Origin of the sequence: Streptomyces sp. NPDC005794, assembly GCF_042871445.1 — a bacterium.
GTDB lineage: Bacteria > Actinomycetota > Actinomycetes > Streptomycetales > Streptomycetaceae > Streptomyces.
Genome location: NZ_JBIAIN010000010.1, coordinates 165,377 through 220,292 on the forward strand (window position 1 = coordinate 165,377; position 54,916 = coordinate 220,292).

At 72.2% G+C, this 54,916-nt stretch carries 52 protein-coding genes and 2 pseudogenes (1 of these 54 only partly in view); 29 read left to right on the forward strand and 25 right to left on the reverse strand.

The window, feature by feature from the left end:
• Window positions 1–65: 65 nt before the first annotated feature.
• The 3 genes from nadE to ACFYQ5_RS18305 all read right to left on the reverse strand — a co-directional run bounded on the left by nadE (window position 66) and on the right by ACFYQ5_RS18305 (window position 2,570).
• Entirely contained in the window at window positions 66–896 is an 831-nt protein-coding gene (nadE, locus tag ACFYQ5_RS18295) for an ammonia-dependent NAD(+) synthetase (protein WP_389198546.1), read from the reverse strand.
• Window positions 897–973: 77 nt separating this feature from the next.
• On the reverse strand, window positions 974–1,564 hold the full coding sequence (locus ACFYQ5_RS18300) for a hypothetical protein (RefSeq protein WP_389198548.1): 591 nt from the start codon (window positions 1,562–1,564) through the stop codon (window positions 974–976).
• A 112-nt stretch (window positions 1,565–1,676) separates the two neighbouring features.
• The gene (locus ACFYQ5_RS18305) at window positions 1,677–2,570 is read right to left on the reverse strand and encodes an NADP-dependent oxidoreductase (RefSeq protein WP_389198550.1); all 894 of its coding nucleotides are present in this window, start codon (window positions 2,568–2,570) and stop codon (window positions 1,677–1,679) included.
• A gap of 130 nt (window positions 2,571–2,700) precedes the next feature.
• On the opposite strand from ACFYQ5_RS18305, the gene ACFYQ5_RS18310 reads away from it, so the two are divergent.
• From ACFYQ5_RS18310 to ACFYQ5_RS18325, 4 genes are all read left to right on the forward strand, one after another.
• The gene (locus ACFYQ5_RS18310) at window positions 2,701–3,105 is read left to right on the forward strand and encodes a winged helix-turn-helix transcriptional regulator (protein ID WP_389198552.1); all 405 of its coding nucleotides are present in this window, start codon (window positions 2,701–2,703) and stop codon (window positions 3,103–3,105) included.
• On the forward strand, window positions 3,102–3,596 hold the full coding sequence (locus tag ACFYQ5_RS18315; protein ID WP_389198554.1) for a hypothetical protein: 495 nt from the start codon (window positions 3,102–3,104) through the stop codon (window positions 3,594–3,596). Before ACFYQ5_RS18310 ends, ACFYQ5_RS18315 begins: the two co-directional genes overlap by 4 nt.
• Before the next feature lie 328 nt (window positions 3,597–3,924).
• Window positions 3,925–4,536 (forward strand): DUF1707 domain-containing protein, encoded by a 612-nt coding sequence (locus tag ACFYQ5_RS18320; protein WP_389198556.1) that lies wholly within the window; start codon window positions 3,925–3,927, stop codon window positions 4,534–4,536.
• A 399-nt stretch (window positions 4,537–4,935) separates the two neighbouring features.
• Window positions 4,936–5,574: a TetR/AcrR family transcriptional regulator gene (locus ACFYQ5_RS18325; RefSeq protein ID WP_389198558.1), complete on the forward strand. Its 639-nt coding sequence runs from the start codon at window positions 4,936–4,938 to the stop codon at window positions 5,572–5,574.
• Window positions 5,575–5,619: 45 nt separating this feature from the next.
• On the opposite strand, the gene ACFYQ5_RS18330 is transcribed toward ACFYQ5_RS18325, so the two are convergent.
• Complete coding sequence (locus tag ACFYQ5_RS18330) at window positions 5,620–6,576, reverse strand: endonuclease/exonuclease/phosphatase family protein (protein WP_389198560.1); 957 nt, start codon at window positions 6,574–6,576, stop codon at window positions 5,620–5,622.
• Between the two features lie 121 nt (window positions 6,577–6,697).
• Between ACFYQ5_RS18330 and ACFYQ5_RS18335 the strand changes: the two genes are divergently transcribed.
• A complete protein-coding gene (locus ACFYQ5_RS18335) occupies window positions 6,698–7,978 on the forward strand; it encodes an SUKH-4 family immunity protein (protein ID WP_389198747.1) in 1,281 nt (426 codons plus the stop codon).
• Window positions 7,979–8,013: 35 nt separating this feature from the next.
• On the opposite strand, the gene ACFYQ5_RS18340 is transcribed toward ACFYQ5_RS18335, so the two are convergent.
• Window positions 8,014–8,772 carry a GDSL-type esterase/lipase family protein gene (locus ACFYQ5_RS18340; RefSeq protein WP_389198562.1) on the reverse strand — a complete coding sequence of 253 codons (759 nt, stop codon included), beginning with the start codon at window positions 8,770–8,772 and terminating at the stop codon, window positions 8,014–8,016.
• Here ACFYQ5_RS18340 and ACFYQ5_RS18345 point away from each other — a divergent pair.
• Entirely contained in the window at window positions 8,771–9,754 is a 984-nt protein-coding gene (locus ACFYQ5_RS18345) for a WD40 repeat domain-containing protein (RefSeq protein ID WP_389198564.1), read from the forward strand. The genes ACFYQ5_RS18340 and ACFYQ5_RS18345 overlap by 2 nt on opposite strands.
• 22 nt (window positions 9,755–9,776) lie before the next feature.
• Here ACFYQ5_RS18345 and ACFYQ5_RS18350 read toward each other — a convergent pair whose 3' ends face one another.
• Together ACFYQ5_RS18350 and ACFYQ5_RS18355 are read right to left on the reverse strand one after the other, a co-directional pair.
• A complete protein-coding gene (locus ACFYQ5_RS18350; protein WP_389198566.1) occupies window positions 9,777–10,178 on the reverse strand; it encodes a PPOX class F420-dependent oxidoreductase in 402 nt (133 codons plus the stop codon).
• Window positions 10,179–10,222: 44 nt separating this feature from the next.
• Window positions 10,223–10,996 carry a TetR/AcrR family transcriptional regulator gene (locus ACFYQ5_RS18355; RefSeq protein WP_389198568.1) on the reverse strand — a complete coding sequence of 258 codons (774 nt, stop codon included), beginning with the start codon at window positions 10,994–10,996 and terminating at the stop codon, window positions 10,223–10,225.
• Between the two features lie 100 nt (window positions 10,997–11,096).
• Here ACFYQ5_RS18355 and ACFYQ5_RS18360 point away from each other — a divergent pair.
• The 3 genes and pseudogenes from ACFYQ5_RS18360 (at window position 11,097) to ACFYQ5_RS18370 (ending at window position 13,490) form a co-directional block, all read left to right on the forward strand.
• Window positions 11,097–12,088, forward strand: a pseudogene (locus ACFYQ5_RS18360) (ATP-binding cassette domain-containing protein).
• A complete protein-coding gene (locus tag ACFYQ5_RS18365) occupies window positions 12,085–12,915 on the forward strand; it encodes an ABC transporter permease (protein WP_389198570.1) in 831 nt (276 codons plus the stop codon). Before ACFYQ5_RS18360 ends, ACFYQ5_RS18365 begins: the two are co-directional and overlap by 4 nt.
• 20 nt (window positions 12,916–12,935) lie before the next feature.
• Entirely contained in the window at window positions 12,936–13,490 is a 555-nt protein-coding gene (locus tag ACFYQ5_RS18370) for a GNAT family N-acetyltransferase (RefSeq protein WP_389198572.1), read from the forward strand.
• A gap of 216 nt (window positions 13,491–13,706) precedes the next feature.
• On the opposite strand, the gene serC is transcribed toward ACFYQ5_RS18370, so the two are convergent.
• The 7 genes from serC to ACFYQ5_RS18405 all read right to left on the reverse strand — a co-directional run bounded on the left by serC (window position 13,707) and on the right by ACFYQ5_RS18405 (window position 20,331).
• Window positions 13,707–14,825 carry a phosphoserine transaminase gene (gene serC / locus ACFYQ5_RS18375; protein WP_389198574.1) on the reverse strand — a complete coding sequence of 373 codons (1,119 nt, stop codon included), beginning with the start codon at window positions 14,823–14,825 and terminating at the stop codon, window positions 13,707–13,709.
• A gap of 94 nt (window positions 14,826–14,919) precedes the next feature.
• Window positions 14,920–16,128, reverse strand: a complete 1,209-nt coding sequence (locus ACFYQ5_RS18380; protein ID WP_389198575.1) for a cytochrome P450 — start codon at window positions 16,126–16,128, stop codon at window positions 14,920–14,922.
• Entirely contained in the window at window positions 16,125–17,345 is a 1,221-nt protein-coding gene (locus ACFYQ5_RS18385; RefSeq protein ID WP_389198577.1) for a cytochrome P450, read from the reverse strand. Before ACFYQ5_RS18385 ends, ACFYQ5_RS18380 begins: the two co-directional genes overlap by 4 nt.
• 11 nt (window positions 17,346–17,356) lie before the next feature.
• On the reverse strand, window positions 17,357–18,016 hold the full coding sequence (locus tag ACFYQ5_RS18390) for an ATP/GTP-binding protein (RefSeq protein WP_389198579.1): 660 nt from the start codon (window positions 18,014–18,016) through the stop codon (window positions 17,357–17,359).
• Window positions 17,997–18,368, reverse strand: a complete 372-nt coding sequence (locus tag ACFYQ5_RS18395; RefSeq protein WP_389198581.1) for a DUF742 domain-containing protein — start codon at window positions 18,366–18,368, stop codon at window positions 17,997–17,999. Before ACFYQ5_RS18395 ends, ACFYQ5_RS18390 begins: the two co-directional genes overlap by 20 nt.
• Window positions 18,365–18,805 carry a roadblock/LC7 domain-containing protein gene (locus ACFYQ5_RS18400; protein ID WP_389198583.1) on the reverse strand — a complete coding sequence of 147 codons (441 nt, stop codon included), beginning with the start codon at window positions 18,803–18,805 and terminating at the stop codon, window positions 18,365–18,367. The genes ACFYQ5_RS18395 and ACFYQ5_RS18400 overlap by 4 nt, the downstream gene beginning before the upstream one ends.
• Window positions 18,802–20,331: an ATP-binding protein gene (locus ACFYQ5_RS18405; RefSeq protein ID WP_389198585.1), complete on the reverse strand. Its 1,530-nt coding sequence runs from the start codon at window positions 20,329–20,331 to the stop codon at window positions 18,802–18,804. The genes ACFYQ5_RS18400 and ACFYQ5_RS18405 overlap by 4 nt, the downstream gene beginning before the upstream one ends.
• 450 nt (window positions 20,332–20,781) lie before the next feature.
• Between ACFYQ5_RS18405 and ACFYQ5_RS18410 the strand changes: the two genes are divergently transcribed.
• Entirely contained in the window at window positions 20,782–22,548 is a 1,767-nt protein-coding gene (locus tag ACFYQ5_RS18410; RefSeq protein WP_389198587.1) for an LCP family protein, read from the forward strand.
• A 59-nt stretch (window positions 22,549–22,607) separates the two neighbouring features.
• Window positions 22,608–25,391 (forward strand): FAD-binding and (Fe-S)-binding domain-containing protein, encoded by a 2,784-nt coding sequence (locus ACFYQ5_RS18415; protein WP_389198589.1) that lies wholly within the window; start codon window positions 22,608–22,610, stop codon window positions 25,389–25,391.
• Window positions 25,392–25,404: 13 nt separating this feature from the next.
• Here ACFYQ5_RS18415 and ACFYQ5_RS18420 read toward each other — a convergent pair whose 3' ends face one another.
• Window positions 25,405–26,571 (reverse strand): serine hydrolase domain-containing protein, encoded by a 1,167-nt coding sequence (locus ACFYQ5_RS18420; protein WP_389198591.1) that lies wholly within the window; start codon window positions 26,569–26,571, stop codon window positions 25,405–25,407.
• A gap of 64 nt (window positions 26,572–26,635) precedes the next feature.
• A complete protein-coding gene (locus tag ACFYQ5_RS18425; RefSeq protein WP_389198593.1) occupies window positions 26,636–27,565 on the reverse strand; it encodes a LysR family transcriptional regulator in 930 nt (309 codons plus the stop codon).
• Between the two features lie 159 nt (window positions 27,566–27,724).
• Between ACFYQ5_RS18425 and ACFYQ5_RS18430 the strand changes: the two are divergent.
• Window positions 27,725–28,663, forward strand: a pseudogene (locus ACFYQ5_RS18430) (DMT family transporter); the annotation flags it as partial.
• 257 nt (window positions 28,664–28,920) lie between these two features.
• On the opposite strand, the gene ACFYQ5_RS18435 reads toward ACFYQ5_RS18430, so the two are convergent.
• A complete protein-coding gene (locus ACFYQ5_RS18435; RefSeq protein WP_389198595.1) occupies window positions 28,921–29,061 on the reverse strand; it encodes a hypothetical protein in 141 nt (46 codons plus the stop codon).
• 75 nt (window positions 29,062–29,136) lie between these two features.
• On the opposite strand from ACFYQ5_RS18435, the gene ACFYQ5_RS18440 reads away from it, so the two are divergent.
• The 8 genes from ACFYQ5_RS18440 to ACFYQ5_RS18475 all read left to right on the forward strand — a co-directional run bounded on the left by ACFYQ5_RS18440 (window position 29,137) and on the right by ACFYQ5_RS18475 (window position 39,361).
• Window positions 29,137–29,943: a TIGR03084 family metal-binding protein gene (locus ACFYQ5_RS18440; protein ID WP_389198597.1), complete on the forward strand. Its 807-nt coding sequence runs from the start codon at window positions 29,137–29,139 to the stop codon at window positions 29,941–29,943.
• Window positions 29,940–31,643, forward strand: a complete 1,704-nt coding sequence (locus ACFYQ5_RS18445) for an acyclic terpene utilization AtuA family protein (protein WP_389198598.1) — start codon at window positions 29,940–29,942, stop codon at window positions 31,641–31,643. The genes ACFYQ5_RS18440 and ACFYQ5_RS18445 overlap by 4 nt, the downstream gene beginning before the upstream one ends.
• Window positions 31,640–33,235 (forward strand): acyl-CoA carboxylase subunit beta, encoded by a 1,596-nt coding sequence (locus ACFYQ5_RS18450; protein WP_389198600.1) that lies wholly within the window; start codon window positions 31,640–31,642, stop codon window positions 33,233–33,235. Before ACFYQ5_RS18445 ends, ACFYQ5_RS18450 begins: the two co-directional genes overlap by 4 nt.
• 8 nt (window positions 33,236–33,243) lie before the next feature.
• Window positions 33,244–35,244: a biotin carboxylase N-terminal domain-containing protein gene (locus ACFYQ5_RS18455; protein ID WP_389198602.1), complete on the forward strand. Its 2,001-nt coding sequence runs from the start codon at window positions 33,244–33,246 to the stop codon at window positions 35,242–35,244.
• Window positions 35,241–36,404, forward strand: a complete 1,164-nt coding sequence (locus tag ACFYQ5_RS18460; RefSeq protein ID WP_389198604.1) for an acyl-CoA dehydrogenase family protein — start codon at window positions 35,241–35,243, stop codon at window positions 36,402–36,404. The genes ACFYQ5_RS18455 and ACFYQ5_RS18460 overlap by 4 nt, the downstream gene beginning before the upstream one ends.
• An 82-nt stretch (window positions 36,405–36,486) precedes the next feature.
• Window positions 36,487–38,064: a 4-coumarate--CoA ligase family protein gene (locus ACFYQ5_RS18465; RefSeq protein WP_389198605.1), complete on the forward strand. Its 1,578-nt coding sequence runs from the start codon at window positions 36,487–36,489 to the stop codon at window positions 38,062–38,064.
• Window positions 38,061–38,795, forward strand: coding sequence for an enoyl-CoA hydratase family protein (locus ACFYQ5_RS18470; RefSeq protein WP_389198607.1), 735 nt, complete (start codon window positions 38,061–38,063; stop codon window positions 38,793–38,795). The genes ACFYQ5_RS18465 and ACFYQ5_RS18470 overlap by 4 nt, the downstream gene beginning before the upstream one ends.
• Window positions 38,783–39,361 carry a TetR/AcrR family transcriptional regulator gene (locus ACFYQ5_RS18475; RefSeq protein WP_389198609.1) on the forward strand — a complete coding sequence of 193 codons (579 nt, stop codon included), beginning with the start codon at window positions 38,783–38,785 and terminating at the stop codon, window positions 39,359–39,361. The genes ACFYQ5_RS18470 and ACFYQ5_RS18475 overlap by 13 nt, the downstream gene beginning before the upstream one ends.
• 11 nt (window positions 39,362–39,372) lie before the next feature.
• On the opposite strand, the gene ACFYQ5_RS18480 is transcribed toward ACFYQ5_RS18475, so the two are convergent.
• Window positions 39,373–39,738, reverse strand: a complete 366-nt coding sequence (locus tag ACFYQ5_RS18480) for a YybH family protein (protein WP_389198611.1) — start codon at window positions 39,736–39,738, stop codon at window positions 39,373–39,375.
• 94 nt (window positions 39,739–39,832) lie between these two features.
• On the opposite strand from ACFYQ5_RS18480, the gene ACFYQ5_RS18485 reads away from it, so the two are divergent.
• Both ACFYQ5_RS18485 and ACFYQ5_RS18490 read left to right on the forward strand, forming a co-directional pair.
• The gene (locus tag ACFYQ5_RS18485) at window positions 39,833–40,765 is read left to right on the forward strand and encodes a LysR family transcriptional regulator (RefSeq protein WP_389198612.1); all 933 of its coding nucleotides are present in this window, start codon (window positions 39,833–39,835) and stop codon (window positions 40,763–40,765) included.
• Window positions 40,766–40,835: 70 nt separating this feature from the next.
• Window positions 40,836–41,771: an STM4015 family protein gene (locus ACFYQ5_RS18490; protein WP_389198749.1), complete on the forward strand. Its 936-nt coding sequence runs from the start codon at window positions 40,836–40,838 to the stop codon at window positions 41,769–41,771.
• Window positions 41,772–41,840: 69 nt separating this feature from the next.
• On the opposite strand, the gene ACFYQ5_RS18495 is transcribed toward ACFYQ5_RS18490, so the two are convergent.
• Both ACFYQ5_RS18495 and ACFYQ5_RS18500 read right to left on the reverse strand, forming a co-directional pair.
• A complete protein-coding gene (locus tag ACFYQ5_RS18495; RefSeq protein WP_389198614.1) occupies window positions 41,841–42,065 on the reverse strand; it encodes a DUF397 domain-containing protein in 225 nt (74 codons plus the stop codon).
• Window positions 42,052–42,876, reverse strand: a complete 825-nt coding sequence (locus ACFYQ5_RS18500) for a Scr1 family TA system antitoxin-like transcriptional regulator (RefSeq protein WP_389198615.1) — start codon at window positions 42,874–42,876, stop codon at window positions 42,052–42,054. Before ACFYQ5_RS18500 ends, ACFYQ5_RS18495 begins: the two co-directional genes overlap by 14 nt.
• Window positions 42,877–43,031: 155 nt before the next feature.
• Between ACFYQ5_RS18500 and ACFYQ5_RS18505 the strand changes: the two genes are divergently transcribed.
• Together ACFYQ5_RS18505 and ACFYQ5_RS18510 are read left to right on the forward strand one after the other, a co-directional pair.
• Window positions 43,032–43,265 carry a hypothetical protein gene (locus tag ACFYQ5_RS18505; RefSeq protein WP_389198617.1) on the forward strand — a complete coding sequence of 78 codons (234 nt, stop codon included), beginning with the start codon at window positions 43,032–43,034 and terminating at the stop codon, window positions 43,263–43,265.
• Window positions 43,262–43,576: a hypothetical protein gene (locus tag ACFYQ5_RS18510; protein WP_389198619.1), complete on the forward strand. Its 315-nt coding sequence runs from the start codon at window positions 43,262–43,264 to the stop codon at window positions 43,574–43,576. The genes ACFYQ5_RS18505 and ACFYQ5_RS18510 overlap by 4 nt, the downstream gene beginning before the upstream one ends.
• Window positions 43,577–43,768: 192 nt before the next feature.
• Here the strand turns inward: ACFYQ5_RS18510 and ACFYQ5_RS18515 are convergent, their stop codons facing one another.
• The gene (locus tag ACFYQ5_RS18515) at window positions 43,769–44,878 is read right to left on the reverse strand and encodes a citrate synthase 2 (RefSeq protein WP_389198621.1); all 1,110 of its coding nucleotides are present in this window, start codon (window positions 44,876–44,878) and stop codon (window positions 43,769–43,771) included.
• A gap of 258 nt (window positions 44,879–45,136) precedes the next feature.
• Between ACFYQ5_RS18515 and pdxH the strand changes: the two genes are divergently transcribed.
• Window positions 45,137–45,769, forward strand: a complete 633-nt coding sequence (gene pdxH, locus ACFYQ5_RS18520; RefSeq protein WP_389198750.1) for a pyridoxamine 5'-phosphate oxidase — start codon at window positions 45,137–45,139, stop codon at window positions 45,767–45,769.
• 4 nt (window positions 45,770–45,773) lie between these two features.
• On the opposite strand, the gene ACFYQ5_RS18525 is transcribed toward pdxH, so the two are convergent.
• Complete coding sequence (locus ACFYQ5_RS18525; protein ID WP_389198623.1) at window positions 45,774–46,379, reverse strand: TetR/AcrR family transcriptional regulator; 606 nt, start codon at window positions 46,377–46,379, stop codon at window positions 45,774–45,776.
• A 102-nt stretch (window positions 46,380–46,481) separates the two neighbouring features.
• Between ACFYQ5_RS18525 and ACFYQ5_RS18530 the strand changes: the two genes are divergently transcribed.
• Together ACFYQ5_RS18530 and ACFYQ5_RS18535 are read left to right on the forward strand one after the other, a co-directional pair.
• Window positions 46,482–47,267: an SDR family oxidoreductase gene (locus tag ACFYQ5_RS18530; protein WP_389198625.1), complete on the forward strand. Its 786-nt coding sequence runs from the start codon at window positions 46,482–46,484 to the stop codon at window positions 47,265–47,267.
• A gap of 412 nt (window positions 47,268–47,679) precedes the next feature.
• The gene (locus ACFYQ5_RS18535; protein WP_389198626.1) at window positions 47,680–49,068 is read left to right on the forward strand and encodes a PAS domain-containing protein; all 1,389 of its coding nucleotides are present in this window, start codon (window positions 47,680–47,682) and stop codon (window positions 49,066–49,068) included.
• A 62-nt stretch (window positions 49,069–49,130) separates the two neighbouring features.
• On the opposite strand, the gene ACFYQ5_RS18540 is transcribed toward ACFYQ5_RS18535, so the two are convergent.
• Window positions 49,131–49,886, reverse strand: a complete 756-nt coding sequence (locus tag ACFYQ5_RS18540) for an SIS domain-containing protein (RefSeq protein WP_389198628.1) — start codon at window positions 49,884–49,886, stop codon at window positions 49,131–49,133.
• Between the two features lie 210 nt (window positions 49,887–50,096).
• Here ACFYQ5_RS18540 and ACFYQ5_RS18545 point away from each other — a divergent pair, with 210 nt between their 5' ends.
• On the forward strand, window positions 50,097–50,789 hold the full coding sequence (locus ACFYQ5_RS18545; protein ID WP_389198629.1) for a metal-dependent transcriptional regulator: 693 nt from the start codon (window positions 50,097–50,099) through the stop codon (window positions 50,787–50,789).
• A 767-nt stretch (window positions 50,790–51,556) separates the two neighbouring features.
• On the forward strand, window positions 51,557–52,450 hold the full coding sequence (locus ACFYQ5_RS18550) for an alpha/beta fold hydrolase (RefSeq protein ID WP_389198631.1): 894 nt from the start codon (window positions 51,557–51,559) through the stop codon (window positions 52,448–52,450).
• Window positions 52,451–52,491: 41 nt separating this feature from the next.
• On the opposite strand, the gene ACFYQ5_RS18555 is transcribed toward ACFYQ5_RS18550, so the two are convergent.
• Window positions 52,492–54,138: a transporter gene (locus ACFYQ5_RS18555; RefSeq protein ID WP_389198632.1), complete on the reverse strand. Its 1,647-nt coding sequence runs from the start codon at window positions 54,136–54,138 to the stop codon at window positions 52,492–52,494.
• Window positions 54,135–54,916, reverse strand: partial view of an ABC transporter ATP-binding protein gene (locus ACFYQ5_RS18560; RefSeq protein ID WP_389198634.1) — the 3' portion only. It continues 43 nt past the right edge of the window; the window shows 782 of its 825 coding nt (coding positions 44–825); its start codon lies off the right edge, out of view; it ends in the stop codon at window positions 54,135–54,137. The genes ACFYQ5_RS18555 and ACFYQ5_RS18560 overlap by 4 nt, the downstream gene beginning before the upstream one ends.

Genomic DNA, 54,916 nt, shown 5'->3' on the forward strand with positions numbered 1-54,916 from the left:
TCACCGGTAACGGATCCGGCTCTCGGTGAGGGCGTCGCGGGAGGCGGGCTCCGCCCGCCCGCGCGTTACGGGCCGACGGGCAGGCGGCGCTTGTGGTCGGTGAGGCGGTAGCGGCTGACGATCGTGGCGAAGGTCTGCTCGTCCACCGGCTTGCCCTCCAGGAAGTCGTCGATGGCGTCGTAGGTGACCCCGAGCGCGTGCTCGTCCGCCTTGCCCGGGTCGAGCGTCTCCAGGTCGGCCGTCGGCACCTTCCCGACCAGCTCCGCGGGGGCGCCCAGCGCCTCCGCGACGGCGCGCACCCGGCGCTTGGTGAGTCCGGTGAGCGGGACCAGGTCGGCGGCGCCGTCCCCGAACTTGGTGAAGAAGCCGGAGACCGCCTCGGCCGCGTGGTCCGTGCCGACGACCAGGCCGCCGTGCGCTCCGGCCACCGCGTACTGGGCGATCATGCGCTGCCGGGCCTTGACGTTGCCGAGCACGAAGTCCTGGTGGTGGGGGTCGCGGAAGGCCACGTCGCCGGTGAGCAGGGACTCCTGCATGGCGTCCGTGGCGGGCTTGATGTCCACGGTCAGCACCTGGTCGGCCTGGATGAAGGACAGGGCGAGCTGGGCGTCGTGCTCGTCGGCCTGGACCCCGTAGGGGAGGCGCATCGCGTAGAACCGGGCCTCGTGGCCCGCTGCCCGGGCCCGCCCGGCGGCGAGCTGGCACAGCCGGCCGGCGGTGGTGGAGTCGACGCCTCCGCTGATGCCGAGCACCAGGGAGCGCAGACCCGTCGAGGTCAGCCGCTCGGCGAGGAAGGCCACACGGCGCTCGATCTCCTGGTAGGCGTCGAAGGCCTCCGCGACCTCCAGCTCCCGGGCGATCTCCTGCTGCAGGGCGATGTCCGCCGGCTCGCTCACGTCTGCTCCTCGGTCCGGTTCACGGTGCGCTGTCGCGCCCACCCTACCGAGGGCCGGTGTGTGTGCCGCCGGGGCCGTCAGCCCTTGACGGCCACGTGGTACGCGGATGCCCACAGCGTCACCGCCGAGGCCAGGCCCACCACGGCGCGCACGCTTCCGTCCGGCAGGCCGGCCGCGATCAGCGCGAGACCGAGGACCGCCACGGCGGTCATCAGCGCGGCCGTCCCCTTGTACTGCCACTGGTCGTAGAGGCGTGCGAGCGGTACGAAGTGCAGGCCCACCACGAGCGCGATGGCCGGCGGGACGAACGTGGGATGGCCCGAGGCGTGGGACACGGCGATCACCGCGAAGACCGCCGCGAGTTCGACGACATTGACGACGCCCACCGAACGCGCCCAGTTCTCCGGCAGGACGACGGTGCGCGGCGAAGGAGCGGCGCCCTTGCGGTAGGCGAGGAAGACCGCCGCCGCGGTGACCGGTGCGGCGATGATCTCGACGGCCAGGGCCGCGCCCCCGTGCGGGGCCTCCGCCAGCCCGGACGCCCCGGCGAAGGCCCAGACGAGGGCGAACACCGACAGGACGACGGTGCCCCGGCGGCGCAGGGTCCGGGTGAGCGCGACGCATGTGGCGTCCGGGGCCGGAGGTGTCGAGAACGTCGGCTGCGTCATGCGGCGAGGCTACTGCGGTCATCAGGCCCGGCCGGCGGTTTCGGACCGGCGGGGGGAGGCCTCCACTTACGGAGGCATCCCGTCCGGCCGGCGCCGCCCTGACCTGCCCGTTTCAGGGAACGAGCACGAGCCGGCCCCGTACGCCGCCCTCCGCGAGGCGGGTGTGTGCGTCGGCCGCCTGCTCCAGGGAGTAGGCGCGGGCGACCCGGGGAGTCAGGACGCCCTGATCGACCAGCTTCACCAGCTCGGCGAGCCGGGCGCCGTCGGCGGCCACCTCGACCACCTGGACACGGATGCCCCGCACGCTCGGCGGGTCCGCCTGCGGGATGACGCCCACGTAGTCGCCCCCGTCCCTCACGTACGCCAGCGCGTCCGCGCCGGCCACGGCCGCGTCCAGTACGGCGTCGAACGGGCCGGCCGCCGCGCCGCGTTCCACGAACCGGTCCGCGCCGAAGGACCGTACGAGCTCCTCGTCGGCCGGGCCGGCCACCCCGACGACGGTGATTCCGGCCAGGTGGGCGAGCTGGACGGCATAGCCGCCGACCGCGCCCGCCGCGCCCGTGACCAGCAGAGTGGACCCGGGGGCCAGGTCCAGCAGGTCCAGCGCCTGAGCGGCGGTCAGGGTGTTGAGCGGCACGGTCGCCGCGTGGACCGAGTCCACGGAGACGGGGGCCGGCGCGACCGCCGACGCGTCCACCACCACGTAGTCCGCCTGCGCCTTGACCGTCCCCGGACCGTACGCCAACGCGACCACTTCGGCCCCGGCGGCGAACGGCGTTCCCTCGCCCACCGTGTCCACCGTCCCCGCCACGTCCCAGCCGAGCCCCAGCAGGCCGCCCTCGGGCAGCGGGACGAGGAAGCCCGCGCGGTACGCCGCGTCCACCGGGTTGACGGCGGACGCCGCCACCTTGATCCGCACCTGGCCCGCACCGGGCTCGGGCACCGCGGTCTCCACGAGCTCCACCGACTCGGGCCCGCCGAATGTCCTGACCACCACAGCACGCATATGGATCACTCCTCCGTAGGGGTGCGGGTTCCTCCCGCCCCGCAAACCTAGGAAGAGTTACTCTCCTTCGGTAAGTACGTACGTCGAGGTGCGTAGGCCACCCACAGGTAGGACCGGAGACAGACCGCCCATGGCCACCCGCACCGCGGCCCAGCGCCGCGAGGACGCCCGATCCGCGTACGACGCCTTCCTCAGGGACTGCCCGACCAACCAACTGCTCGGCCGCCTCGGTGACAAGTGGGTCAGCCTCATCGTGAGCGCCCTGCGGGACGGCCCGATGCGCTACAGCGACCTCGGCCGCAGGATCGCCGGCGTGAGCCAGAAGATGCTGACCCAGTCGCTGCGCTCCCTGGAGCGGGACGGCCTCGTCACGCGGACCGTGACACCGTCCGTGCCCGTGCGCGTGGACTACGAGCTGACGGAGCTCGGGTACAGCCTGAGCGGCCTCCTGTCCGCCGTGAAGAGCTGGGCGGAGACCCACTTCGACCAGGTCCACGAGGCGCGCGAGCGGTACGACGAGGAGGTCGCGGCGTGAACGCCACCCCCCGGGTACTGACCGTGCTGGACGAACTCCTCGCTTCCGCGGCTCCCGGTGGGCGCGGAGCTCTGTGGCATCTCGCCGAGCAGGGAAGGGAGTTGGACGCCAACCTCGTCCAACTGCCGCCGGGCGCCGAGGTGGGTGAGCACCAGGAGGACGTCCTGGACGTGCTCCTCGTCGTCCTCGCGGGCACCGGCAGTCTGCGTACGGGTGCCGGAGACACCCTGGACCTCGTCCCGACGACCGTCACCTGGCTGCCCCGCACCTCGCGCCGCGCCCTGGCGGCGGGGCCGGAGGGGCTGACGTACTTCACGGTGCACCGCCGCCGGCCCGGGCTGACGATCAAGCCGGCCGTGCGCACTCCCGCGTACGAGGGCGGCGAGGCCCCCTGCATGCTGGACCTGGTGTGCCCGGAGTGCGGGCGGCTGTCCGCGGACCGGGCGCCGAAGTTCTGCAGCGCGTGCGGGCAGGCGTTCCCGGAGCGCTGACGGGACCGGATCGGCTTCATCTTCCAGCAGTACAACCTGCTGCCCACCCTGACCGTCGAGGAGAAGGCGCCATCGCCACCGTGCTCACCCTGGGCACGAGCCTCGGGACGGCGGGCAGGACACTCCGCACGCCGGCCACCGACGCCGTCACCGTGGCCGCGTGACCGTACGGAGGGACGAGAACCGGCAGTGGAAGGGGTTTTCCGGCAGCTCGGGGCACGGTGCCTCGGGCTCAAGGCCGCTGCCGAGCCCGTCGTCCGGAGCCCAGCGACTCCGGGAGCCGGCGAGCACCTGCCCAACAGCACGCCGAGTGTCTATTCTTGGTCCCATGACTGCCCAGACCCCGCAGCCCTCCGCGCACCCTGTTCCCCCAGGAGAGCTCCGAGCCTCGCACGACGACCGGGACGCAGCGGTGGAGCAGCTGCGGGACGCGGCAGCCGAGGGGCGGATCGATCTCGACGAGCTGGACTCGCGCCTGGAGCAGGCGCTGACGTCCAAGACCCACGCCGAGTTGGCCGTCCTCACCGCCGACCTGCCGAGGGTGATTCCCCCCGAGAGCCGGCCGCCGCTGGTGCTCAAGGGCGGCATGCACGGCGCGTCCAGGGGCCCCGGGCGCTGGGAGGTGCCCAGCCACCTGGTCGCCCACGGAGGCGTGGGCGGGGTGAAGCTCGACTTCACCCGCACCCGGTGCAACCTCACCGAGGTCGCGCTGGAGGCCTACGGGGAGATGGCCGGCGTCACGATCGTCATTCCCGAGGCCTGGGCCGTGGAGACCGGGGGCATGGATCCCGGCGTCGGCGGGCTGAAGGACAAGACCACTCCCGACCGTCTCCCGGGAACCCCGCTGATCCGGCTCACCGGGTCCGGCGGCATGGCGGGAGTGATCATCCGTCACCCCAACCGCTGGGAACGGCGCAAGCTGCGCGGCAACACGCCCTAGTGTTCTGATCCGTGCGGTTGGGGACGCGGCTGGCGGGTGGCTGGCCCTTGAGCGCGGTGTGTCCGCGGTGGTGGCGGTGTCCGTCGAGGCCGTCGCCGCCTTCGGGATCTCGGCGGCTTCACCTCCGGGGCGCGTGCGATCGGGCGGCCCGGATGGGCTCCCGGGCGGCGAAGGGTGACGCCGACCGCTGATCAGGTCGATTCTGTACAACTGTGCGAGCGCTCCCCGGTACTGAGGGACTGTGGGACCGACGGCGCGGCGTGGGGTGCGTAAGACAGGACGTACCAGGACAATGGCGCACGCGCCATCCAGGGGCGCCCGAGCCCCTCCGGCTCTCACGACCCGTTTCGATCGCGGGCGTGTGCGGGCCGGGCAGGGGCAGACCAAGGAGGACCCGTGATGGATGTCCTGGCGAACCAAGTGACCGGCGCTGTCGACGGCATGCGTGCGCGGGCCCGTGAACAGCTCCTCGACGCCGGCCTGGAGCTGTTCGGTGTGTACGGGTACGCGCAGACGTCGGAGCAGGCCCTGTGCGAGACGGCCGGGGTGCCGGAGGAGGTGCTCTGGGAGGAGTTCGGCTCCCGGGAGGGCCTGCTGACGGCCCTGCACAACCAGATCACGACCAGCGGACTGCGGGCGTCGGAAGTGGCCCTGCTCTCCGAGGGGATGGACGACTGTCCGGTGGGGCAGCGCTTCCGGCGGCTCTTCGACGCGTACGTGTCGGCGGTGACCCGGGACCTGCGTGCGGCGCGGGTGACGTTCGTCGAGGTGCTGGGCGTGAGCCCGGCGGTGGACGCGCACTGCAAGCGGTGGCGTGACCTGTGGACCGACTTCCTGACCGGTGAGGCCGAGCGCGCGGCGGTGCGCGGGGAGGTGGAGGAACGGGACCACCGGGTCGTGGTGATGGTGATGGTCGGTACGGTCCACGAACTCATGGCCCACCACGCCCGCCGTCCGCGCAGGGCCCGCCCGGACGAGGTGTCGGAGGAGCTGACCCAACTGGGGCTCGCGATGCTCGGGGTGGAGCCGACGGCCTGAGCGGGGCCGCCCGTTACCGGTGCGAGGGGCCGGCCCCTGCCGTGTTCAGAGTCCGATGTCCGCCACCAGGGGCAGGTGGTCGCTTCCGGTGGCGGGCAGCGGGCGGAGGCGGGTGACCGTCGCCGACCGGGTGAGGATCTGGTCGATCCTGGCCACCGGGAGCTTCGCGGGCCAGCTGAACGCGAAGCCGGGCCCCGGCGGGGTCATCAGCGAGCTGACCGGTTCCAGACCGCGGTCGTCCAGCGTGCTGTTGAGGTCGCCGAGGAGGATCACCCGGTCCAGTGGCTCGGCGGCGATCGCCTCGCCCAGGAGAGCGGCGCTCTCGTCCCGACGTCCGGAGGTGAGCCCGGTCGCGCCGATCCGTACCGAGGGCAGGTGCGCGACGTACACGGCGACCTCGCCCCGGGGCGTACGGGCCGTCGCCCGCAGGCCCCGGTTCCAGCCCTCCCCGACGCCCTCGGGCCTGATGTCCACCAGCCGTACGCCGGTGAGGGGGTACTTCGACCAGAGGCCGACCGTGCCCCTCGTCGCGTGGTGGGGGTAGTCGGTGGCCAGCGCCTCCTCGAAGGCGGGCAGGGCCGGGGCCGTCAGCTCCTCCAGGGCGATGAGGCCCGCGTCCGTCCCGGCCAACGCCCGTGCGGTGGCGGCGGGTTCGGGATTCACGTCACTGACGTTGTGCTGGACCACGGTGAACGCGCCGTCCGGCGCCTGGCCTCCGGCGAACAGCATGCCCCTGAAGAGGGCGAACCACGCGGCCACGGGCGCCAGCAGCAGGGCCGACGCCAGGAACGAGCGGCGCAGGAGCGCCAGGACCAGCAGGACGGGGGTGGCCAGGCCGAGCCAGGGGAGGAAGGTCTCCAGCAGACTGCCCACACGACCAGGGGTGTTGGGGACCAGTCCGGGGAAGACGAGCAGGACCGCCACCAGGAGGCAGAGCAGGGCGACCGCACGGCCCCGCTGCCAGCTCCAGCCCGGTGCCCGGCCGTCCCGCTTCTTCGCCACGCGCTCATGCTCCAGTCCGGACGCCTCCCCGCGAGGACCCGCTGGTGACGATGACGCGAGGTCCCTCGATCCGGTTCCGGCCCGGGGCTCCGTCCGGCGCGAGGAGCGGGTCCCGTTGTCAGTGGTCGTCCCTACCGTGGACGTCATCGGCAAGGACGCACGGACGACGCACTGTGGGGGTTGGGGCATGACGGGGACGGCCATGGCGGTACCGGAGGAGTCCATCCACCCGGGCATCACGCACGCGGCGACACGGCGGGCGCTCATCGACGGCGTGCTGTCGGGCGCGCACGAGACCATGCGCTTTCCCCACCTCGCCGGGGCACGCATGATCACGGCTGCTGACCTGGTCGACGAGGAGTACGACCCGGGCGACCTCGATCCGCGCACAGCGGGCACCGTGGTGGTCGGGCATCTGCTGGTCGACGGGGGCGAGGCACAGGCGGTCGTGGTCGACGGGGAGACGGGCCGGGTCTTCAGCCTGAGCATGTACGCCCCCGAGCACGCCGAGCTCCACCCGCTCGCCCCCTCGATCGACGCGCTCGCGCGCTTCCTGACGGCCATCGCCGAATTCGGCGCGCTGAGCGGCCGGTTCACGCCTCTGCGGGGCCGCACCGGCGCCCAGGTCGTCGAGGAGGCCTCGGCGCTCCTGCTCTCCGTCTTCACGCAGGAGGACTGGGGCGAGGACGGATGGGGGGACGTGGAGTGGGACGGCGAGGTGCCGTCGGTCTGGCGGATCGCCTCGCTGTTCCGGCCCATGGCCCTGATCGCGGCGCCGGGCAGGGGACTGCGGCTCGATCTGCCGGCGGACTTCATCGAGGCGGAGTTCGGCGCGGAGGAGGTCGTCCGGATCGCCCGGGCCGATCTGCCCGAGGAGCTGGAGCACGAGCCGACCCGGCGATTTCTGGCCGAGGTCGGACTGCCTCGGCACGGGCTGATGTTCTGGCTGGACGAACCCGGGGACATCCTGAAGACGTTGGCTGTCCACCGTGCGGAGATCCGGGCCAATCCCGAGCTGCAGCACCTCCAGCTCACCGGGGAGCTGCCGGAAGGATCGGACCGCCTGCTGGTCGTCGGCGGTCTGATGCACGACTTCGACGCCCTCGTCGACGGCCGTACGGGCATGGTCCACTACGCGCTGATCGACGACGAGACGGTGACCCCGGTCAACGCCGACGTGTCGACCCTGGCCTTCACGGTCTGGATGCACAGCCGGCAGCAGAAGCTGGAGGAGGAACACGACCTGATGGGCAGTACGGGGGAGTTCTACCACGAGCTCGCCGACACGATGGTGGCCGTGCTCGCCTCGGCCGACCCGATCGCCTGCCTGCCCGCGGCCGGGCACGACGACTACCGGTACTGGCCGGAGGTGTTCCACGACGAGGCGGGGGGCGTGCTGTGACCCCGTGGGCCCCGTGACCGCGAGGCCCACGGGGATCAGGCCGCCGCCAGCGCTCCCGCGTACGGGCCGCCCACGCCCCAGGCCGTGTGCATCGCGTGGGCGAAGGCACCGGCCAGTTTGTGTTCGCCGGTGGGGCCGGGGTGGGTGCCGTCGTAGGTGTCCGTGTGGATGTCGTAGCCCACGGGGTGCGAGGCCAGCAGGACCGGGGACGAGGGGGCGTCCAGGTCGGCGACCGCCTTCGCGAGCAGCGTGTTGAAGCGGTCGCACTCGGCGGCGAAGGGGGCGTCGGACTCCGCCCGGACGTTCGGTATGACGGGGAGCAGCACCAGCTTGATCCGGGGGTTCGCGGTGCGGGCCGCGGTGATGAACGCCCGTACGTTCGCGGCTGTCTGCGTGCTGTCCGTGTAGAAGCCGAGGTCTATCAGGCCGAGTGAGACCAGCAGGACGTCGGCGCGGGCCGCCGTGACCGTGTCCGCGATGACGGGGGCCATGTGGAGCCAGCCCTCGCCCCAGCCGGCCAGGTGCCGGCGCGCGGGCGCGGGGAAGGTGGCGTCGCCGTAGGCGTGGGAGCACGGGGCATTCGCCTCGGTGTCGTACAGCGTGGTGCGCGGGCCCGTGATCGCGTACCCGCCGTCGCCGAGGGTCGCTTCGAGGTGCTGCCACATGCGGTAACGCCAGGTGAAGTCGCCGCGACGCCCGATGGTCATGGAGTCGCCGACGAAGAGAAAACGCATGGCGACATCATGGCCGATCACCGCTCCGGCCTGCGACGTGACGGTGGACACTTGTGCCATGAGATCGCTGCTGACCGTCTCCGCTGCCGCCGCCCTCCTGCTCCTGACGGGGGCGGTGCCCGCCGTCGCGGACGACGGGGACGGGGCGGACCGGACCTTCACGATCGAGGACTCCCGGATCACCGAGTCGAGCGGGCTCGCCGCCAGCCGGATCCACCCGGGGGTCTACTGGACACACAACGACAGCGAGGACGGGCCGTACGTCTACGCCGTCGACTCCCGGACCGGGAGGACCGTGGCGACGATCACCATGGAGGGTGTGGGGGAGCCCCGCGACGTGGAGGCGATCTCGATCGGGCCCGACGGGAATCTGTACGTCGGGGACATCGGCGACAACCTCGACGGCTCCTGGGACCACGTCTGGATCTACCGCTTCCCCGAGCCGGAGCGGCTCGCGAACGCCACGGTGCGGGCGACACAGTTCGACGTGACGTACGCGGACGGGGCGCGCAACGCCGAGGCGATGATGGTCCACCCCCGGACCGGGCGGGTGTACATCGCCTCGAAGAACGAGGACGGCGGCGGTCTCTACGAGGGTCCGGAGAAGCTGACGGCCGGTGGGTCCAATGTCTTCCGGCGCGTGGGCGAGGTGCCGTGGGTGACGGACGGGGCGTTCTCGCCGGACGGCGAAAACCTGGTGCTGCGCTCGTACTTCAGCGCCCGGGGCTACGCCTTCGAGGACGGCCGGCTCGGTGCCGACCGTGCGGTGAGCGTGCCGCTCCAGGGCCAGTCCGAGTCGGTGACGTACACGGCGGACGGCTCCGCGATGATGTTCGGCTCCGAGGGGGAGCACAGCGAAGTGGTGCGCGTGGAGGTGGAGGGCGGCGGCAAGGAGTCCTCGCCGAACGGCGGGGGCGGCGGGACGTCGCCCGGGGGCGACGGCGAGGACGGGGGAGCGACGAAGGGCACGGCTACCGGGGGCGCCGTGGCGGTCGTCGTGATCGTGCTGGCCCTGCTCGCGGCCAAGCGCCGCCGCGGGTGAGGACCTCGTCCGCCCGGCTCGCTCAGATGTCGTCGGTGACCGGCCGCAGCTCGTAATGGAGCGTGCGGTCACGCTTCAGCCGGTGGGTGAGCGGGACCGCCACGCCGTGGAGCGCGGGGTACTTCCGGGAGAGCGTCCGGGCGGCGTGGGTGTTCTCCTTCGAGCCCTGCGGCAGGAGCCGCGCCCAGGCCTTCACCGGCGGCCCGGTCGGCGCGCCGCGCACGGTGCAGGGGGCGATCTCCACCACCGGGTGGTTGCGCATCCGGTCGACCTTCCAGGCCGAGGAGAACGTACGGATATAGGCGTGGTCCCCCTCCACGGCGATGCTGACGGGGGTGCGGGCAGCTGATCCGTCCGGCCTGCGGCTGCTGAGCAGGACGGTGTACTGCTTCACGAAAGGCTCTAGCTCACGGATCGTCTCCATGTATTCCATGGTGCATGAAACCGGGGCGATCCGTGCTTTTCGGGTCATTGTCCAGCGCGCTGCCGGACCAGGGCCCCGAGGCCGTCGACGATGCGGGCGAGGCCGAACGCGAAATGGTCGAAGCCGGGCCCGAACGCGTCCTCCGAGAGGGCGGCCATGCGCGGATAGTCGCCGCTCAGCATGGCCCGCTCCAGGTAGGGGTGCTGGCCCTCCCAGAAGGCGGCGTCGCTCAGGCCCGTGTCCCGCGCGGCTTCCGCGGCGTGGTTCTCGGTGCGGGCCAGACCCTCGACGAAGCTGTTCACCGTGATGATCACGCTGATCAGCTCGGGGTCGGTGAGGCCCATCCCCCGGAGCCCGGTCAGCGCCAGTTCGAGGCCGCGGAGGGCACTCGGGCCGAGGACCGTGCGCGCCTGGTTGATCTTGAGGAGCCAGGGGTGGGCGTGAAGGGTGGCCCGGTAGGTGTGGGCCATGACGTCGATGGCTGTCCGCCAGTCGTCCGGCACCCCCGAGGCGTCCATGGTGAGCGGTTCGCCCTGGACGCGGTCGAGCATCAGGTCGAGCAGTTCGGCCTTGCCGGGGACGTAGCGGTAGAGCGTCATCGTGCCGGTGCCGAGCTCGGTGGACAGCCGGCGCATCGAGAGGGCGTCCAGGCCCTCCGCGTCGGCGATCCCGACGGCCGTGGCGACGATCCGGTCGAGCGTGAGGCCCGGCTTGGGGCCACGGCTGGGTCGTTCGCCGGTGCCCCAGAGGAGTTCCAGGCTGCGGGCGATGTCGCCGCTCCCCGTGGTGGTGCCGCCTGCCGGTTCGCTCTTCGTCATGGCCTCAGGGTAAGCCTCCGCCGTAAAACTGGGTACACCGTACTCGCAATCGGGTACGGTGTACCCAGTTGTAGGGGTGAAGGGAAGGGGAGTGAACGCCATGTCCGCATCCGGATATGCCGTGCTGCCGAAAGGGTCGTGAAGCGGTACGGGGCGAAGAAGGGGGCAGAGAAACGCGCGCTCGACGGCTTCGACCTGGCCGTCCGTCCCGGAACCGTGCACGGGCTGCTCGGACCGAACGGTGCAGGGAAGACCACCGCCGTGCGGGTGCTCGCCACCCTGCTGCGGTTCGACGGAGGCCGGGCGGAGGTCGCCGGCCTGGACGTGGCGCGCGAGCCGCAGCGGGTACGGAGCCGGATCGGCCTCGCCGGGCAGTACGCCGCCGTGGACGAGGTGCTCACGGGCCGGCAGAACCTGGAGATGTTCGGCCGACTCTTCCACCTGGGCGGCGGGGCCCGGCGGCGTGCCGGAGAGCTGCTGGAGCAGTTCGACCTGGTGGACGCCGGGGGCAGGGGCGTCGCGGAGTACAGCGGAGGGATGCGGCGCCGGCTCGACCTGGCCGCCTCGATGATCCTCGCGCCCGCCGTGCTGTTCCTGGACGAGCCGACGACGGGACTCGACCCGCGTGGCCGCGGCGAGGTCTGGGCCGCCGTACAGGCGCTCGTGGCCGGCGGTACGACGGTGCTGCTGACCACGCAGTACCTCGACGAGGCGGACAGGCTCGCCTCGCACATCACCGTCATCGACCGGGGGCGGGCCATCGCCGATGACAGCCCGGACGGGCTCAAGGACCGGGTCGGCGGTGACCGGATCGAGGTCGTCGCCGCCGAGGCGGCCGACCTCCCGGCAGTGGCGAAGGCCGTGGACCGGGTGGCGGGCGGAGGGCTGGTGGTGACGGACACGCCGGACCGTCGCGTGCACGCCCAGGTCGCCGACCGGGTGGCCGCGCTGACCGAGGTCGCGCGGGCACTTCAGGACCAGGGGATCGCGGTGGAGGACGTCGGACTGCGCCGACCGAGCCTGGACGACGTGTTCCTGCGTCTGACGGGCCACGGAGCGGAAGCCGTCACCGGAACGGAGGTCGCGGCATGACCGCACTCGGACTGCATGCCACCACCGGCCGCGAGCGGAGCCGCGCGTACTGGACGCTCGCCGACTGCTGGAACGTCACCCGCCGCAGCCTCACCCACTACCAGCGGCAGCCCCTCGCGATCGTCTGGCAGCTCGGTTTCCCGATCATCTCCGTGCTGCTCTACGGCTACGTCTTCGGCAGTGCGATGAAGGTGCCCGGGGGTGGCGACTACCGAGAGTTCCTGATGCCCGGCATGTTCGCCACGACCATGACGCTGGGCTTCATGAACACCGCCATGGCCGTGGTCACCGACGCCGGCAAGGGGGTCGTCGACCGCTTCCGGTCGATGCCGATGGCCCCGTCCGCCGTCACCGCCGGCCGCGGGGGCGCGGACCTCGTGGTCGCCTGCGCCGAGCTGGTGATCCTGGCGGCCACCGCATTCGCGATCGGCTGGCGGGCGGACGGCGGCCCGCTGGAAGCCGTGGGGGCGTTCGGGCTGCTCCTGCTGCTGCGGTTCAGCCTGATCTGGGTGGGAGTCTGGCTGGGGCTGCTCGTCCCGAACGCGGAATCGGCGGGCGGTCTGTACGCGATCGCCTTCCCCGTCACGATGATCTCCAGCGCGATGGTCGCCCCCTCTCTCATGCCTGACTGGCTGGGCGCGGTCGCCGCCTGGAACCCGGTCTCCTCCACGGTCACCGCCGTCCGGCAGCTGTTCGGCAACCCGGTGGCGAGCGGGGGCACCTGGGTCGAGGAGCACGCGCTGCTGATGGCGCTGGTGTGGCCGCTGGTGATCACCCTGGTGTTCCTGCCCCTCGCGGTGCGCAGGTTCCAGCGGCTCAGCCGCTGACGCCGCGTAGGCTCCGCCGTATGCAGGTCGACGGGGCCCCCGAGCCTTTCTCCACCTCCCGCCTGGACGCGCTCCCGCTCGAGGTCGCACACGCGGAGGAAATGGCCGTGGTCCTCTTCGACCCCGCCCTCCACGCCTACACGGGAGGCGCCCCGGAGGACGCCGACACCCTGCGTGCCCGCTACGAGCGCCGGCGCGCCGGCTCGCCCGACCCCGCCGAACTCTGGTGGAACTGGGTGCTCCGGGTGCGCGGCGACGGGAGCCTGGCCGGTTACGTCCAGGCCACCGTGCGCGGGGAGCGGGCGGTGGTGGCCTGGGTGGTCGGGACCCGGTGGCAGGGGAGGGGATACGCGAAGGAGGGGGCGAGGGGCCTGGTCCGGCACCTGCTGGACCGGGGCTCCGTCCGGACCGTCGTCGCCCACGTCCACCCGGACCACGCCGCGTCCGCCGCCGTGGCCGCGGCTGCGGGACTGCGGCCGACCGGCGAGCAGGTGGACGGCGAGGTGCGTTGGCGCCTGGACGCGGTCCGGGAGGGTGCGCCGGGCCGGGAGGCGGGCTCCGGGCAAGGTCTCTGATCGTCGCGGATCACGACAGGGCGGGCATTCCCGGCCACGTTGTTGCGCAGGTCGCGGCTGCAGACATGGCGGGCCCTCCTGGACAGGCTGGTGTCGAGAACATCACCGTCAGGGCGGAGTAGCCCGCTTGTCCCGCAGACGCATCATCACCCTGCCGGTGAAGCAGGTACGGCCCCGCACACCGAGGTGTGCGGGGCCGTACCTGAGGTGTGAGCGTCAGAGCTTGTCGATCACGTAGTCGATGCAGGCGGTGAGCGCCTGGACGTCCGCCGGGTCGATCGCCGGGAACATCGCGACGCGCAGCTGGTTGCGGCCCAGCTTGCGGTACGGCTCCGTGTCGACGATGCCGTTGGCGCGGAGCACCTTGGCGACCGCCGCCGCGTCGACGCCGTCCTCGAAGTCGATGGTGCCGATGACCTGCGAGCGCTTCGCCGGGTCGGTGACGAACGGGGTGGCGTACTTGGACTCCTCGGCCCAGCCGTACAGGTGCTGCGAGGACGCGGCCGTGCGGCCGGTCGTGAAGTCCAGGCCGCCCTGGGTGTTCATCCACTTCAGCTGCTCGTTCAGCAGGAAGAGGGTGGCCAGCGCCGGGGTGTTGTACGTCTGGTTCTTCAGGGAGTTGTCGATCGCCGTGGGCAGCGAGAAGAACTCCGGGACGTGCCGGCCCGAGGCGTGGACGCGCGCGGCGCGGTCCAGGGCGGCGGGCGAGAACACGCCGATCCACAGGCCGCCGTCGGAGGCGAAGGACTTCTGCGGGGCGAAGTAGTAGACGTCCGTCTCGGTGATGTCGACCGGCAGGCCGCCCGCGCCGGAGGTGGCGTCCACGAGGACGAGGGAGCCCTCGTCGGCGCCCGCGACCCGCTTGACCGGGGCGGCGACACCCGTCGAGGTCTCGTTGTGGGTGAAGGCGTAGACGTCGACGCCCGCCTCGGCCTGCGGGTCCGGGTGGGTGCCCGGGTCCGAGGCGATGACGGTCGGGTCGGCCAGCCACGGGGCGAGCTTGGCGGCCTTCGCGAACTTCGAGGAGAACTCGCCGAAGTTCAGGTGCTGGGACTTGTTCTCGATCAGACCGTGCGTAGCGACGTCCCAGAAGGCGGTGGAGCCGCCGTTGCCCAGGATGACCTCGTATCCCTCGGGGAGGGAGAAGAGGCTGCGCACGCCGTCGCGTACCTCGCCGACCAGGTTCTTGACCGGGGCCTGGCGGTGGGAGGTACCGAGAAGAGAGGTGCCGGTCGCGGCCAGCGCGTCGACCGCCTCCGTCCGCACCTTGGAGGGGCCGGCGCCGAAACGTCCGTCGGCGGGCTTGAGGTCTGCGGGAATCTGGATGTCAGCCACGATCCGGAGCGTAGTCCCTCCGGAAGCGGTCGGGGGCCGTGTCCGTCGGATGAGACGCATGCTCCGGATCGTGGGCGACCGGTGCGGGCCCGGATCAGCCCAGGTCGACCGGGAGCTCGTGCAGGTCGTTCTGGGTCAGGATCGGCTTGTTCCGCAGTGCGGAGGCCGGTACGGCGAGGTCGAGGCCGGGGAAGCGCTCGTACAGCGCGGGCAGCGCGACCCCCGCCTCCAGCCGGGACAGCGCGGCGCCCGGGCAGACGTGCGGACCGTGGCCGAAGGCGATGTGGCGGTTCGGGGAGCGGGTGATGTCGAACGCACCGGCGGTCGGTCCGTACTGCGCCTCGTCACGGCCCAGCGCGCCGAAGGAGACGATCAGGGCCTCGCCCTTCGGCAGGACCTTGTCGCCGACCTCGATGTCCTCGGTCGCGAAACGGATCAGGACGTGCGTGGCCGGGGTGTTCCAGCGCAGGGTCTCCTCGATGACGTTCTCCCACGGCACCTCACCGCTCAGCACGCGCTCGCGCTGCTCGGGGTGGGTCTGGAGTGCCTCGACGACATTGACGACCAGGCTGATCGTGGTCTCGTGACCGGCCGCGATGATCAGCGACAGCGTGTTGACGATCTCCTCGTCGCTGAGGTGGTCGCCGTCCTCGGAGGCCGCGATCAGGGCGCTGGTCAGGTCGTCGCCCGGGTTCGCCCGCTTGCCGTCGACGATCTTCGTGAAGTGGGCGCCGAGGTCCGCCATCAGCTGCGGGACCTCCTCCGGCGGGGTCTGCGTCGAGAAGAACTTCTCGAACAGCTCCTTGAGCAGGGGGTGGTCGGCCGCGTCCACGCCCATCAGCTCGCTGATGACGTTCATCGGCAGCGGGTAGGCGAACTCCGCCTTCAGGTCGACGGTCTCGCCCTTGGGCAGCGCCGCCAGCCGGTCCAGGGAGGCGTTCGTCAGGGCCTCGATGCCGGACCGCAGCCGCTCCACCCGCTTCACCGTCAGCGCCTGCGCGATCAGGCTGCGCAGCCTGCGGTGCTCGGCGCCGTCCACGGTCAGCATCGAGCGGCCCGGGTTGACGAGACCGATCAGCGGCCAGTCCATCGGGATCTCGCCGCGCTGCCAGGCGTTCCAGACGTTGATGTCCTTGACCACACGGCTGTCGGTGAGCAGCTGGCGGGCCTCGGCGTGGTGCGTCACCGCGTAGCACCTCACCCCGCCGGGGAGCTCCACTTCGGCCAGCGGGCCGGCGGCGCGCAGCGCGGCGCTCTCGGCGTCGAGGTCGGCGACGAGGGGATCGAGGGCGATCCGGGTCATTTCTGGCCTCCGAGTGCGGGGGTGGGCGTGAAGCGCACCGGCAGGTCCGTCAGCCCGCGCAGCCACGGGGACGGGCGCGGGACCAACTGGTCCGCCGGGACGGCGAGATCCACGTCCGGGAGCCGGTCCAGGAGGACCTCGATCCCCGTACGGGCGATGACCTCGGCGGTCTCCTGGGCGGGGAACGGGCAGCGGTGCTCGCCGTGGCCGAAGGAGAGGAACGCGTTGTTGCCACCGGTCAGGGCGGAGCCGTCGGTGCGTATCTGCGGGTCGCTGTTCGCGGCGGCGACACCGAGGACCAGCAGATCACCGGCGCGGATGTGACGTCCGCCGAGGTGGGTGTCGCGGGACGCCCAGCGGCCGGCCACGTTCTGGGTGGGGGGGTCCTCCCAGAGCACCTCGTTCATGGCCTCGGCGACGCTGTGCCGGCCACCGGACAGGGACGCGGCGAAGCGGTCGTCGGTGAGCATCAGCCGCAGCGAGTTGCCCATCCAGTCGGCGGTCGGCTGGTGGCCGGCGGTCATCATCACCATGAGGTCCTCGATGATCTCCTCGTCGGTGAAGCCGCTCGGGTCCTGGAGCATCCGGGTCACGACGTCGTCGCCGGGCTCGGCGTGCTTGTCTGTGAGGAGCTGGTGCATGGACGAGCCGAGGAACTGTACGCCGGCGAAGGCCCTCTCGTTGCCGTTGACCAGGTCGTTGATCGCGCCGACGAGGGGGGCGATGACCTCGTCGCCGAATCCGAAGATCCTCGCCAGCACCCGGGCGGGCAGCAGCACCGCGTAGTCGGCGATGATGTCGGTCCGGCCGGCGGCGCAGAAGCGGTCGATCAGCTCGTCGGCGAACTCCTCGGCGTACCGCTTGAGAGCGAACGGGTCGACGGCCTCCAGCGCGTTGCTGATCATGGCCGCGCGGACGGTGTGCCGCTCACCGACCGTGTAGAGGATCGACGGCTGGCCGCGTCCGATCATCGGCTTCATCGGCCAGTCGTCCGGGATGTGTTCCCACTGGTTCCACAGCTCGGAGTCCCGGCTGAAGAGCACCGGGTCGTTGGTGACCTGGTGCAGCTCCCGGTAACCGATGATCAGCCACGCGGGTATGCCGCCTTCGAGCACGACGGGGGCCACGGGGCCGTGGTCGCGGCGCATGTCCCGGTACGCCCGCAGGGGGTCCGTCTGGAAGAGCGGCCCGGACAGCGGGGCGAAGTTCTCGGACATGGGGCACTTGGTCACAGGGTGCGCTCCGGAGTCATCGACGCAGGTCCCTGGCCGCCGTCGGCGAGGGCCGCGTCGGCGTCCCCGGCGCGGGCGACGGAGAGGGCGTAGAGGTGCTCGACCAGCGTGATCAGGACGTACTTGCTGGAGGAGCGGTCCCGTGCGTCGCACTCCACGAGCGGGACGTCGGGGGAGAGGTCGAGGGCCTCGCGGATCTGCTGCTCGCTGTGGAGCGGTCCGCCGAAGTCGTTGCACGCGACGATGAACGGCGTGCCGTGGTGCTCCAGCCGGTCGATGGCGTACCAGGAGTCGGCCAGCCGCCGGGTGTCGGCGAGGACGACGGCGCCCAGGGTGCCGGAGAAGAGGCGGTCCCACAGGAACCAGAAGCGCTCCTGTCCGGGCGCCCCGAAGAGATAGAGCACCGAACGCGCGTCGAGCGTGATGCGGCCGAAGTCGAAGGCGACGGTGGTGGACGACTTGGACTGCACACCGTCGAGGTCGTCGACGGCCTCGCCCGCGCGGGTCATGGTCTCTTCCGTGTTGAGCGGACGGATCTCGCTCACGGATCGGACCATGGTGGTCTTGCCGACCCCGAAGCCGCCGACAACGACGATCTTCAGTCCGTTGTCGGCTGTCGCCTGCAGGGCGGCACGGTCAGAGGTTGCGGAGTCCAACGAGCACCTGTTCCAGGATGTCGGTGTCGGGGAGCCGGTCCTCGACACGTGCAGTACGGGGGTGGCGGGCGCTGATCCGGCCGGTGTCGAGCAGGTCGCACAGCATGATGCGGACGATGCTCACGGGCAGATTCAGGGTGGCCGAGATCTCGACGACCGCGGTGGGGCTGTCGCACATCCGCAGGATCGCGACGTGCTCCGACTGCATCCCGGGGCTCGGTGCGGACTCGGCGACGACGAGCGTCACCAGGTCGAACGCGGCCGAGTCGGACCGGCTGCGGCCACCCGTGAGGGTGTACAGCCGGTCCGGGTCGTCGTCGCGTCCAGGGCGGGGACGCGGGACGGACGTCATACGTCCGCGGTTCCCGTGGCCGTATCGCCGGGTGCGGCGGGGCCACGCGGCGGGGCGACGAGGTACTCGCCGAGCTGCTCGACGAGTTCGCTCATGTTGTGGCCGACGAGGCCGACGTCGGAGTCCTCCGCCGCCACGACCGCCAGGTGGGCGCCCGCGCCCGCCTCGACGATGAACAGCACGCCGCCGTAGAACTCGGTCATCGCGGACCGTACGCCGCCGGTGCCGTCACCGAACTCGATGGACGCGCCGTGCGACAGGCTCTGGATGCCGGCGGAGATCGCGGCCAGCTGGTCCGCCTGGTCGACGGAGAGCTCGGGGGTCCGGCACAGCTTCAGGCCGTCCCGGGACAGGACCAGTGCGTGCCGGGCGCCGGGCGTGCGGTCGAGCAGCCCCTCCAGCAGCCAGTTGAGCTTCTCGTCCGTGGTCGCGGTCATCGAGTGTTGCCTTCCGGGTGCGGGGAATTGGCTCGTACCGCCTGGCTGAAGGTGCTGAAGCGGGCAGCCTGCACCTTCGGGTCGGTGGTACGGGGCCGGGGAGATTCGGCTCCGCCGGGGGTGGCGTTGCCGATACGGGCTTCGGCGGCGGCCAGGGTGCGGCCTCGGCGGCGCTTGGGCAGGCCGCTCTCACCGAGCTGGGGGACGGAACCGGTCGATTCGGACACGGACTCCTGGTAGCCGGGTGCGGGCTCCGCGTTCCCCGGCGCGGCGTCGGTGCGCGACACGGGGCGGGGGGACCCCGTCGCCGCGGCGGCCGGTGCCCGGTTCTCCGTGGACGGCGTCGCGTGGTCCGGTTCGGGCTCGGGATGCCGGGCGGGCTCCGGGCGGGCTCCGGGCGTGGGCGCACGGGAGATGAGCTCCTGCGGCAGCATCATCAGCGCGCCCGTGCCGCCGCGTGCCGACGGCCGGAAGGAGACGGTGAGGCCGTGTTTCCTGGCCAGCCGGCCGACGACGGTGAGGCCGAGCCGGGTGCCGGAGATACCGGTGAGGTCCTGGCTCTCGGCGGACACGGCCCGCTCGGCGCGGCGCAGCTGCACATCGCTCATCACCAGGCCGCTGTCCTCGACGGTGAGGACGATGCCCGCCGGGACCTCCTCGACGTACACGTGCACCTCGGCGGTGGGCGGCGAGAAGTTGGCGGCGTTGTCGAGGAGCTCGGCCAGGGCGTGCATGACGCCCTCGGCGGCGTGGCCCGCGATCGCCACGTCACTGGTCGAGTGGAGGCGGACACGCTGGTAGCCGCTGATACGGCCCATCGCGCCGCGCAGGATCGACTCCATGACGATCGGCTTGGCCCAGCGGCGCCCGGAGCGCGCACCGGTCAGCACGGCGATGGAGTCGGCGAGACGGCCCGCCTGGGCCGTGCGGTGGTCCAGGTGCAGCAGATCACCGAGCACGTCCTCGGCGGTGTGCCGGTGCTCCATCTCGCGCAGGTCGGCCAGCATGCTCGTGGCCAGGGCCTGCATCCGGCCGGCGGCGTTGGCGGAGGCGGCGATCGCCGCGGAGCGCTCGTTCTCGGCCCGCCGGGCGCGGGCGGTGAGCCGGGCGGTCTCGGCGGTGAACCGCTCGTGCTGCTCGGCGGCCTCTACGGTGACCCGGGCGACCCGGTCGTCCGCCTCAGCGGTGACCCGGGCGGCATCGGCGGAGGCGGCCGCTCTGATCCTGGCGGTCTCCGCGGTGAAGCGCTGGGCCTCGGCGGCGGAGTTCGAGACGAGGCGGGAGGTCTCGGCGGTGAAGCGCTCGGAGTCGGCGGCCCGCAGGGCGCGCAGATTGCGGGCGGTGCGGAGCGTGTGGACCGTGACGGTCACCGCGACGCACAGCAGCACGGCTGCGGTGCCCGCCCCCCAGGCGAGCGGCACCCGTACCGAGGCGGGCGCGGCGGCGACGGCCCACAGGCACGGGGCACCGGTAACGGCTGCCGAGATCAGCAGGGCGAATGCGGTGGGCCGGAGTGAAGGGCGCAATCGGAGTCCTCGGGGCGGACGGGTGCGGAGGCAAGGGCAGGTGCGACGAAAGGGGCAATCGGGATATTCAGGTGTGGTGGCGACGAAAGGGCCACAACTGGAGTTGATTGTTCCTGATCAAGCCAGGGCAACTATAGGAGAATTGACGACTTGTTTGGGGATTCCTTGTGGCTACTTCTGTATGGAATCCGGCTTGAACTGACTCCAGCCGAGTTCTGCGGCGGGTGTCCCCCGGGGTAAGTGACGGGCTGGGCGGGTGAGTAGTGGTGAATGATGTGTTATGTCCCCTGTGTGAAGATTGATTTATCACGATCGTCGCCCGTGGGCCGGTGGCCAGCTAGTGTGAGCGCTCCGGTGCAGTCGACCTGCCAGGTCGGCACTGCCGTAAGACACACCGCGCGCCTTGAAGGGGGAGGCGCCGCGTGGCCCCGACGGAGGACGCAGGCAACCGTGGACGCGCAAGGCCGTGGGCGGGACGAGGGTATCGACCCCGCAGACCAGTGGGTACTCAACCCCGACACCGGTGATTACGAACTGCGATTGAGTGCCTCCCCAGGGCGATCATCCGCACCGACCGGTGCATCCGACGTCAGAACGTCCGGAGCGCGCCGCAGGACGAAGCCCGGGGCGACGCCGCCCGGCGACCGGGCCACCGTGCCCGGTCAGCGTGGCGGGCGCCGGAGTGCCGGCGGCGGACGCGGGGGCCGGGGCGAGACGCGGAAGCAGGGGAGCCGGGCCGCCGCACCGGCGGCAACCGGGCGCCGCAAGGCGAAGCCCCAGACGTCCCGTAAGAAGAAGGCCCTGGTGTGGACCGGCGGCGCGCTCGCCTTCCTGATGGTGGGCGTCGGCACCGCGGGCTACTTCGTGTACCAGCACTTCAACGGCAACATCACCGCCGTCTCCACCGACGGGGCGGGCACCGGTGGCTTCAGCAAGGACCGCGCCATCAACGTCCTCGTCATCGGGACCGACAAGCGGACCGGCAAGGGCAACGAGGGCTACGGGGACGCGGGGAGCGTCGGCCACGCCGACACCAACATCCTCTTCCACGTCTCCAAGGACCGTACGAACGCGACCGCGCTGAGCATCCCGCGTGACCTGATAGCGGACATCCCCATGTGCCCGACGAAACTGGAGAGCGGGGAGGAGAAGGACATCCCCGCGACCCCGGGCGGGCGCTTCAACACCAGCCTCGGGCAGTCCGACCGCACCCCCAGCTGCACCATGCGCACCGTCACCGAGCTCACCGGCATCGAGGTCGACCACTTCATGGTGGCCGACTTCAACGCGGTCAAGTCCCTGACGGCCGCCGTCGGTGGCGTCGACGTCTGCCTCGCCAAGGACATCGACGACAAGGACTCCCACCTCAAGCTGTCGCAGGGGGAGCACACCCTCCAGGGCGAGCAGGCCCTGGCCTTCCTGCGCACCCGGCACTCCGTCGGGTTCGGCAGCGACCTGAGCCGCATCGAGATCCAGCAGCAGTTCCTGGGCTCGCTGATGCGCAAGCTGAAGTCCAGCGACACCCTGACCAGCCCCACCAAGATGTGGTCACTCGCGGAGGCGGCCACCAAGGCGCTGACCGTCGACGACAAGATCGACGACATAAACCAGCTCCGCAAGCTGGGCATGGAGCTGGCGTCGGTCGACCCCAAGAACATCACCTTCACCACGGTCCCGGTGCTCGACAACCCGAACGACAAGGCCACCGTCATCCTCGACGAGTCCAAGGCGCCGCAGGTCTTCTCGATGATGCGCGAGGACGTCTCCTTCACCGCGGTGGCGAAGCAGGAGAAGGCCGAGGCGAAGGCCAAGGAGCAGGCCAAGCTGAAGGGCGAGATGGCCGACGCGGCGGACGTGCGGGTCGACGTCTACAACGGCGGCGCCCCCTCCGGCTCCGCGCAGAACGCCCTGGACTGGCTGCAGAACGAACAGGGCGTGCTGAAGTCCACGAACCAGGCGAACGCGCCGGAGGACGTGAAGAAGACCCAGCTCGTCTACGCCCCCAACCAGGCGGACCAGGCCCGTCGGCTGGCCGACATGATGGGCATGTCGGCCTCGGCCCTCAAGCCGACGACGACGGACGCGGGCGCGATGGACCCGATGACGCTGACACTGGGCCCGGACTTCACCACGGGGGGCAGCCCGCTCTCGGCACCGGAGAAGGCGCCGGACGACATCCAGCGCGTGGAAGCGGACAAGGCGGTCTGCGCCAAGTAGCCCGGCCGGCCCCGCGCCACGTGCGGGGCCGCCGGACCCGGGACCGGCATGCTGGCCCCATGCCCGCCCCGCATCCGCACCCCGACCTCACCCGAGCCCTCGCCCAGGCCGTCCGCGGCGACGTGGACTTCACCAGGACCGCCAGAGCCCTGACGACCATGGACGCGTCCAACTACCGCCGCGTCCCCACCGCCGTCGTGGCCCCCCGCGACGCGGCGGACGTCGCGGAAGTCCTCCGCGTCTGCCGGGAACACGCCACCCCCGTCGTGCCCCGCGGCGGTGGTACCTCCATCGCGGGCCAGGCCACCGGCACCGGCGTCGTCCTGGACCTCACCCGCCACATGCGGCGGATCACCGCCCTGGACCCCGCCTCCCGCACCGCCGTCGTCCAGCCCGGCGTCGTCCTGGACGACCTGCGGGCCGCCGCCGCCCCGTACGGGCTGACGTTCGGCCCCGACCCGTCCACCCACAGCCGCTGCACGCTCGGCGGAATGATCGGCAACAACTCCTGCGGCTCCCACTCCGTGGCCTGGGGCACCACCGCCGACAACGTCCGGAGCCTGCGCGTCGTCCGGTACGGCGGCGGCGAGAGCCTGCACCTCGGCCGGGGCCTGCCCGACGCACCGCCCGGCCTCCACGCGTTCGCCGCCACCCACCTCGCCCTCCTGCGCACCGGCTTCCCCGAACTCCCGCGCCGCATCTCCGGCTACGCCCTCGACGCGCTGCTCCCCGAACGCGGCCCCGACCCGGCCCGCGCCCTCTGCGGCAGCGAGGGGACCCTGGCCGTCGTCACCGAGGCGACCGTCCGCCTGGTCGAGACCCCGGGTGCCCGCGCGCTCGCCGTCCTCGGGTACGCCGACGAGTCGGCCGCCGCCGAAGCGGCCCCCGGCCTCCTCCCGCACGGCCCGCTCACCGTCGAGGGCATGGCGGCCGACCTCGTACGCGAACCGGCCGGACTGCCACGCGGCGCCGCCTGGCTGTTCGTGGAGACGGGCGGGGCCACCCCCGCCGAGGCCCGCGCCCACGCGACCCGGATCCTGCGTGCCGCCGACGCCCTGGACGGCACCGTCGTCACCGACCCCGCCGGCATGCGGACCCTGTGGCGCAACCGCGAGGACGCCGCCGGGACCGCGACCCGGATGCCGGACGGCACGGAGGCCTGGCCGGGCTGGGAGGACTGCGCCGTGCCGCCCGCCCGCCTCGGCGCGTATCTGCGCGACTTCCGGTCCCTGCTCGCCGAGCACGGCCTGCGCGGCACCCCGTACGGGCACTTCGGCGACGGCTGCATCCACGTACGCGTCGACTTCGACCTGCTGACCGAGCAGGGCGTGGCCCGCTTCCGCCGCTTCTCCGAGGACCAGGCCGGCCTCGTCGTCGCGCACGGCGGATCGCTCAGCGGTGAACACGGCGACGGACAGGCGCGGGCCGAGCTGCTGCCCCGGATGTACGGCGACGAGATGGTCGGCCTGTTCACCCGGTTCAAGGACCTCTGGGACCCCGACGGCGGCCTGAACCCGGGCATCCTCGCCCGCCCCGCCCGCCTCGACGAGAACCTCCGCTTCGCCGTCCTCCCCCGGCGCCCCGTGGACGTGGCCTTCGGCTATCCGCACGACGGCGGCGACTTCGCCGCCGCCGTACGCCGCTGCGTCGGCGTCGCCAAGTGCCGTACGGCGACGGCGGGCCCGGACGTCATGTGCCCCTCCTTCCGGGCGACCGGCGAGGAGGAGCACTCCACACGGGGCCGCGCCCGGCTGCTCCACGAGATGCTCGCGGGAGAGGTGATCACGGACGGCTGGCGCTCCACGGAGGTACGCGACGCCCTCGACCTGTGCCTGTCCTGCAAGGGCTGCCGCACCGACTGCCCGGTGGGCGTCGACATGGCCACGTACAAGGCGGAGTTCCTCCACCAGCACTACCGGGGCCGGCCGCGCCCCGCCGCGCACTACGCGATGGGCGGACTCCCACGGTGGCTGCGGACGGCCGCCCCCGTCGCCGGGGTGCTCAACGCCCTGGCGCGGATCGGTCCGCTCGCAGCCCTCGCCAAGAGGCTCGCCGGCATCGACCAGCGGCGCGGGCTCCCGGTCCTGGCACGGCAGACGTTCCGCGCCTGGTTCCGCCGCCGGCGTACCCGGGGGGACGGGCCCGCCGTCCTGCTCTGGCCGGACACCTTCACCGACCACCTCTCACCCGAGGCCGGCCGGGCGGCCGTACGGGTCCTGGAGGCGGCGGGCCGTACGCCCGTACTGCCCGGCCGGGGCGTGTGCTGCGGCCTCACCTACGTGTCGACGGGCCGGCTGGACGCGGCCCGCGCCGTCATGCGCCGCACCCTGGACCGGATGGGCGCGGCCCTGGGCGAGCCGCTCGTCGTGCTGGAGCCGAGCTGCGCCGCCGCCCTGCGCACGGACCTGCCCGAGCTCCTGCCCGACGACCCGCGCGCCGCCCGGCTCGCCGCCTCCGTACGGACCCTGGCCCAGTACCTGGAGGAGTACGCCCCGGACTGGACGCCACCCCGGCTGGACCGCCGGATCGCGGGCCAGACCCACTGCCACCAGCACGCGGTGTTCGGCGACGCGGCCGAGCGCAGGCTCCGCGAAAGGGCGGGCCTCAGCGGTGAGCTGAGCGGAGGCTGCTGCGGGCTGGCCGGCAACTTCGGCTTCGAGAAGGGGCACTGGGACGTCTCGGTGGCCTGCGCGGAGGACCAGCTCCTGCCCTCCGTGCGGGCGGCGGACCCCGGCACGGAGCTGCTGGCCGACGGCTTCTCCTGCCGCACCCAGCTGGACCAGCTGGCCGGGCGGCGGGCCCGGCACCTCGCCGAGGTGCTCGCGGAGGGGCTCGACGCGTAGACGGCGGCAGGCGTCAGATCTTCGCGACGGCTTCGCTCACCGCCGCGGAGAGTCGCTCGTTCTCCGGGGCCGCGCCGCCGGGCAGGGCGAAGCGGCGGCGGGTGTAGCCGTAGGCCACGCCGTTGACGGGGTCGGCGTACGCCTGCGAGCCCGCGGCTCCCGAGTGTCCGAATGAGCCCTCGCCCAGGGCCGGGTAGTGCCCCTGCTGTGCCTCGAAGCCGAGGGCGAAGGCGTCGACCTGGGCCGTCACCACGTCGGTCCCCGTCCACCGCACCCGGCCGGCCTCGGCCAGCGTCTCCGGCTGGAGCAGCGGTGCCCGGCCGTCCAGCTCCGAGATCGTGGCCGCGTACATGCCCGCGAGGCCCCGGGCCGAGCCGACCCCGCCGACCGAGGCCGGGCCGAGTGCGCGTACCGCCCGGGTGTTGACGAAGGCGATCAGATCGAGCGGCGGGTCCTCGGCGAAGCCGAACGCGAGCGCCGTCAGGCTGTCCAGGTCGAGCGGATTCGCCGCGGCCTCCGCCGCCTGTTCCGGAGTGGGCACACCGGGGCGGACGGCCACGTAGCGGGGTTCCAGCGCCTCGGGCAGGCCCAGGTGGAAGTCGAGTCCGTAGGGTGCGCGCACCCGCTCCTCGAAGATCTCCTGGATCGACCGCCCGGTGGCCCGCCGGACCACCTCGCCGGTGAGGGCTCCGATGACCAGCGCGTGGTAGCCGTACGCCGTACCGGGCGTCCAGTAGGGCCGCTGACCGGCCAGCCGCGCGGCGACGGCCCGGTCGTCGGCCAGCTCCTCGACGCTGAATCCGCCGTCCGCCCAGATCAGTCCGGCGCGGTGCGAGATCAGCTCCCGCACGGTCAGTTCGCCCTTGCCCTCGGCGGCGAACTCCGGCCAGTACGACGCGACCGTGCGGGCCGGATCGATGACGCCGTCCTGGATGAGCAGGGCCACGACGAGATGGGCGGCGCCCTTGGTGGACGAGTACACGGCGGGAAGCGAGTCCCCGGCGATGCCCTCCCCGGCCCACAGGTCCACCACCAGCCGGCCGTGGTGGTACACGGCGAGCTGGCCGCCGGGCTCGGTGTGGTCCGCGGCGAGTACGGCGGCGAACTCCTCCCGTACGCCCTCGAAGCCGGCCGCGACCGTGCCGTGCACGGTGATGGCGGTGACGTCGGTGTCCGTCATGAGATGCCCCCTGGAGCGATCGACCCGATGCGTACAGGGCGTGCAACTCCCGTACGCAGCAGCCTCATTCCCGCCGGCGGGCGAAATCGCCGGGTGGTGTCCGCTGTTCGCTCGCGACGATCTCCCGGGCGAGCTCGGCCAGTCGGGGCAGCGAGGGATGGCCGGGTCCGTCCCGGCGGGCGAGCAGGACGGGCAGCGGCGGGGCGTCGTCCAGTGGCACGTAGGTGACGCCCGCGTGCGGATGCATCTGGGCGGTGGAGGCTCCCGAGACCCCGGTGCCCCGCCCGGCCGCGATGGCGGTGAGCCAGTCGTCGGTGTTGGCGACGGTGAGGGTGGCGGCGGGACGCGCGCGCAGGGGCCACAGGTCGAGCGTGGTGGCGCCGGAGACGGTGTTCAGGACGACCGCTCCGCCGGTCAGGTCGGCCAGGGACAGCGAGGCGCGGGCGGCGAGCGGGCCGTCGGAGGCCACCGCCGCCACCCGGGCCTCGGTGAACAGCACCTCGGTGACCAGTCCCGGGGTGTCCACCGGCCCGCGGAGCAGCGCCGCGTCCACCTCGCCGCGGGTGAGACCGGCCGTGCGGTCGTCGATGCGCAGCAGTTCGAGCGGGGTCCCCGGGTGGCGTCGCTGCCAGGTCCGCAGCAGCGGCGTGGTGTACCGACCGAACGCGGACCAGGCGTGCCCGAGCCGCAGCGGCCGGTGGTGCAGCCGGCCGGGATCGACGGCCTCGTCGAAGGCGCCGACCGCGACGGCGGCCTTGTCGCGGAAGGCGGCGCCTTCGGGAGTGAGGGCCAGGTGATGGGTGGACCGGTCGACGAGCCGGACGCCCAGGTGCCGTTCGAGGGCGGCGAGCGTACGGGAGACGACGGGCTGGGTGACCCCGAGCCGGGCGGCGGCGCGGGTGACGCCGAGTTCGTCCGCGATGGCGAGGAAGGCCCGCAGATGCCGGACATCGATACCGCGGCCGCCGGTTCCGGTGCCCTGTCCAGTGCTCATGCGTCCGGAGCATAACTGGAGCGCAACCGGCATTTCACGGGAGGCGCGCAGCTCTCTACGGTGAGGACGTGAGCGGCTCCCGCTTGGTGCCGTATCGTAAACCTTCTGGTGCACTCCAATGGACTGCGCATTCTGCTGGACCACAAGGAAAGGCTCCTGGTGAACGACCCGCGCGCTGCCGCAGAGCCGGCCGCTGCCGTCGCCCTGCCCGAGGCGGTGTCCGCTCTCGACGAGACCGGGCACGGCCGGCCGGGCGGCCCCGGCGGACGCAGGGCCGCCCTCGGCCCGGTCGCCCTGGTGGTGGCGGGCGGGCTCTCCGTCCAGTTCGGCGCGGCGGTCGCCGTGCTGCTGATGCCGCGGGCCGGTGCGCTCGGCGTCGTCACCCTGCGCCTCGCGGCGGCGGCGCTCGTCCTGCTGGTCGTCTGCCGGCCGAAGCTGCGGGGGCACTCGCGCGCCGACTGGGGCACCGTGGTGGCCTTCGGCGTCGCCATGGGCGCCATGAACACGCTGTTCTACCAGGCGGTCGACCGGATCCCGCTGGGCGCGGCCGTCACCCTGGAGGTGCTGGGCCCGCTGGTCCTGTCCGTCGTCGCTTCCCGCCGCCTGGTCAACTTCGTGTGGGCGGCGCTGGCGCTCGGCGGTGTCGTCCTCCTCAGTGGCGGAGGCTTCGACCGTCTGGACCCGGTCGGGGCGGCGTACGCCCTGGGCGCGGGCGCCATGTGGGCGGCGTACATCATCTTCAGCGCCCGCACCGGCCGCCGTTTCCCGCAGGCGGACGGACTGGCCCTGGCCATGGTGGTGGCCGCTGTCCTCTCGCTGCCGCTGGGCATCATGGAGGCGGGCTCGAAGCTCGTGGCCCCCTCCACGCTGGGCCTGGGCATCGCCGTGGCGCTGCTGAGCTCGGTCCTCCCGTACACCCTCGAACTCATGGCCCTGCGCCGGCTGCCCGCGCCCACCTTCGCGATCCTGATGAGCCTCGAACCGGCCATCGCGGCCACGGCGGGCTTCCTCATCCTCGACCAGGCCCTCTCCTCGACGGACGCCCTGGCCATCGCCCTGGTCATCGGGGCGAGCATCGGCGCGGTGCGCAGCCGGACGGCCCGCACCGAGTCACCTGGCCGGGAGCGGGTGCGGGAGGGACGATGGAAGGGGGCGAAGGAAGGAGGCCCGCGCATGGGAGCCACAAAGGAAACCGATGAGTACGCCGGGCTGTACTCGCACACCCCCTCGCAGGCCGAGGGTGAACGCGACGAACCCCCCGTGCGCGGCCACGCCCCCGAGACGCACCCCGACGTCCCCCGCACCGAGCCCTCGCAGGCGGAGGGGGAGCGCGCGGAGTAGGGCGGGGCGGCGGCTCAGCCGTCGACGGGCAGGACGCGGAACGCGGTGAGGCCGGGCGTGGTGCTGACCGTGCGCCGGCCCTCCGTTCCGGGCCACCACGTCGACCGAGAGCCGCCCGCCCGGGAGGCGTCGCGCGAGGCGTCCGAATAAATCATGCAAGCATGCTTGATTGTTTTATGGGGTGCTGGCATGCTCCGGGGCACACCGCCACGCCCCGAGGGGAGCGCACCGTGCCCGACGCATCGGCCGTGACCGCCGCCGTGCTCGACGACATGCGTGAGGAGAGCGACGAACTCGATCTGCTGGTGGCGGGGCTGAGCGCACCCGAATGGGCGGCGCCGACCCCCGCCGAAGGCTGGACCGTCGCCCACCAGATCGCCCACCTCAACTGGACCGACGAGGTGGCCCTGGTCGCCGCCACCGAGCCCGACGCCTTCGCCGTCGAGGTCGAGAAGGCGCTGGCCGCCCCGGAGACCTTCGTCGGCGACGCGGCCCAGGAAGCCGTCACCGCCCTGACCCCCGAAGCCCTGCTCGTGGAGTGGCGGGAAGGACGGGCCCGGCTCCAGGAGGCCCTCCGGGCGGCCCCCGCAGGGGCGAAGCTGCCCTGGTACGGCCCGCCGATGAGCGTCGCCTCGATGGCGAGCGCGCGGCTCATGGAGACCTGGGCCCACGGCCAGGACGTCGCCGACGCGCTCGGCGTGACGAGGAAGCCGACCGCCCGGCTGCGGCACGTGGCCAGGATCGGCGTACGGGCCCGGGACTACGCCTACTTCGTACGCGGGCTCCAACCGCCCGCCGAGCAGTTCCGGGTGGAACTGCTCGCCGAGGACGGCGAGTCGCACACCTACGGCCCCGAGGGCGCGGCCCAGCGGGTCACCGGGCCACTCCTCGACTTCTGCCTGCTCGTCACCCAGCGCGCCCACCGTGACGACCTCACCGTCGAGGCGGTCGGCGCGGACGCCGGGCAGTGGCTGGACATCGCGCAGGCCTTCGCCGGCCCCGCCGGACCGGGGCGTCCTCGGCAGGCGGACAGGTGACCCGGCCCCTGCGCATCGGCAACGCGTCCGGCTTCTACGGCGACCGCTTCGACGCCGTGCGCGACATGCTCACCGACGGCCCGCTGGACGTCCTGACCGGCGACTACCTCGCCGAGCTCACCATGCTGATCCTCGGCCGGAGCCGCCTCAAGGACCCGAAGCGCGGGTACGCCTCGACGTTCCTGCGGCAGCTGGAGGAGAACCTCGGGCTCGCCCACGAGCGGGGCGTGAAGATCGTCGCCAACGCCGGCGGGCTGAACCCGGCCGGACTCGCCGACGCCGTACGCGAACTGGCGGACCGGACCGGCGTACCCGTGCGCGTCGCGCACGTCGAGGGCGACGGCCGCCCCGTGCCGGACGGCTTCCTCACCGCCAACGCCTACCTCGGCGGCGGGGGCGTCGCCGCCTGTCTGCGCGCCGGGGCCGACATCGTCGTCACCGGCCGGGTCACCGACGCCGCCCTCGTCACCGGGCCCGCCGCCGCCCACTTCGGCTGGAGGCCGGACGACCACGACGCCCTCGCCGGTGCCGTCGTCGCCGGACACGTCCTGGAGTGCGGCACCCAGGCCACCGGCGGCAACTACGCCTTCTTCGGCGACCACGACGTCCGCCGCCCCGGCTTCCCGCTCGCCGAGATCCACGAGGACGGCAGCAGCGTCATCACCAAGCACGACGGCACGGGCGGCGTCGTCGACCTCGGCACCGTCACCGCACAGCTGCTGTACGAGACCGGCGGTGCCCGCTACGCCGGACCCGACGTCACCGCCCGGCTCGACACCGTGACGCTGACCCAGGACGGGACGGACCGGGTGCGGATCAGCGGGGTACGCGGCGAGGCACCGCCGCCCACGCTGAAGGTGGGGCTCAACCGGCTCGGCGGGTGGCGCAACGAGGTCGTCTTCGTGCTGACGGGGCTCGACATCGAGGCCAAGGCCCGGCTCGTGCGGGACCAGTTCGCCGACGCCCTCGACCGTGCCGGAACGAAACCCGCAGAGGTGCGGTGGGAGCTCGTCCGCACCGACCGGGCCGACGCCGCCACCGAGGAGACCGCGAGCGCGCTGCTCCGGCTCGTCGTGCGCGACCCGGACGCGGAGGCGGTCGGCCGCGCCGTGTCCGGGGCGGCCGTCGAGCTGGCCCTCGGCAGCTACCCGGGCTTCCATGTGACCGCCCCGCCCGGGAAGGGCGCGCCGTACGGGGTGTTCGAGGCCGCGTACGTGCCGGCCGAGGACGTCGCCCATGTCGCGGTGCTGCCCGACGGGTCGCGCGAGGTGATCCCGGTGGCCGGCCCGTACCGCGAGCTCGACGAGGTGCCGGAACCGGACCTGCCCGAGCCGCTGCCGGCCGGGCCCACCCGTACCGCACCCCTAGGGTACGTGGCGGGCGCCCGCAGCGGTGACAAGGGCGGGGACGCCAACGTCGGGGTGTGGGTCCGCACGGACGACGCCTGGCGGTGGCTGGCCCATGAGCTGACCGTCCGGCGGTTCCAGGAACTGCTGCCGGAGACCGCCGGGCTCATCGTCGTACGCCATGTCCTGCCCCGGCTGCGGGCGCTCAACTTCGTCGTCCACGGCCTCCTCGGTGAGGGGGTGGCCGCCCAGGCGCGCTTCGATCCGCAGGCCAAGGCCGTGGGGGAGTGGCTGCGGTCCCGGCACGTCACCGTCCCCGTACAGCTGCTGGACGAACCGGAGGTGAACGCGTGACCGTCCTGCCCACCGCGCTCGACACCGCGGGGCCCGAGTACGCCGCCCACCGCGCGGCGATGCTCGCCAAGCTCGCCGAGCTGGACGCCGAGCACGCCGAGGCCCTGGCGGGCGGCGGCGAGAAGTACGTGGCACGGCACCGGAAGCGCGGCAAGCTCCTCGCCCGCGAACGGATCGAGCTGCTCGTCGACCCGGACACGCCGTTCCTGGAGCTGTCCCCGCTCGCCGCCTGGGGCAGCGACTACGCGGTCGGCGCCTCGCTGGTCACCGGGATCGGGGTCGTCGAGGGCGTCGAATGCCTGATCACCGCCAACGACCCGACCGTACGCGGCGGCGCCTCCAACCCCTGGACCCTGAAGAAGGCCCTGCGCGCCAACGAGATCGCCTTCGCCAACCGGCTCCCGTGCGTCAGCCTCGTCGAGTCCGGGGGAGCGGACCTGCCCTCGCAGAAGGAGATCTTCATCCCCGGCGGGGCGCTGTTCCGCGACCTCACCCGCCTGTCCGCCGCCGGAATCCCCACCGTGGCCGTGGTGTTCGGCAACTCCACGGCCGGCGGCGCGTACGTCCCCGGGATGTCCGACCACACCGTGATGATCAAGGAGCGGTCCAAGGTCTTCCTCGGCGGACCGCCCCTGGTCAAGATGGCCACCGGCGAGGAGAGCGACGACGAATCGCTCGGCGGCGCCGAGATGCACGCCCGCACCTCCGGCCTCGCCGACCACTACGCCGTCGACGAGCACGACGCGCTGCGCCAGGCCCGCCGGATTGTCGCCCGGCTCAACTGGCGCAAGGCGCACGCGGATCCGGTCCCCGCCGAGCCGCCGAAGTACGACCAGGACGAACTGATCGGGATCGTGCCCGGCGACCTCAAGGTCCCCTTCGACCCCCGCGAGGTCATCGCCCGGCTCGTCGACGGCTCGGACTTCGACGCCTTCAAGCCGCTCTACGGGACCAGCCTGGTCACCGGCTGGGCGCGCCTGCACGGCTACCCGGTCGGCATCCTCGCCAACGCCCAGGGGGTGCTGTTCAGCGAGGAGTCGCAGAAGGCCGCCCAGTTCATCCAGCTCGCCAACCAGCGCGACATCCCGCTGCTCTTCCTGCACAACACCACCGGCTACATGGTCGGCAAGGAGTACGAACAGGGCGGCATCATCAAGCACGGCGCGATGATGATCAACGCGGTGTCGAACTCCCGGGTCCCGCACCTGTCCGTGCTGATGGGCGCCTCCTACGGCGCCGGCCACTACGGCATGTGCGGCCGGGCCTACGACCCCCGCTTCCTCTTCGCCTGGCCCAGCAGCAAGTCCGCCGTCATGGGCCCCCAGCAGCTCGCGGGCGTCCTCTCGATCGTCGCCCGCGCCTCCTCCGCCGCCAAGGGGCTGCCCTACGACGACGAGGCCGACGCCGGTCTGCGCGCCATGGTGGAACAGCAGATCGAGTCGGAGTCGCTGCCGATGTTCCTCTCGGGGCGGCTGTACGACGACGGGGTCATCGACCCGCGCGACACCAGGACCGTCCTCGGGATGTGCCTGTCAGCGATCCATACGGCACCGGTCGAAGGCGCGCGGGGCTTCGGCGTCTTCCGGATGTGAGGGAACGGATGATCACCGCACTGCTCGTCGCCAACCGGGGCGAGATCGCCTGCCGGATCTTCCGCACCTGCCGTGAGCTGGGCATCGCCACCGTCGCCGTGTACTCCGACGCGGATGCCGACGCCCTGCACGTACGGGAGGCCGACACCGCCGTACGTCTGCCGGGGGCCGCGCCGGCCGACACGTATCTGCGCGGCGACCGCGTCGTCGCCGCCGCGCTCGCCGCGGGCGCCGACGCCGTGCACCCGGGGTACGGCTTCCTCTCGGAGAACGCCGGGTTCGCCCGGGCCGTGCAGGACGCCGGGCTCGTCTGGGTGGGGCCGCCGGTCAAGGCCATCGAGCTGATGGCGTCCAAGACCCGGGCCAAGGAGCTGATGGCCGCCGCCGATGTGCCGCTGCTCGCCCCGGTCGATCCGGGGAGCGCCACCGCCGCCGATCTGCCCCTGCTGCTGAAGGCGGCGGCGGGCGGCGGCGGGCGCGGGATGCGGATCGTCCGTGAACTCGCCGCGCTGACCGTGGAGTTGACCGCCGCCTCCGCCGAGGCCGCCTCCGCCTTCGGGGACGGCGAGGTCTTCGCCGAGCCGTACGTCGAGCGCGGCCGGCACGTCGAGGTCCAGATCATGGCGGACGGGCAGGGCACGGTGTGGGCGCTCGGCACCCGCGACTGCTCGCTCCAGCGCCGCCACCAGAAGGTCATCGAGGAGGCCCCGGCCCCGGGCCTCGACGACGCGCTGCGGCAGCGGCTGCACGACGCGGCGGTCGCCGCCGCGCAGGCGGTGGGCTACCGGGGCGCGGGGACCGTCGAGTTCCTCGTATCGGCCGAGGGCCGCCCGTACTTCCTGGAGATGAACACCCGCCTCCAGGTCGAACACCCCGTCACCGAGGCGGTGTTCGGCCTCGACCTCGTCGCGCTGCAACTACGTGTCGCGGAAGGCGGGCCACTGCCCGCGTCCACGCCCCCGCCGCCCGGCGGACACGCCGTCGAGGCCCGGCTGTACGCCGAGGACCCGGCCCGGGACTGGCAGCCGCAGACCGGAGCACTGCTCACGCTCCAGGTGCCCGACGGACCCGGCGTCCGCCTCGACACCGGCTACACCGGCGGCGACACCGTCGGGGTGCACTACGACCCGATGCTCGCCAAGGTCATCGCCCACGCCCCCACCCGCACCGAAGCCGTCCGGCTCCTGGCGCGCGCCCTGGAACGCGCCCGTATCCACGGCCCGGTCACCAACCGGGAACTGCTCGTACGCTCCCTGCGCCACCCGGACTTCGTCGCGGGGCGCCTCGACACCGGTTTCTACGACCGGCATCTGGCCGCCCTGACGGCGACCGGCACTCCCGGCGAGGACTCCGCGCGCCGGCGCGCCGCCACCGCCGCCGCGCTCGCCGCGGCCTCGGGCGCGGCCGCCGGCAGCGGTTCGGGGCCCGTCCGCTTCGGCGCCTGGCGCAACCTCGCCTCGCAGCCGCAGACCAGGCGCTACCGCGGTGAGCCCGACGGCACCGAGCACGAGATCGCCTACCGCACCGGCCGGGACGGCATCCCCGCACCCGAAACCGGCGAGCGGGTCCTCGCCGCCGGCCCCGGTGCGGTCACCCTCGAAACCGGCGGTGTGACCCGGCACTTCGCGGTCACCACCCACGGCGACCGGGTCCATGTGGACACCGCCGCCGGCTCGTACACCTTCACCGCCCTGCCCCGCTTCACCGACCCCGCCGAACGCACCGAACCCGGCTCCCTGCTCGCCCCCATGCCCGGCACGGTCGTCCGCCTCGCGGACGGGCTCGCGCCGGGTGCGGCCGTCGAGGCCGGGCAGCCCCTGATCTGGCTGGAGGCGATGAAGATGGAGCACCGCATCCTCGCTCCCGCCTCCGGCACCCTCACCGCGCTGCACGCCGCCCCCGGACTCCAGGTCGAGGTCGGCGCGCTGCTCGCCGTCGTACAGGACGCACCCGTGCAGGACCCCGCGTCCGCGCACGCATCCGCGCACCAGGAGGAGACGACCCCGTGAGCACCGTCCTCGAAACCGAAGAGCACAAGGCCCTCCGCGCCGCCGTCGCCGCCCTCGGCAAGCGCTTCGGCCGCGCGTACAGCACCGACCTGGCCCGCAGGGGCGAGCACCCCCGCGAGCTGTGGGAAGAGGCGGGCAAGCTGGGTTACCTCGGGGTCAACCTGCCCGAGGAGTACGGCGGCGGGGGCGCCGGCATGGCCGAACTCTCCATCGTCCTGGAGGAGCTGGGCGCCGCCGGCAGCCCCCTCCTCATGCTCGTCGTCTCCCCGGCGATCTGCGGCACCGTCATCGCCCGTTTCGGTACCGAGGCCCAGAAGCGGACCTGGCTCCCGGGCCTCTCCGACGGCTCCCTGACCATGTCGTTCGGGATCACCGAGCCGGACGCCGGCTCCAACTCGCACCGCATCACCACCACCGCCCGCCGCGACGGCGGGGACTGGCTCCTCAGCGGCCGCAAGGTCTTCATCTCCGGCGTCGACATCTCCGACGCCACCCTGGTCGTCGGACGCACCGAGGACGCCCGCTCCGGCAGCCTCAAGCCCTGCCTCTTCATCGTCCCCGGCGACGCCCCGGGCTTCACCCGCACCCAGATCGACATGGAACTCCAAGCGGCCGAGAAACAGTTCGAGCTGGTCCTCGACGACGTACGGCTGCCCGCCGACGCGCTCGTGGGCGACGAGGACGCGGGGCTGCTCCAGCTCTTCGCCGGACTCAACCCGGAACGCATCATGGGCGCCGCCTTCTCCATCGGCATGGGCCGCTACGCCGTCGAACGGGCCGTGGACTACGCGAAGACCCGCACCGTCTGGAAGGGCGCCCCCATCGGCGCGCACCAGGCCATCGCGCACCCGCTCGCCCAGGCGCACATCGAGCTGGAACTCTCCCGGCTGATGATGCAGAAGGCCGCGAAGCTCTATGACGACGGCGACGACACAGGCGCGGGCGAGGCCGCCAACATGGCGAAGTACGCCGCCGCCGAAGCCTGCGTCAGGGCCGTCGACCAGGCCGTCCACACGCTCGGCGGCAACGGCCTCACCCGCGAGTACGGGCTGGCCTCCCTCATCACGGCCGCCCGTGTCTCCCGTATCGCGCCCGTCAGCCGGGAGATGATCCTGAACTACGTCTCCCACCAGACCCTGGGCCTGCCGAAGTCGTACTGACGTCCTCGGTCACGTCGCAGGTCTCCCCACCCGCCCCGGCAGGGGCGATTCCGGCTCTCCACCCGCGTCGAAGGGGACCGCCATGGTGTTCCACAGCGAGTACGCAGACGTCCCGCCCCTCGAAACACCCATCCACGAAGCGGTCCTCGGCAACGCCGCGGACTTCGGTGACACCCCCGCCCTGATCGACGGGACCAACGGGACGACCGTCACGTACGGCCAGCTCGACACCTTCCACCGGCGCATCGCCGCCCACCTCGCCGCCGCGGGTCTGCGCAAGGGCGACGTCCTCGCCCTGCACAGCCCGAACACCATCGCCTACCCGCCCGTCTTCTACGGGGCGACCCGGGCGGGCGCCACCGTCACCACCATCCACCCGCTCGCCACCGCCGAGGAGTTCGCCAAGCAGCTCAAGGACTCCGAAGCCCGCTGGATCGTCACGGTGTCCCCGCTCCTCGACGTCGCCCGCCGGGCCGCCGCACTCGCGGGCGGCATCGAGGACATCTACGTCTGCGACCAGGCCGAGGGGCACACCTCCGTCCTCGACATGCTGGGTTCCACCGCCCCCGAACCCGACATCGCCTTCGACCCGGGCCAGGACATCGCCGTACTCCCGTACTCCTCGGGGACCACCGGCACCCCCAAGGGCGTCATGCTCACCCACCGCTCCATCGCCACCAACCTGGAACAGCTGCGGCCCTTCGTCCCGCTGGGGGAACATGACCGCATCCTGGCCGTGCTGCCGTTCTTCCACATCTACGGCCTGACCGCGCTCATGAACGGGCCGCTGCGCTACGGCGCCACGGTCGTCGTCCTGCCCCGCTTCGACCTCACCCAGTTCCTCGAGACGATCCAGACCCACCGCATCACCGGCCTGTACGTCGCCCCGCCCATCGTGCTGGCCCTCGCGAAGCACCCGCTCGTCGGTGACTACGACCTCTCGTCGCTGGAGTACATCGTCAGCGCCGCCGCCCCTCTGGACGCCGAACTCGCCGCCGCCTGCTCCCACCGGCTCGGCGTGCCCGCCGTACGGCAGGCGTACGGCATGACGGAACTCTCTCCCGGCACCCATGTCGTCCCCCTCGCGGCGGAGAACCCGCCGCCGGGCACGGTGGGCAAGCTGCTGCCCGGCACCGAGATGCGGATCGTCTCGCTCACCGACCCCGGCATCGACGTCGGCACCGGTACCGACGGCGAGATCCTCATCCGGGGCCCCCAGGTGATGAAGGGCTACCTCGGCCGCCCGGACGCCACCGCCGCGATGATCGACGAGGACGGCTGGCTGCACACCGGGGACGTCGGCCGGGTCGACAGGGACGGCTGGCTGTACGTCGTCGACCGGGTCAAGGAACTCATCAAGTACAAGGGCTACCAGGTCGCCCCCGCCGACCTGGAGGCCCTCCTCCTCACCCACCCCGACATCGCGGACGCCGCCGTCATCGGGGTGTACGACGCCGACGGCAACGAGGTGCCCAAGGCCTACGTGGTCCGGGGCCCCGGCGCCGGAGACCTCACGGAGGAGGACGTCATCGCACACGTCGCCGACCGGGTCTCCCCGTACAAGAAGGTCAGACGGGCGGAGTTCATCGAGGCCGTACCGCGCGCGGTGTCCGGCAAGATCCTGCGGCGCGAGCTGCGCGACCGGGAGAAGCCGCGATGACCCTGGCACCCCGGACCCGCGAGCGGGGCATCGTCACGCTCACTCTCGACTCCCCGGCCAACCGCAACGCCCTGAGCGCACGACTCGTCGGTGAGCTCGCGGAGGCCCTCGACGCCTGCGCGGCCGACGACGCCGTACGGGCCGTGATCCTCACCCACACGGGCAACACGTTCTGCGCGGGCGCCGACCTCACCGCACCGCCGGATCCGCACGACCTCGTCGCCCTCATGCGGAGCATCGTCGCCCTGCCCAAACCCGTCGTCGCCCGGGTCACCGGACACGTCCGGGCCGGCGGCCTCGGGCTGCTCGGGGCGTGCGACATCTCCGTCGCGGGCCCCGAGTCCTCCTTCGCCCTCACCGAGTCCCGCCTGGGCCTCGCCCCCGCCGTGATCTCCCTGCCACTGCTGCCCCGCCTCGACCCACGCGCCGCAGGCCGCTACTACCTCACCGGGGAACGCTTCGACGCGGCGGAAGCGGCCCGCACCGGGTTCGTCACCCTGGCCGCCGAGGACGTGGACAAGGCGCTCGTACCGGTACTGGACGGACTGCGCAGAGCGTCACCCCAGGGGCTGGCCGCATCGAAGGAGCTGGCCACGGCTACTGTGCTGCGGAGTTTCGACCAGTACGCCGAAGACCTCGTCGCCCGCTCCACAGCGCTCTTCGCCTCCGACGCAGCACGGGAGGGGATGACGGCCTTCCTGGAACGACGGGATCCCGCATGGGTGCTGTGACGTCCCCGAAGCAGGACAGGAGCCGCGCCACCCGGCAACGGCTCCTGGCCTCGGCGGTCGCCTGCCTCGCCGAACGCGGCTGGGCGGGCTCCACCGTCTCCGTCGTCGCCGAACACGCCGGGGTCTCGCGCGGCGCCGCCCAGCACCACTTCCCGACCCGGGAGGACCTGTTCACCGGCGCCGTCGAATACGTCGCCGAGGAACGCTCCGCCGCCCTGCGCGCCCTGCCCGTCCAGGGCCGTGCCGAGGTCGTCGCCGCGCTCGTCGACCTGTACACCGGGCCGCTCTTCCGCGCCGCGCTCCAGCTCTGGGTCGCCGCGTCGAACGAAGCCCAGCTCCGGCCCCGCGTCACCGAACTCGAAGCGCGCGTGGGCCGAGAGACCCACCGCATCGCCGTCGAACTCCTCGGCGCCGACGAGACCCGCCCCGGGGTACGCGAGACGGTGCAGGGCCTCCTCGACATGGCCCGGGGCCTCGGTCTCGCCAACCTGCTGACCGACGACACCGCCCGCCGGGGCAGGGTCGTGGCGCAGTGGGCGGCCCTGCTGGACGAGGCCCTGGGCTGATCCGGCCCTGTTCAGTGTCCGGGCCGGGTGAACTCGGGCTGGTCGAGCACCCGCAGCCAGCTTCCGTCGGGCTGCCGCCGGACCACCTGGGCGCGGGCTCCCGCCCCGTCCTTCGGCGGGGTCGAGGTCAGGGCGATGTCGCCGCTGACCAGAGTCGGCAGGGGCTGCTCCGGTTCGAAGTGCGGGCGGGTGGCCAGCACCTTCTCCCAGAGCAAGCGGATCGCCTCCCGTCCCGCCGTCACCTCGCCGGGCGGGTAGGCCAGCACCGCCTGCTCCTCATAGAGCGCGGCGACCCCGGCCGCGTCGCCGGCGTTGGACCGCTCGACGAACAGGCGGGTGATGTCCTCGGGACGCAAAGCCTTCTCGTACTCGGGCATGGTTCCTCCTGGTCCGGTTCCTGTCCTTCCAGCGTGGCCAGACGCCGTGCAGAAGTCCAACAGATGGTTCTGATGGAAACTAGAATCTGTGGTCATGGACCTGAGGCAGCTGGAGTACTTCGTCGCCGTCGCCGAGGAGCGGAACTTCACCAGGGCGGCCGAGCGGGTGCACATCAGCCAGTCCGGTGTCAGTGCCCAGATCCGCCGGCTGGAACGTGAGCTCGGCGCAGAGCTGTTCGACCGCTCGTCACGCACCGTCGCCCTCACCGTCGCCGGAAAGGCCGCGCTCGAACACGCCCGCGCCGCGCTGGCCGCAGCCGCGTCGGTGGGCCAGGCGGTGGGCGAGGTGACCGAGCTGATCCGTGGCCGGCTCACCGTCGGGATGGTCATCGGCTGCACGGTCACCCCACTGTTCGACGCCCTCGCCGCGTTCCACCGGGCACACCCGGGGGTCGAGATCTCGCTGCTGGAGGGCAACTCCGACCGGCTGGTCGAGGGGGTGCGCGACGGTGCCGTCGATCTGGCCCTGATCGGGACCGCCGCACCCACCCCCGAAGGGCTGGACGCCCTGACGATCATCAGCGAGCGGCTCGTCGCAGCCGTTCCGGACGGGGATCCCCTCGCGCACCGACAGCGGGTCACACTCCGCGATCTGACGGCCCGGTCCCTCATCTGCATGCCACCCGGAACCGGCCTGCGTACGCTCCTCGACCGTGCCTGCGCTGCCCAGGGCCTCCAGCCCGTGATCGCGCTGCAGGCCAGTGCGGCGGACGCCGTCGCGGACCTCGCCGCCCGTGGGCTCGGGGTCGCCGTCCTCAGCGCGTCGATGGCCGCGAGCCACGGCGACCGGCTCACCGCTCGCCTGATCGACGACGTCGAGACACCGGCGCTGCTCGCGCTGGTGTGGAGGAGCACGGACAATCCGGCTCTCCGTGAACTGATCGTGCACAGCCGGCAGGCGTTCACCGCGCCTCCGGAAGGCGGGGGCACCGACAGCGAGGGGGGCGTGCCGGCGGCCGGCACGTGAGCGGCGATGTCGTCACCGACTGGTAGAACAACGGGAGTTGTCGCCGTTACGCCACCGAAGGACACCTGTGATCGATCATGTGGAGCACCTCCACGGCCTGCCCGCTTTTACTTTCCCGCAGTTCACCCACGGCGCACGCCTGCCCGCCGCCGACGCCGCGGCCTGGCGTATCGAGATCGACATGGACAGCGCCGAGGAGCCGGACGTCTACTGGGAGCGCTTCCTCGCGACCATGCCGGCCGAGGACGTACGCGCGCTGATCGTGGGCTACCCCTGGTACACCGAGGGCATGGACGGCATGGACGGCATGAACGAATGGGTGGCCGAGGCGAACTCCCGGCTCGTCAACCTGGAAGCGCTGTTCCTCGGCGACGTCGTCTCCGAACAGTCCGAGCTCTCCTGGATGGAGCAGTCCGACGTCACCACCGTCCTGAAGGCCTACCCCCGGCTCCGTGAGCTGGCGGTGCGGGGCAGCTCCGGCCTGGAGTTCCCGGCCGTGCGCCACGAGGAACTGCGCACCCTGCGTTTCGAGTGCGGTGGACTGTCCGCCGAGGTGGTGCGCGGTGTCCTGGCCTCCGACCTGCCGGCCCTGGAGCACCTGGAACTGTGGCTGGGCGAGGAGTACTACGGCTGTGACACGACCCTGGAGGACCTCGCGCCGCTGCTGGAGGGCACGCGCTTCCCCGCGCTGCGGCACCTGGGGCTGCAGAACAGCACCTTCCAGGACGAGATAGCCGCCGCCGTGGCACACGCCCCCGTCGTCGCCCGCCTCGAATCGCTCAGCCTGTCGTTGGGGACGCTCGGCGACGTCGGGGCGGAGGCGCTGCTGAACGGGCAGCCGCTCACCCACCTGCGCTCGCTCGACCTGCACCACCACTACCTGAGCGACGCCATGACGCTGCGGATCCGAGAGGCTTTCGAGCCTGCGGGAGTAAGCGTCGACCTGTCCGAGCGGGAGGACGACGAGGACGACAGCGGCGCGCGCTACGTCGCCGTCTCCGAATGAATCCGCTCGAGGTGCTGAGCCTGCTGCGCGATCCGGCCCTGCGGGCGGGGTTCCTCGGCTGAGCGGTTGTCAGGCGCCGAGTGCGCCGCTCCTGACGGCCGAGACGAAGGTCGACCAGCTTTCCGCAGCCATCACCACGGCCGGCCCATGGGCGATCTTGCTGTCCCGTACGGGGACGGCGCCGTAGCCGCGGGCAACCTCAAGGCATTCGCCCTGGTCCCCGCCGCTGTAGCTGGATTTGTGCCATCCACCGAGGGTGGAGGCGTCGGCGACAGTGTGTTCACTGCTGACCATGTTCGTGTTCCTCCGCTGCGGCCCGGACCAGGGCCAGTGAGTCATCTTGCGACAACGCGTCGCTCAGCGAAAGAGCGTAGGCCGTGTGGCTGGCGGTCACCAGTGCAGGATCGTCCATCAAGTGGCCTGTCTTGAATCCTTCGACGTAAGCCACGGGTGGGGAGTCAGCGAAGCTGAGCAAAGTGACCAGGCTCTGGAGCAGGGCGTGTGCCCCGACCTCGAACGGAACGATGTGGAGCCGAATACGCCCAGCTTCGGCCATGCTCGCAATGCTTCGCAGCTGTTCTGCCATGACGGATGGCCCGCCGATACGCCGACGGAGCGCAGCCTCGTCGAGCAGTGTCCACACGACCGGGTTCAACGGGCTGTCGAGGACTTGAGCACGCTCCTTTCGAATGACGACATCTCTGTCAAGTTCCTCGTTCCGGTGGTTCGGCCGGTAGGCGCGGAAGAGCGCCCGCGCGTAACTGTCCGTTTGTAGGAGGCCGGGCATAAGCGTGAGGCCGAACTGCCGGATCTCAACCGCCTGCCGTTCCAGTTCGGCCACCGCCGCGAAGTGGTCGACGAACTTCGTGTCCAGATCCTCCAGCCACCGGGCGAAGAACCCGTCCGTGGCCAGGGCCCGGTCGATCCGCTGGGCGTCGTCCGGGTTCGGCAGCCGGCGGCCGGCCTCGAAGTGGCTGATGAGCGTCGGCGAGCACACGATCTGCTCGCTCAGCCCCTCCTGGGTCAGCCCGGCCGTCGTGCGCCTGAGCCGCAACTCCTCGCCGTACTTCATCCGTGCCGTGCGCGGCCTGTGGTGCGACGCCATGCGACCAACTCCCCGGGATGACAGGCGCGCTGTCATGCGCGAACCCCTGGCAGCGTAGCGAGAAGCGACCTCATGCTGTGAATGATCCGTCACGGAACGCAGTCATGCGCTCCTTCGTGTGGCGCGTCCACGAAACGTGAGGAAGGCAGGAAGACATGAGGGACCGCATCGCCCGGCTTTTCGAGCTGCTGGTGAGAAGGCCGGCACCGGCAACGAAGCATCGTCCCGGCGGGATCACGACACGCTGCACCGGTGAGCGTCCGCCGCGCGGCGAGGACAGCCCGCTGGTGCGTCCGTACTACGTGGCCCACGAGAGGGAACGGCTCGCAGAGCTGAGGCGGCGGCGTGTGCTCGTCGTCGCCCGGTGCGGAGGGGAGACGGCGGCGTGAGGGCGGACTCCGGGGAAGCGCGGCTCCTCCCGTGGACGGCGGCGGACGGTAAGCCCTGCTATCTCCTCGGGGGCGGCGCGGGCACGGTGTCGCGGATCGCGGATCGGGTGGAGAGCGCTCAACTGTCCATGGCCGGGCATCTACTCGGCCACGCTGCGGACCTTCTGGCCGACCGCCGGTCGACCAGCGTCCAGGTGCACTACCTCGCCTGCCGCCTGGTCGAGTCCCTGGGCGACGTGCGGCGCGTGGCCGAGAGCCGGGGGCGAAGGCTGGACGAGAGCTCGAACGCCGACGAACCGGACGGAAGGTGATGGGGCGTCAATCGCCCTGACCGCCTTTGCGGAACGCGAATGCTGATCGAACCGGTGCGGCCGTCACCACGCTGTTCCTGTCCCGGGCCCGCGTCACCCGCGCCGACGGGACCCGGCCCGTGCACGGCAGCAGACACCCGCAGGCCGGGCGGCTGCGGGGAGCCGCCCCCACGGGCGCCCGCCCCCGCTCCGTCAGTTCCCCAGGTCCGCCAACTGGTCGTACCCCTCGATCGAGCGGGGGTCACGGGTGCCCGGGCCGACGTACGTCGCCGAGGGGCGTACCAGGCGGCCCGTCCGCTTCTGCTCCAGGATGTGCGCCGACCAGCCCGCCGTACGGGCGCAGCTGAACATCGACGTGAACATGTGGGCCGGGACCTCCGCGAAGTCCAGCACGATCGCCGCCCAGAACTCGACGTTCGTCGCCAGGACACGGTCCGGGCGGCGGGCGTGGAGCTCCTCCAAGGCGGCCTTCTCCAGGGCCTCCGCCACCTCGAAGCGCGGGGCGGCCAGCTCGCGGGCCGTGCGGCGCAGGACCCGGGCCCGGGGGTCCTCTGCGCGGTAGACGCGGTGTCCGAAGCCCATCAGCCGCTCGCCCTTGTCCAGGGCCTGCTTCACGTACGCCGTGGCGTCGCCCGTCCGCTCGATCTCCTCGATCATGCCGAGGACCCGGGACGGGGCCCCGCCGTGCAGGGGGCCCGACATCGCGCCCACCGCCCCGGAGAGTGCCGCCGCGACGTCCGCGCCGGTCGACGCGATCACGCGGGCGGTGAACGTCGAGGCGTTCATCCCGTGCTCGGCGGCCGACGTCCAGTAGGCGTCGACGGCCTTCACGTGCTTCGGGTCCGGCTCACCGCGCCAGCGGATCATGAACCGCTCCACCACGGACCCGGCCTTGTCGATCTCGCTCTGCGGGACCATCGGCAGGCCCTGGCCGCGGGCCGACTGGGCGACGTACGACAGGGCCATGACGGCGGCCCGCGCCAGATCGTCGCGCGCGGTCTCCTCGTCGATGTCGAGCAGCGGTTTCAGTCCCCACACCGGCGCCAGCATGGCGAGTGCCGACTGCACGTCGACGCGGATGTCGCCGGAGTGCACGGGGATCGGGAACGGTTCGGCGGGCGGCAGGCCGGGGTTGAACGCCCCGTCCACCAGCAGCCCCCAGACGTTGCCGAACGACACATGGCCGACGAGGTCCTCGATGTCGACGCCGCGGTAACGGAGCGAGCCGCCTTCCTTGTCGGGCTCGGCGATCTCCGTCTCGAACGCGACGACTCCTTCGAGTCCGGGTACGAAGTCGGACATGGGGCGGCTCCCTCGACTCGGCGGCGGTCTGACGGCCACGGAGGCCGTTCCACGATACTGGCGGGTTACCACGACGCGGGGAAGGGTGACGTCGGGCACAGCCTCGCGGCTCGCGGACCGGTCATCGCGGCCCTCCCCGCCGGGAAACCGGCCCGCTGCGGCAGGATGGCCCCCGTGCCCACAGCAGATGCCACTCCGTCTTCCGTGTCCGCCTCCTCTCGCGTCCCGTCATCCGATTGCACCACCGATCCGGCCGCGATGCGCGAGCAGTACCGCTCCGAGGACTTCGTCGAGAAGGATCTCGCCGCAGACCCCATGGACCAGTTCGCCCGCTGGTTCCGCCAGGTCGCCGGGGGCGGCGCGCTCCACGAGCCGAACGCGATGGTGGTGTCCACGGCCGACTCCCGGGGCCGGCCCTCCTCCCGGACCGTGCTGCTGAAGCACTACGACGGCCGCGGCTTCGTCTTCTTCACCAACTACGGCTCCCGCAAGGGCCGCGAACTGGCGGAGAACCCGTACGTCTCGCTGCTCTTCCCCTGGCACCCGCTCGCCCGCCAGGTCGTCATCACCGGCACGGCGGCCCGCGTCGGACGCGAGGAGACGGTCGCGTACTTCCGTACCCGCCCCCACGGCTCACAGCTGGGCGCCTGGGCCAGCGACCAGTCGACGGTGGTCGGCTCGCGCGCGGAGCTGACCGCCCGCTACGAGGAGCTCGCGGCCCGCTACCCGGAGGGCGAGAAGGTCCCCGCCCCGCCGCAGTGGGGCGGGTTCCGCGTCGTGCCGGACGCGATCGAGTTCTGGCAGGGCCGGGAGAACCGGCTGCACGACAGGCTGCGGTACGTACGGGAGAGCCCCGCCGTCGCATGGACGGTCGAGCGGCTCTGCCCCTGACCCGTCAGCCCGCCTCCCCGCCGGACGGCCCGGGAGGCGCGGGCAGGAGACGTACGAGGTCGAGGAGATCGGCCTCGGCGGTCTCCCGGCCCAGGAACACCGTCCGGTAGACGAGGTAACCGACCCAGCTGTCCACGACCGCGTCCAGCGGCACGCCCGGGGGCAGCTGCCCCCGGGCCGCTCCGGCCCGCAGGAGCTGCGCGGCGGGTCCGGCGTGGGCCTGGAGGAGGTCCCGCAGCTCGGCCCGCCCGGGCTCCCCGCGTTCGGTCAGCGCACCCGTCACCACACTGGGGTCGCCGAGCAGGGTCAAGGTCCGTACCAGGCCGCGCAGCCAGAGGAGCGCGTCCTCGCGTACGTCGCCCGTGTCAGGGGCCGGCCCCGGGGCGAGCCGGTCCGCGACCGCCTCGGTGATCACCGCCGCCTTGTTCGGCCACCAGCGGTAGACCGTCATCCGGGCCACCCCGGCCCGCGAGGCGATGCGCTCCATCGTCACGCCCTTGTAGCCGAGCTCGGCCACCAGCTCGCGCGTGGCCACCAGAACGGCCTCGTGGGCGTCAGGGTCGCGGCGAGGACCGCGCCGGGGACGTGAGGCGGCGGGACGGTCGTCCATGGGACCTCCGGGAGCGGGGCTGGGCGCACGGCCGGAATATCTAGACTGTACGTACTGTCTAGTCTAAAGCCATCCGGCACATCTCAGCGTGGAGGTTTCATCATGGAAGACCGGTTCAGCGGCAAGGTCGTCCTCATCACCGGCGGCGGCTCCGGTCTCGGCCGTTCGGCGGCCGTGCGGGTCGCGTCGGAAGGCGCCAGGCTGGCGCTCGTCGACGTCAGCGAGCAGGGCCTCGCGGACACGGCGGCGGCGGTGGAGAAGGCCGCGCCCGGCGCGGAGGTCCTGCGGATCACCGCCGACGTCAGCTCCGAGGCCGATGTGCGGCGGTACGTCTCCGCCACGGTCGAGGCCTACGGACGTGTCGACGGCTTCTTCAACAACGCCGGCATCGAGGGCAAGCAGAACCTCACCGAGGACTACGGCACCGACGAATTCGACCGCGTCGTGTCGATCAACCTCCGCGGAGTGTTCCTCGGCCTCAAGTACGTGCTCCCGGTCATGAAGGGCCAGGGCTCCGGCTCCGTCGTGAACACGGCCTCCGTCGGCGGCATCCGGGGCGTGGGCAACCAGTCCGGTTACGCGGCGGCCAAGCACGGAGTCGTCGGCCTCACCCGGAACTCCGGTGTGGAGTACGGGCAGTTCGGCGTCTCGGTCAAGGCGATAGCCCCCGGCGCCATCATGACCCCGATGGTCGAGGCCTCGCTCAAGCAGATCGACGCCGAGAACTGGGAGCAGGCCGGCGAGGCCTTCGTCAGCGTCAACCCGATGAAGCGCTTCGGCAGGCCGGAGGAGGTCGGCGACCTGGTCGCGTTCCTGCTCTCCGAGGAGTCCGGCTTCATCAACGCCACGGTCATCCCGATCGACGGCGGCCAGTCCGAGCAGTACTGACGGCGAGGGGCCCCTGGAACGCCCGGACGCCCCGGGACGCCCCGAGACGCAGGAACCCGCAGGCTCTGGTCCCTCCTCGCGGAGGAGCCGGCCGGACTTACCGGCGAGCCTGCGGGTCGGTGACTGCATGGGTTTCGGCAGACAGCCTGCCGAGGTGCACTGTGTGCGACGACGGGCTGTCAGCCCGCAGCCACCTCACGAATCCGATAAGACTGCACTTTTCGGATCACCTCCTTTCGACGTGTGCCCCCAGCCTAGGAACCTCCCCACGGCCGCACAAGCGAATTAACGGAGCTCCGGTGGACACCGGATTTCCTGGAAGTGGCTGTGTGGTGACCCACGTTCGAGTTCAATGGGCTGACGTGCGGTAATGCGGAACGCGAAGCGGAACACGCCCTGCGGGAGGTACGGAGTGAGTGCTTCCAGGAGCACCGGCACCACCGACGCGCTCGGTCCCGACGAGGACCCCGAGCGGAACCCGTCGGCGGCGGCGATTCCGGGGTCCCGGCTTCTCGCCGCGCTGCTCGACGGGATGGACGCCGCGCTCTGCGCGTTCGACGCGCACGGCACCATCACCCACTGGAACCGCGAGGCCGAGCGCATCCTCGGCTGGAGTGCCGCCGAGGCCGTCGGGCGACGGGGCTTCGCCGGGTGGGCCGTGCGGAGCGCGGACGCGGGCGACGTGCAGGAGCGGCTGCTGGCCGTCATGGACGCCCCGGGGCGGCAGGTCCACGAGTTCGCGCTGCTGCGCAAGGACGGCGGGCGGGTCCTCGTGCGGACCCAGTCATCGGGGGTGCGTGGTGAGGACGGGAAGCCCGCCGGGGTGTACTGCGCGTTCAGCGAGGTGCACGCGCAGATCGATCTGGAGCGGTCCATCGCGCTCAGCGAGGCCCTGTTCGAGGACGCGTCCTGGGGCGTGGTCCTCGTCGACGTCGACCTGCGCCCGACCATGGTCAACGCCTACGCGGCCCGGGCGCTGGGCGGCGGGCGCACCGCGCTGCTGGGACGGCCGCTGGGTGAGCTGATCGTGCAGGGCGTGGAGGATCTGGAGGGCGCGCTGCAGCACGTCCTCGCCGAGGGCGCGCCACCCGCTCCGGCCGAGTTGTGGGTGACGCTGCGGACCTCCGAGGGTGACCGGCGGCGCTGCTGGCGCAGTGGATTCCTGAGGCTGGCCTCGCCGTTGGCGGAGGAACCTGTTCCGCTCGGGGTCGGCTGGCTGTTCAGGGACGTCACGGCCGCGAAGCTCGCCGAGCAGGACGCGGACCGGGTGCGTTTCCGTGCGAACCAGCTGCACCGGGCGGCCCGTCAGGCGTCGGAGTGCGAGGACCCGATGGAGGCGGCGACCACGTCGTTGGACTACGCCCTGGCGGGGTTCGCCGACCACGTCGTCGTCGATCTGCTGGCGGATCTGGCGACGGGGGAGCGGCTCGTACGGGCCGCGGCCACGCCGTCCGACGCGCCGGGTCCCTGCCTGCCGGTCTCCGGTGGCTCGCTCCCGGTGCGGTACGCACCGGGGCACCCGGCCCTCCAGGCCGTGGAGCGTACGGGTTCCGTCCGTGCCGCCGCGCCGGCGGGCGCGGGCGAGGCGTGGGCCGTGGAGCAGCAGTGGCCGGGTGACTCGGTGCATGCCCTGTGCGCGGTGCTGCGGAGCCGGGGACGGACGCTGGGTGTGGTGACGTTCCTGCGCGCGGCGAACCGGAGCGCGTTCGAACGTCCCGACGTGACGTACGCGGAGAGCGTGGCGGTCCGGGTCGCCTCGGCGGTCGACCTGGCCCGGCTGACGGCCGGGCCGGGAGCCTGAACCCGAAGTCACCTCCGGCCGGAGGATCTCCGGCCCAGGTCACCAGGTGCCGGGGGAGATCCTCAGTGCCGGTAGAAGATGCGGTCGCCGTACTCCCGCATCACGCGCCCGTTCCACTCGTGTCCGCCGTCGACGTTGCCCGAGCGCAGCAGCGGCGGTTCGATCCCCCGGGCGACGAGTTCCTCCGCCGCGGTGGCCATCATGGCCTGCATCAGGGCGCTGGTGACGACCGTCGAGGCGGGCGCGAACGGCGCCTCGACGCCCTCCGCCGTCAGCTCCGCGTCACCGATCGCGATCTTGCTGTCGAGCACGATGTCGCAGTGGTCCCGGAGGAATCCGCCCGAGACGTGCCGGGACTTGGTGCCCGTCGTGTACGCGACCGAGGTGACCCCGACGACCGTCAGCCCGAGCGCCCGCGCGTTCTGCGCCATCTCCACGGGCAGCGCGTTGCGTCCGGACAGCGAGATGATCACGAGGAGGTCGCCGGAACGGGCCGGTCCGGCGTCGAGCACGGCACTCGCGAGACCGTCCACCCGCTCCAGCGCGGAGCCGAGGGTGGCCGGCATGACGTCGACGCCGAGGGTGCCGGGCACGGCGAGCAGGTTCATCAGGGCGAGTCCGCCCGCACGGTAGACGACGTCCTGTGCGGCGAGCGAGGAGTGTCCGGCGCCGAAGGCGAAGAGCCGGCCGCCCGCGGCGACGGTGTCGGCGATCGCGGCGCCCGCGGCGGCGATCGATCCGGCCTCCTCGTCGCGCACCCGCTCCAGCAGGCCGATCGCTGCGTCGAAGAACTGACCGGCGAGCTTGCTGTCGCTCATCGAGGAGGCCTTTCCTGCGGGTGTGGGCGGTCCGTACGGTGCCCGTGTCGCGGATCACGTTGCGGTCTGGACCAGTGGGCTGTCAATAGCGCTCGGGGCCGGCCGTCGGCACGGACTCCTGACGGCGGGGCACGGTTGTCGGTGCTATGCGTCAGAATTGGTGGAGGGCCATCGCACGACGACTTCAGGTCACAGCATCGAGGGGCACGAATGTCCGGACTGATCGATACGACGGAGATGTATCTCCGCACCATCCTCGAGCTCGAAGAGGAAGGCGTGGTCCCCATGCGCGCCCGGATCGCGGAACGGCTCGACCAGAGCGGTCCGACGGTCAGCCAGACGGTGGCGCGCATGGAGCGGGACGGGCTGGTCCAGGTCGCGGGCGACCGGCATCTGGAGCTGACCGGGGAGGGGCGGCGCCTGGCGACTCGGGTGATGCGCAAGCACAGGCTCGCGGAGTGCCTGCTGGTCGACGTCATCGGCCTGGAGTGGGAGCAGGTCCACGCCGAGGCGTGTCGCTGGGAACACGTGATGAGCGAGGCCGTGGAGCGCCGGGTGCTGGAGCTGCTGCGGCACCCGACGGAGTCTCCGTACGGGAATCCGATCCCGGGCCTGGAGGAGCTGGGCGAGAAGTCCGGGGCCGACCCGTTCCTGGACGAGGGCATGGTGAGCCTGGCCGAGCTCGACCCGGGCACGGACGGCAAGACCGTGGTGGTGCGTCGGATCGGTGAGCCGATCCAGACCGACGCACAGCTGATGTACTCGCTGCGACGGGCGGGCGTGCAGCCCGGTTCGGTCGTCAGCGTGACCGAATCGGCCGGCGGGGTGCTGGTCGGTTCCAGCGGGGAGGCGGCCGAGCTGAACCCCGAGGTCGCCTCGCACGTCTTCGTCGCGAAGCGCTGAACGCGGATCGAGCGGCGCTGAGCAGGGCTTGAGCGAGTGCCCGAACAGCGCTGAGCAGTGTGCGCGCGCGCACCGGCGACCCCCGCCGCACATGCAGGAGCCGGTGCGCATGCACGTGCAGATCTGAGCGGGTAAGCCCGCTTTCTGTTTTCCGCCCGGAATCGCAGCGCCCGGGCGAAACGCGTGCCAGGCTGTGGCCAGGCATGTGACCTGAGGGTGCCGGCGGACACTGCCGCGCGGTCGGGGAGGGAGCAGGGAATGCGCCCGTCGTACTGGCACGCGCACCGCGAGGTGCCTGCCGGGTTGTCCGAGGCCCTCGCGCTGTCCGAGGTACTCGCGCTTTCCGGCGCCTTCATGGCCGTGCGGGGTGTGCACACCGCCCCGGCGGGCGTTCGCGCTCCGGTGAGTCTTCGCGCCCCGGTGAGCCTTCGCGCTCCGGTGAGTCTTCGCGCTCCGGTGGTCCGCCGTGAGCGCGGACCCGTGTGTTCCGGAACAGGGGACGGCCCCGGCGCCCGAAGGTGCCGGGGCCGGTCCTCCCCTGCGCTGACCTGGAGCCCCGAGCTCTCGAAGTCAGTCCCCGCGAACCCCTGTCCCCGAGCGGTCCGCTTCCTGGAGAAGGTCTCCCCTGGGGGGCCGTCGCCAATCCTGAACCGTTGTCACTCGAACGTGGGATGTTGCGAGCCGGAAGCGAGTGTTCGAATAAATGTTCGATAGTCTGGCATGCGCGAACACACGGTGAGCGAGGAGCAGAAGGGGGTGCCAGAACTATGGTGCGACGCATCGATGTGACCGGATCCGACGGCGTACGCCTCGCGGCCTGGGAGTTCGCCGACCCGCCCAAAGAGCGTGCGGAGGTCGCACAGGCCCCCGGGATCTTGCTGCTCCACGGGCTGATGGGCCGGGCGGCGCACTGGGCCTCCACCGCCCGCTGGCTCTCCGAGCGCCACCGGCCGGTGGGCCTCGACCAGCGTGGTCACGGGCGCAGCGAGAAGCCGGCCGACGGCCCGTACACCCGCGACGCCTACGTCGCGGACGTCGAGGCCGCGATCGAACAGCTCGACCTCGCTCCCGTCACCCTCATCGGGCACTCGATGGGTGCGCTCACCGCATGGCAGCTCGCGGCGAAGCGCCCCGATCTCGTCAAGGCGCTGATCATCTGCGACATGCGGGCCTCCGCACCCGGGGCGGCCTCGCAGCGCGAATGGGAGGACTGGTTCAGGTCCTGGCCGCTCCCCTTCGCGACGCTCGCCGAGGTGCGGAAGTGGTTCGGCGAGGACGACCCCTGGGTGGAGCGGCCCAACCCCTCCCGTGGTGAGTTCTTCGCGGAGGTGATGGCCGAGAGTTCCGACGGCTGGCGGCCCGTCTTCTCCCAGGAGCAGATGCTGACGTCCCGGGCCACCTGGGTCTACGACGCCCACTGGGAGGAGCTGGCGCAAGTGCGCTGCCCCACCCTGGTCCTGCGCGGTATCGACGGGGAGCTGGGCAGGGCCGAGGCCCAGGAGATGGTCCGCGTCCTGCCGCGCGGGCAGTACGCGGAGGTGGAGGACGCCGGCCATCTCGTCCACTACGACCGCCCGGAGGGCTGGCGCAGGGCGGTGGAGCCCTTCCTGGAGCAGCTCGCCGAGGACTTCCGGGACGACCGGGAGACCGTCAGCCCCTGAACCCGGAAGCCCCGAAGCCCGGAGCCTCGTGAGCTGTCCGCTCAGCCCTTGCTGACCGCGGCGAGGATCTCCGGGAGCCGGTCCGCCGCGCGCGGCGCGGCCAGCCGTACGCCCAGCCACCCGATGAACGCCCCGTACACCGCGCCCACCGGCAGCAGCAGCCACAACTGCCCCTGCTGGTCCGCCATGTGCAGCCAGATCGTCAGCCCGATCACAGGCCCGCTGAGCACCGCGGCCGCCACCATGCCGCCGAGGACGGAGATCCAGGCGAGCCCGGCCTGCCCCGGCACCACGTTCTTGAACGCCCCGTCCTGCGGGATCGAGTACGGGAACAGCGCCGAGGCCAGGGCGCCGGTCGCCAGCATCGCGCCGAGCAGGGCGAACGACAGCCCCATCACCCCCGGCAGTGCCGCCCAGTCCCCGAGCACCGCCGAGGTCACCACCGTCACCAGGACCGTGTACGGCAGGGTGATCAGCAGCAGGGCCAGTGCCCGCGCCCGTAGTTCGAGATAGGCGTCCCGGGTCGTGGAGACCGACAGGGCCACCATCCAGAAGGCCGAGGTGTCCTGCCCGAACTGGTTGTACATCTGCATGCCGAGCATCCCGGCCGCGAAGCACGCGAAATACGCCGACCCCGATCCCTGCGCCGCGTTGAGCACCGGCACGATCAGACCGATCGCCAGCGCCGACACCCAGGCCGCCTTCGTCTTCGGATCCCGTACGACGTACCGCAGGCTCCGCTGCATCACCGTGGCCGTACGCCCGTCGGGGAGCAGCGAGAAGAGACCGGAGCGGTCCGCGCCGGACCGGCCGGCGGACGGCTCGGCGGCGGCGACCGTGGAGCCGTCCGGCGACGTCATCAGCTTCACCAGGCTCCGCTCCCACAGCCACATCAGGCCGCCCAGCGCGAGCACCGAGAGCAGCAGCTGCCCGAGCGCCGTCCCGTACGCCCCGTCCGAGGCGGAACTCACGGCCCCGAGCGCCGCGGCCGGCGGCACCCAGCGCACCACGTCCACGACCGGTTCGAGCGAGGACAGCCCGCCCGCCCGGCCCAGGCTCTGCGCGCCGAAGCTGACGAACTGGATGCCCACCGCGATCACCAGCCCGCTGAGCACCGCGAGGTCGCGGCCCTTGCGCGAGGTCAGCAGCCGGATGTTGGCCGTGGCGACGGACCGTGCCAGCGCCGCACAGACCAGCAGCGTCAGCGGTACGGCGACCACCGCGAACACCACCGCCCCGACGCCGTGCGCCACCGCGACCACCGAGCCGAGGGCCAGGGCGAGCGTGAAGAGCGGACCGATGCCGATCAGCGAGGCCACGAGCAGCGCACCGATCAGCGGGCGGGGCCGCAGCGGGAGCATCACCAGCCGGCTCGGGTCCAGGGTCTCGTCACCGCTCGGGAAGAACAGCGGCATGACCGCCCAGCCCAGCGCCACCACCGCGGTCAGCAGCACCACCAGGGTGCCGGCCTGCGCATGGCCACGGAGGGCGACCAGGCCGATCACCTGGCCCACCGCGAGCAGCAGGGTGACCACGAGGGACGCGACATAGGCGGCCCGCCGGCCGGACGACTGGCGCAGCCCGTTGCGCAGCAGCGTCAGCTTGAGCCGTACGAAGACGGGGACGAGGCCCTGACCACGTACGGCCGGGACGGCGGGACCCGTGGGGGCGGCGTCCAGGACCGTCATCGGGCACCGCCCAGCCAGTCCAGGGACTCCCCGGTGTCCCGGGCGCCCGCGCCGACCAGTTCGAGGAAGGCGTCCTGCAGGGAGGCCGCCTCGCCGCGTACCTCCGTCAGCGTGCCCTGGGCCCGGATCCGTCCCGCCGCCATGACGGCCACCCAGTCGCAGAGGGACTCGACGAGTTCCATGACGTGGCTGGAGAAGACCACGGTCGCGCCGGAACGGGTGTAGCGCTCCAGCACTCCGCGGATGGTCTGCGCCGACACCGGGTCGACGCCCTCGAACGGTTCGTCGAGGAAGAGGACTTCAGGGTTGTGCAGCAGGGCGGACGCCAGTCCGATCTTCTTGCGCATCCCGGTCGAGTAGTCCACGACCAGCTTGTGCTGGGCCCCCGCGAGATCCAGGACGTCAAGGAGCTGGGTGGCCCGCTTGTCCACCTCGGCGCCCGGAAGACCGCGCAACCGGCCCGTGTAGGCCAGGAGTTCACGTCCCGAGAGCCGCTCGAAGAGCCGCAGGCCTTCAGGGAGCACCCCGATCCGGGACTTCACCTCGACCGGGTCCCGCCACACGTCGTGGCCGCCGACCTCGATCCGGCCCATGTCGGGCCTGAGCAGCCCGGTCACCATCGACAGCGTGGTGGTCTTCCCCGCGCCGTTGGGGCCCACCAGGCCGATGAACTTGCCCGCGGGCAGCTCCAGATCGATACCGGCGACCGCGACCTGTTCCCCGAACCGCTTCCAGAGCCCCGCCACCCGCACGGCGGGCGGAGGCGTCGGAGCCGCAC

Coding starts and splice junctions, on each gene's coding strand:
- ACFYQ5_RS18300 (WP_389198548.1), bottom strand. CDS start 1,564: ATGACGCAGCCGACGTTCTCGACACCTCCGGCCCCGGACGCCACATGC.
- ACFYQ5_RS18305 (WP_389198550.1), bottom strand. CDS start 2,570: ATGCGTGCTGTGGTGGTCAGGACATTCGGCGGGCCCGAGTCGGTGGAG.
- ACFYQ5_RS18310 (WP_389198552.1), top strand. CDS start 2,701: ATGGCCACCCGCACCGCGGCCCAGCGCCGCGAGGACGCCCGATCCGCG.
- ACFYQ5_RS18320 (WP_389198556.1), top strand. CDS start 3,925: ATGACTGCCCAGACCCCGCAGCCCTCCGCGCACCCTGTTCCCCCAGGA.
- ACFYQ5_RS18325 (WP_389198558.1), top strand. CDS start 4,936: ATGGATGTCCTGGCGAACCAAGTGACCGGCGCTGTCGACGGCATGCGT.
- ACFYQ5_RS18345 (WP_389198564.1), top strand. CDS start 8,771: ATGAGATCGCTGCTGACCGTCTCCGCTGCCGCCGCCCTCCTGCTCCTG.
- ACFYQ5_RS18340 (WP_389198562.1), bottom strand. CDS start 8,772: ATGGCACAAGTGTCCACCGTCACGTCGCAGGCCGGAGCGGTGATCGGC.
- ACFYQ5_RS18350 (WP_389198566.1), bottom strand. CDS start 10,178: ATGGAGACGATCCGTGAGCTAGAGCCTTTCGTGAAGCAGTACACCGTC.
- ACFYQ5_RS18355 (WP_389198568.1), bottom strand. CDS start 10,996: ATGACGAAGAGCGAACCGGCAGGCGGCACCACCACGGGGAGCGGCGAC.
- ACFYQ5_RS18365 (WP_389198570.1), top strand. CDS start 12,085: ATGACCGCACTCGGACTGCATGCCACCACCGGCCGCGAGCGGAGCCGC.
- ACFYQ5_RS18370 (WP_389198572.1), top strand. CDS start 12,936: ATGCAGGTCGACGGGGCCCCCGAGCCTTTCTCCACCTCCCGCCTGGAC.
- ACFYQ5_RS18380 (WP_389198575.1), bottom strand. CDS start 16,128: ATGACCCGGATCGCCCTCGATCCCCTCGTCGCCGACCTCGACGCCGAG.
- ACFYQ5_RS18385 (WP_389198577.1), bottom strand. CDS start 17,345: ATGTCCGAGAACTTCGCCCCGCTGTCCGGGCCGCTCTTCCAGACGGAC.
- ACFYQ5_RS18395 (WP_389198581.1), bottom strand. CDS start 18,368: ATGACGTCCGTCCCGCGTCCCCGCCCTGGACGCGACGACGACCCGGAC.
- ACFYQ5_RS18400 (WP_389198583.1), bottom strand. CDS start 18,805: ATGACCGCGACCACGGACGAGAAGCTCAACTGGCTGCTGGAGGGGCTG.
- ACFYQ5_RS18415 (WP_389198589.1), top strand. CDS start 22,608: ATGCCCGCCCCGCATCCGCACCCCGACCTCACCCGAGCCCTCGCCCAG.
- ACFYQ5_RS18420 (WP_389198591.1), bottom strand. CDS start 26,571: ATGACGGACACCGACGTCACCGCCATCACCGTGCACGGCACGGTCGCG.
- ACFYQ5_RS18425 (WP_389198593.1), bottom strand. CDS start 27,565: ATGAGCACTGGACAGGGCACCGGAACCGGCGGCCGCGGTATCGATGTC.
- ACFYQ5_RS18435 (WP_389198595.1), bottom strand. CDS start 29,061: ATGATTTATTCGGACGCCTCGCGCGACGCCTCCCGGGCGGGCGGCTCT.
- ACFYQ5_RS18455 (WP_389198602.1), top strand. CDS start 33,244: ATGATCACCGCACTGCTCGTCGCCAACCGGGGCGAGATCGCCTGCCGG.
- ACFYQ5_RS18465 (WP_389198605.1), top strand. CDS start 36,487: ATGGTGTTCCACAGCGAGTACGCAGACGTCCCGCCCCTCGAAACACCC.
- ACFYQ5_RS18470 (WP_389198607.1), top strand. CDS start 38,061: ATGACCCTGGCACCCCGGACCCGCGAGCGGGGCATCGTCACGCTCACT.
- ACFYQ5_RS18475 (WP_389198609.1), top strand. CDS start 38,783: ATGGGTGCTGTGACGTCCCCGAAGCAGGACAGGAGCCGCGCCACCCGG.
- ACFYQ5_RS18480 (WP_389198611.1), bottom strand. CDS start 39,738: ATGCCCGAGTACGAGAAGGCTTTGCGTCCCGAGGACATCACCCGCCTG.
- ACFYQ5_RS18485 (WP_389198612.1), top strand. CDS start 39,833: ATGGACCTGAGGCAGCTGGAGTACTTCGTCGCCGTCGCCGAGGAGCGG.
- ACFYQ5_RS18495 (WP_389198614.1), bottom strand. CDS start 42,065: ATGGTCAGCAGTGAACACACTGTCGCCGACGCCTCCACCCTCGGTGGA.
- ACFYQ5_RS18500 (WP_389198615.1), bottom strand. CDS start 42,876: ATGGCGTCGCACCACAGGCCGCGCACGGCACGGATGAAGTACGGCGAG.
- ACFYQ5_RS18505 (WP_389198617.1), top strand. CDS start 43,032: ATGAGGGACCGCATCGCCCGGCTTTTCGAGCTGCTGGTGAGAAGGCCG.
- ACFYQ5_RS18515 (WP_389198621.1), bottom strand. CDS start 44,878: ATGTCCGACTTCGTACCCGGACTCGAAGGAGTCGTCGCGTTCGAGACG.
- pdxH (WP_389198750.1), top strand. CDS start 45,137: ATGCGCGAGCAGTACCGCTCCGAGGACTTCGTCGAGAAGGATCTCGCC.
- ACFYQ5_RS18525 (WP_389198623.1), bottom strand. CDS start 46,379: ATGGACGACCGTCCCGCCGCCTCACGTCCCCGGCGCGGTCCTCGCCGC.
- ACFYQ5_RS18530 (WP_389198625.1), top strand. CDS start 46,482: ATGGAAGACCGGTTCAGCGGCAAGGTCGTCCTCATCACCGGCGGCGGC.
- ACFYQ5_RS18540 (WP_389198628.1), bottom strand. CDS start 49,886: ATGAGCGACAGCAAGCTCGCCGGTCAGTTCTTCGACGCAGCGATCGGC.
- ACFYQ5_RS18545 (WP_389198629.1), top strand. CDS start 50,097: ATGTCCGGACTGATCGATACGACGGAGATGTATCTCCGCACCATCCTC.
- ACFYQ5_RS18550 (WP_389198631.1), top strand. CDS start 51,557: ATGGTGCGACGCATCGATGTGACCGGATCCGACGGCGTACGCCTCGCG.
- ACFYQ5_RS18555 (WP_389198632.1), bottom strand. CDS start 54,138: ATGACGGTCCTGGACGCCGCCCCCACGGGTCCCGCCGTCCCGGCCGTA.